Consider the following 57518-nt stretch of genomic DNA (forward strand, 5'->3'; position numbering starts at 1 on the left):
CGTGCATGATTTCGTAGTCAAGCCAATTGACGATATCGAGTTTTCCGCTATTTTGCAAACGTTAAACGGGAAGCTGAAGCATGAAAAAGAGGAGCTGCTCAAAAAGGAAAGGCTGCAGGGGAGCGAGCTCATAAAAGCACTCATTCTGGAGGAAGCGGATGCCGCGTCCACGGATGAGTGGGAGGCCCGCCTGAATCTCGGCAAGAAGGATCGCCTTACCTATATATTCGCAGAGCTTAATGACAACCATAGCTGGAATAAGGCGGGTTCCACGATTTCAACCGCCCGTTTCCATGAACTTCTGCGAGAAGAGCTGACCCGGTTAACTGGCGCAGTTCAACCTATCTGCATGCATGAGCACCGCAACCGGATAGGCTTCTTGCTGCCGAGTCAATTGCTGGATCCGTTTCAAGGAGAACTGGAGCGTTTCTTGACAAAGCTTAGAACCATGTTGGACGTTCAGTGCGGAAAGACGGTATTTCTGTACGCAGGTACGTTTGTTTCGCGGTTATCTGATATTCGGGAGTCGTATAAGTCAGCCAAAGAAGCGCTGCTATATAAATATATAAACGAGGATAAGCGCATCGTTGTTTACGATCACATCCGCTCGGAGCAGCTTCAATACATCGGATTCGAGCCATCGCTGTTCAATTTGTTCATGGAGCAGTTCGAGGAGCAGAAGCAGGTTTCCGTCCAAGCGACAGTGGAGCAGTGGTTTCGTGATTTTCGCGAGAAGCGTTATGCGCCCGAGGCTATCAAGATGAACCTGCAACAATGCGTATTGGGCATTCTGAAAACAATCCGCAGCATGGAGGGCGACGAGCTGACCTTGTCTACGCTGCAGCCGGTCCTTAATTGGCATGACCTCAATCTTTCGCTCGGCGAGCTCCGGCGCCTGTTTGCGGCGTTTATCCATGAGAGCCAGCACTATGTCGCGGAGCTTCGGGGAGAACAACAGAAGGGCGGCATTCAGAAAATCAAAAGTTATATCGAGCTTCATTATTCGGAAAATATAAGCTTAAAGAGCATTGCCGCGAAGTTTTATATCAATCCCGTATATTTGGGCCAGCTGTTCAAGAAGACGTACAGCGTTTATTTCAATGAATTCCTGCTTCAATTGCGCGTCAACGAAGCGAAGAAGCTGCTGCGTCAATCATGCTCGATGCGAATTTACGAAATTGCCGAAAAAGTGGGATTCAGCAATGCCGATTACTTTGTGACCCAATTCGAGAAAATTGAGCAGATGACGCCTACGGAGTACCGCAATCAGCTAAAATGAGCCTGTCTGCTATGCATAAGCTTGTCCACAAAAAGGGGAGTAACCATGTGAAGCTGTACTTCAATCTCAATCATGTCCGGTTGCGCAATAAGATGCTGATCGTTTATGTATTTTCCGTCTTTCTTCCGATCGTGCTGACGAACGTCATTTTCTACAATGTGACGACGAATAACGTGAAAAACCAGCGGATGAAGGATATCTCGCGGGCAGTTGACCAGATCAACAACGAGTTCCGCTCAGAGGTGGAGGATGCGGTAACGATCTCATCGGTGTTCTATACCGACTACAATTTAAACGAGATTTTGGAAACGGATTATAAGGAGCCGGCGGCTTACGTGGAGGCCTACGATACATATTTCCGCAGAATCCTGAACAGCTATACCCCCGTCTACACCTCCATTCAGAATATTAAAATATTCGTGGAAAACCCGACTATGCTGCACTCCGGCGGCATTGGGTTTCTTTCCGATGAAATGAAGCAAACGGATTGGTACAAGCTGCTGCAGAAAAAAAACAGCGCATACCCGATCTTTATACGCACGCAGCAGGAGGATTTTTTGAAAAGCGACGGCAATGCCGTGCGCAATACGTTCAGCATCATTCGTGAAATGAATTATTTCGAATCCAAAAACAACTGGAAAAAGTATTTGAAAATCGATTTGAAAACGAGCACGATCGAACAGATTTTTCAAAACCAGAACCTGCAGGGCAATATTTATCTCGTGAATGACAAAGGACAAGTTGAATTTACGACAGATCCAGCAGTGGACTGGCGCGTGGAATCGATTAATTTTGACGCCATGGAATTCCCGACAGATGCGATCGCCTTCCAGGCGAACTATTCCTATGTAAGCTATTTAGAAAACTGGCGAATTATCGGTACTATTTCCGAGGAGGAGGTACTGAAGAGCGTCCGGCAATCCAGAGAGTTTGTCATTGTGCTGGCATTTTTGAACATTTTCATCCCAACAGCCATCATTTTATGGATTACGCGTTCCTTGAATATGCGGCTGGTTCAAATATTGCGCCATATGAAAAAAGTGAAGAACCAGCATTTCGATACGATTAAAGAAGGCGAATACCGGGATGAAATTGGCCAATTAACGAGCGAATTCAACCGAATGACGATACAAGTGAAAAGCTTGATTGATGACGTATACATTGCGGATATCCAGACCAAGACGCTGGAGCTCGAGCGAAGGAAGGCACAGCTGAATGCGCTGCAAAGCCAAATTAATCCGCATTTCTTATTCAACGCGCTGGAGACGATTCGTATGCGGAGCCTGATTAAGGACGAAGCGGAAACCGCCAAGATCATCCATAACATGGCCAAAATATTCCGAACCTCGCTTACCTGGGGGAAAGACCGCGTTATGGTAAGCGAGGAAGTCGAATTCATTATCTGCTTCCTCGAAATTCAGAAATACCGGTTCGAGGATAGGATGGTGTACGAAATCGATATCGACCCTTCCGCGAAAGGCTGCATGGTGCCCAAAATGATGTTTTTACCGTTTGTAGAAAATGCGAGCATCCACGGCATCGAGCCTCTGAAGCATGGCGGACTTATCCAAGTGAAGGTAGAACGGGCAGAAGAGGAGCTGATCTTCTCGATCATGGATAACGGTATCGGCATGGATGAAGAGAAAGTGCAAAAGCTGTATAGGTACTTGGACAGCGAGGAGGAGCTTGGGGAGCGAATAGGCGTTCAGAACGTCATTTACCGCTTAAAGCTTATTTATGGCGACCGGTTTCAGATTGTCATTCAAAGTAGCCCAGGACAGGGTACGTTCATTCAGGTTAAAGTTCCGGTTGAATAAGCATGCTGCACCTGAAGGCCCAGAAGGATATATGTTTTTTTAAGTATGAACTATAGTTTGGCGGGTGAACAAAGGTTTTTAATTTTTTTATAATGAAAGTGCTTACAAAAACAAAAGATTGGAAAGGGGCTAGAAAAAAGTGACAAAGAAATTATTATTTGTTTGTTTGGCTGCTTTCATGATTTTCACTGTAGCATGCTCGAATAACGGGAATGGCGGGGAAGCAAAGCCATCAAACAGCACGAATGACACAAATACGGCCGTGAACAGCGAAACAGAGAAACCCGTTGAGAAAGTGACCTTTACTTATTTCAACGGAGTAGCGGCGGCAAAGGATACGAACACGAACGAGACAAAGATCGGAAAGCTGCTGGAGGATCAAACAGGCGTTAACTTCAAAATTGAGCATTTGGTCGGAGATTTGAATACGAAGATCGGTACGATGATCGCATCGAATGCTTATCCCGATGTAATGATCCCTGATGCGGCGATTGATAAGATTCTCGATGCTGGAGCATTCATTGCACTCGATGAGCTTATCGAGAAATATGGACCGAATATCAAACGCGTATACGGCCCTTACTTCAACCAAATGAAAGCAGCAGACGGTAAAATCTACTTCCTGCCTTTCTCCAATACGGTCGGGGAATATATTCCTGATCCGAATATCAACCAAGGCGCGTTCTGGGTACAGCGCCGCGTGCTGAAGGAAGCGGGTTATCCGAAAATCACGACGCTGGATGCTTATGTGGATTTGATTAAAAACTTCGTGGAGAAGCACAAAGACGAGGAACTGACAGGTATGGTTTCCTTAACGCATGACTGGCGCTTTTTCGCTACCTCCAATCCTCCGAACCATCTAGCTGGTTATCCGAATGATGGGAATGTCATCGTAGACATGACGACATTCGATGCCAAAACCTACGCGGCGGATGACAATACGAAGCGTTGGCTGTCCAAGCTGAACGAGCTTAACGCGCAAGGGCTGTTCGATAAAGCTTCCTTCGTAGACAACTTTGATCAATATTTGGCCAAATTGACTTCGCATAAGGTTGTGGGCTTCTTCGATTACGGCTGGCAATTCGCCAATGCTCAAAATGCGCTTAAGGATGCAGCGAAAGCCGATCCGACGCAGGACGATTTCGTTTACTTCCCATTGCCGGTAACGTTCGACGGACAGAAAGACCAATATTTGGACCCTCCAGGCTTCGTGAAAAACCGCGGCATGGGCATTACCGTTAGTGCGAAGGATCCGGTTCGCATCATTCAATATCTCGATAATTTGTTAACGGACGAGAACCAAATATTGCAAAAATGGGGCATCAAAGGCGAAACCTACGAGGTTGACGACAAAGGCCGCATGTTCCGTACCGCTGAGCAAATCGCTAAAATCGACGAGCCGTTCAATGAGTCCTTCGGCTTCAAATACTATTCGTGGAACTGGCCGCTGTATGGAGGCGGTTCATCGCTGCCTGACGGCAACTCCGCTGCGCCTGGCTTGCAGCCGGAAGTATTCCAAATGAGCCTAACGGAAGCAGACAAATTGATTCTTGACAAATACGGCGTGAAAACCTATTCCGAAATGTTTGCAGCGCCGGATAACCGTCCTTGGTATCCTTCATGGGGCATTCCGAAGGAGCAGGGCTCCGCGCAGCAAATATGGGAAACGAAAAAAGACGAAATCACGAAAAAATATTTCCCTAAACTTGTGCTTGCGAAAACAGCCGACTTCGAAAAAGTATGGGCGGAATATTTGGAGGCATTCGGCAAGCTTGATACCGCAGCCTACGAGAAATGGACGACAGACGAAGTGAAGAAGCTTATCGAGGCTTCCAAACAATAACAAACTAGAAGAGAGCGAAAGGCCGGTTATCAGCTGAAGTGGCTGGCCTTTCTGCTGCTCTAGCCTCATTCAGTCCGGAAGGAGAGAAATAAGATGGAACATAAAAATGCGGTGCCAGCGTCACCTCTGATGCTGCCTAAGAAGCCGTCAGGACTGAAGCGTTTTGCGATAAAGCTTGTCGAGCAGCGCGTGCTCGTGCTTATGTCTGTACCGTTTTTGGTTTGGCTGTTCATTTTTAAATACATGCCTCTATGGGGGTGGACCATCGCCTTCCAGGATTATAAGCCAGCGAGAAGCTTTGGCGAACAGACATGGGCGGGATTCGAGCATTTTCGGTTTCTATTCCAGGATGAGCGCTTCATACGCGTTCTGCGCAATACGCTTGCAATGAGCGGAATCAATCTAGTTCTTGGCTTCGTGACAGCGATAACGCTTGCGCTGCTGCTTAACGAGGTACGTAAGGTAGCTTTCAAGCGAATCGTACAAACGGTCAGCTATTTGCCGCATTTTATTTCATGGGTCGTTGCGGCCAGCATTATTCAGACGACGTTATCGCCAGACGGCATTATCAATCAATTACTGCTGTGGACGGGTTTCGTAGAGAAAGGTGAGGAAATTTTGTTCCTCGGCATTCCGGAGCAGTTCTGGAATATATTCGGCGCAAGCTCCGTGTGGAAAGACGTAGGCTGGAATACGATTGTCTATTTGGCAGCCATGACGATGATCGACCCTGCGCAATACGAAGCAGCGGAGATGGACGGGGCTGGCCGAATCAAACGGATGTGGTATGTGACGCTGCCAGGTATTAAACCGGTTATTATCGTATTGCTAATTATGAATATCGGGTATTTGCTGGAGTCGGGCTTCGAGCCGCAGTATTTGCTGGGGAATGGCATGAATGTCGACTTTTCAGAAAACCTTGACATATTTGTACTGAAATACGGAATTGCACAAGGTAATTACTCGTTATCCATTGCGGCAGGCATGTTCAAAACAATCATCAGCTTCATTCTCTTATTCGCGGCCAACAATCTTGCGAAGCGAATGGGCGAGTCCAGACTATTCTAGAGGAAGGGGTGCGTCATGAATCATTCTGAAGCGGTGCCCGCAAAGCCAAGCCAGATTCGTTCGTCGCGCGGCGATCGTATCTTCGATATTTGCAATTATGTTTTTCTCTCCTTGCTAATGGTTGTAACCCTGTACCCATTCTTGAATACGGCAGCCGTATCGCTGAATAACGCGACCGATTCGATCAAGGGGGGCATCTACTTGCTGCCACGGATGTGGACGCTTGACAACTATGCCTACGTCATGAAGGAATCGACGATTTTCCATGCGACGCTTATTTCCATTCTGCGCACAGTGATCGGGACGATTGCCACCGTATTTTGCTCCGCAATGGTCGCGTATACGATTACCAGGCAAGAATTCGTGCTCCGTAAATTCGTGACGATTGCCTTTATATTGACCATGTATTTCAATGGGGGTCTTATTCCGAACTTCCTATTGATCCGTGATTTGGGCTTGCTCGACAATTTCTGGGTCTACATCTTTCCGGGTTTGATCGGCGTGTTTAATCTGATTATTATCCGCTCCTTTATCGAAGGGCTGCCAGAGAGCATATTGGAGTCGGCAAGAATTGACGGGGCAGGCGATTTCAAAATGTTCTACAGCATCGTGCTGCCGCTTTGCGTCCCAGTGCTTGCCACCGTGGCTTTGTTCTCGGCGGTGTATCAATGGAATCAATGGTTTGACGTATTCCTCTACAACTCGTCGAACATTGATTTGAGCACGTTGCAGTATGAGCTTCAGAAAATCCTTCAGAACTCCAATGCGTCCTTAACGACCAAATCAGCTGGCGATGCATTCGCCAATGCGGGCAATTCGGGGGCCAATACGGTAACGCCGTTCGCCATCCGGGCAACGATGACCATCGTAGCGTCGCTGCCGATCATTATGGTGTATCCGTTCCTGCAGAAATATTTCGTAAAAGGGATGACGGTTGGCGGCGTGAAAGGATAACGCGCGAGGAGGCATAAACAAACGTGAGTCGTTCCATGTATAAAGCATGGCTGAATTTACAGCTAATTGAAGATAAAGAAAGGAGAGAAGCATATGCATCTCTCCTCGGGCAGGTATCGGTTGAATGCAAGCCGACCTTGGTATTGCAAACCGCATTAAAGGAGCTGCAGCAGGGTGTTCAGGCATTGCTCGGCATCTCAGCGAGCATGGAGGAAAGCTCTGCGAGCCGGTCCGAAGAGGAAAACGCAGGCGGTCTCCATATCCGCCTACGCTCCGAAGCTAACTCTCAGGGAGAGCGGAGGCGGCGTGAGGACGGATTCGAGCTTCAGTATCTGCATGCTGCGAATGGACAAGCGGCTATACATCTAACCGGAGGCTCCGACAAAGGCATCTTGTATGGGGTATTCCATCTGCTGCGTATGGTCGCATCCGGCAAGCAGTTAGCTGAGCTGAATGCGAATGAGTCACCTACCAATGAGCTGCGCATGATGAATCAATGGGATAATGCTGACGGCACCATTGAGAGAGGGTATGCGGGCAAGTCTATTTTTTATGAAAATGGGCGGATTGCAAGCGACTTGGGGCGAATTCGGGATTACGCGAGGCTGCTCGCTTCTATCGGGCTGAATGCCATTTCCATCAATAATGTGAACGTACACGAGCTGGAAACCCGGTTTATTACGGAGGAGCAGCTCCCGGAGGTAGCGCGCCTTGCCGATCTTTTCCGGGCGTACGGGATTGCGTTGTTCCTAAGCGTTAACTTTGCCGCTCCTCTGCAATTAGGCGAACGGAATACGGCAGACCCGCTTGATGCAGGCGTGCAAAGCTGGTGGAAGGATACGGCTGCCCGCATTTATTCCCATATTCCCGATTTTGGCGGATTCGTCGTGAAGGCGGACTCTGAGCACCGTCCCGGTCCCTTCACATATGGGCGGGATCATGCGGACGGAGCGAACATGCTTGCCGAAGCGCTTGCCGAACATGGCGGTCTCGTCATATGGAGATGCTTCGTCTATGACTGCATGCAGGATTGGCGGGATAGGAGGACGGATCGCGCACGCGCGGCGTTTGATCACTTCAAACCGCTGGACGGCAGGTTCAGAAGCAATGTGCTGCTGCAGATCAAAAACGGCCCCATGGATTTCCAAGTACGGGAGGCCGTCTCTCCATTAATTGGCGCGCTCAAGGAAACCAACCAGATGGTCGAGTTTCAAATTACGCAGGAATATACCGGCCAGCAGCGCCATCTTTGCTACCTCGTGCCGCAGTGGAAGCAAGTACTGGATTTCGATTCGTATGCGCAAGGGGAAGGGTCGCAGGTCAAACGGATAGCGGACGGTTCATTATACAGCACGGCACATAGCGGAATTGCTGCCGTATCGAATATAGGGGATGAGGAGAGCTGGACTGGCCATATTCTCGCGCAGGCGAATGTTTACGGGTATGGCAGGCTTGTCTGGAATCCGGAGCTGACCGCCGAGCAGATTGCATTGGAGTGGGCAGCGGCCACGTTCGGTAACGATCCCGAGGTGACAGCCGCGGTCATCAGCATGCTGATGAAGTCGTGGCCTATATATGAAGCCTATACGGCGCCGCTTGGCGTCGGCTGGATGGTTGCGCCTAATCATCATTACGGGCCAGACGTGGACGGTTATGAGTATTCGAGATGGGGAACCTATCATTTCGCGGATCGGGACGGCATCGGCGTGGATCGAACGGAAGCAAGCGGAACCGGGTATGCTTCGCAGTATAGCGAGCCGAATGCGTCACTCTATGAGAATGCTGCGACTTGTCCGGACGAGCTTCTGCTTTTTTTCCATCATGTGCCGTATACGCATGTTCTGCAATCCGGAAAAACGGTCATTCAGCATATTTATGATACGCATTTCAGCGGCGCGGACGAAGCGGAATGCTTGCGTCAGCAGTGGGCTGCACTCGAAGGCAAAATCGATGAAGCAAGCTTTGGCCACATTGCGGAGCGACTGGCCGAGCAAGCAGACCATGCCAAGCATTGGCGCGATGTGATCAATACGTATTTCTACCGCAAGTCGGGTATTTCGGATGCGGACGGGCGAGCTATCTATTAGCTGTTAGGTTCGTTGAACACAACATGGTGAACAATCTCTATAATAAAACCGCTATGCTGTGAACTGCACCTCCAAAAGTTAGATGGTGTCTAACATAAGGGGTCACTTCACAGATAGCGGTTTTTTTGCATATCTTTATTTGCACTAATTTCGTTTGCGTAGATTGGGGAATTTCATAAGGTCCGATTAAGCTTAATCTCAAAATCAGGCTTGGTGAGATAGTCCATATAGCAGATTATTCCATCAAAATCCAGATAGGCCTGGTAACGGGTACGGATCGCCGGAGAAGTTATGAATGCCAGCACATCTGCTTTGTCGAACCACCCGCTTTCTGACGTTTCCTCCGAAACAGCTAGCTGTCCGCCTTCTGCCTTGCATGAAAAGTCCATCATGACCTTTGTTGGAATGTCAGTTACCCCGTCATGCCACTTATAGGTTCCTGTATTCGAATAAATGCCAATTAAACATGAAATAGCAGCGTCGATTCCGCTTTCCTCTTTTATTTCCCGGATTAATGCGTCGATTACATTCTCGCCTGCTTCTACCTGTCCGCCTGGGAACACCCATCCGTCATGCTCTGTTTTCACCAGAAGAATCTGTCCGTGTTCGTTTTCTACGAAACCGCCTGCTGCTACAATATGCGTTGGCATGGGCATGCAAATAACCTCCAATAACGATTAAGGGGATATATAGAAAATCATACCTATCATATCATTTTGAATGGCATGAATGAAGCGGCAAAGTGCTTCACTCTCAAATGCAACCTTTACAAATTTGTAAACGTTTGTAATTGTGAGGTGAAGATATGAAAAGGGATAAGGCAGCCATCGCTGTCGCAGTAGTTGTATTTGCATTTGTTATGGCAGGCTGTACGTTTTCTTTGAAGCAGCCCGCCTCTAATAACGTCGTTCCTCACGAGCTAAAGCAGCAACATCAACCGGGAGATACACTTGCTGAACAGGTGACGGTTAGTAGATCGTTGCAATTTGGCACAGTGAATTCTGATGTTTATGGTATTCTCAAGCAATCGGACGAAATAATGTTGGTAATAGAAGCCCTTCAAGGCGCGAACAAAATAGAAGGAGTGCTCGATGTTAGAACACCGGATTATGACATCATCATTGAGCATGAAGGTTCGCAGCGCGCGGTTCATCTGTGGCTGGACCCGGTGATGAAAACAAGCATGTACACGGAGGTAAGTGATACCGGGACCGGCTACACGATATCTTCTGCCGATACGGAAAAGCTGAAAGAGATCATTTTCGGTGTTACTTATGGAGTAGAGCTTGCGGTGAAAAACGGGGATGTCGTGAATGCGTTGGCCCAATGGCATAACATAGACGTTTGGGAGAAATTCCTGGGAAATGTGAAAAGCAATACAGCGGATGAAATTCATGTCACTTCCTATACGATAGAAGGTGGAGCGATCTTTCAAGATCTTATTTTTGATGGTCAAAATATAGCCTATACCTTTGATAGCACGCATGATGCGTACGGAAACCCAATTAAGCAGCTTTCTTTCTGCAGCGGAATCGCGACAAATAAAACAGATGAAGGAAAGAAATATACATTATCCGGATGCAGCGGGAAGGAAGCGGAGCAACCGACTTTCAGCATGCGCATACCGTGATTGTGTGAAAGTAACTCAAATGAGAGGAGTGGTCGTTTGATCAGTAATAGGAAAACAATCAATTATTCAATTTTCATAAAATGGATTCTTCTATGCATGATTGTCGTTGTGTTAAATGGCTGCGGTAAATCGGAGAAAATCGAGCATATTGAGGCTTTTGCCACAGAAATGAGCGAGCAGAATGCTGAGGGCTTTTTCGAGAGAACGGGCTATAAAAAGGTAAATGCCATTACTATTGTTGTCGAAGGAGAGAAATACGTGAAGTCCGAAATCAAAATGATTGAGGATCATTACGACATAGATGGAAACTTTATTAAATCTGAAATCACGCTAGCTGACGGGAGCAGGTCGGATATCTTCATGTCTACTGATGGCGACGAGCGCGTAACGAAGCTCGATAACCCTTCAACCATACTCGTTCCGGAGCTTGTTTCCGACGAACATCATTCCATAAAGCTAACAGAAGAACAGAAGATTGAAGTAAAGGAGCATGTGTTATCGTTCATAAAGTAACCATTCGAGCCGCTCGCGCAAAAAAAGGAGGAATACGATGAAACGTCTTTTATTAATCGCTATCATGATCATTTTAACTTCCTGCGGAGCACATAATGGAGAAGGCGAGAATGTGAATGAGATTGACGCTGATCTAGCCCACAAGCTGGCTGAACCGAAGCTCCAGCAAAAAGACGAGCTATTCGAAATGACTTTGAACATCGAGAAGACTGCCTTCGCAAAGGGCGAGCCTATCGAGTGCTCGGTTAGCATGACATATATCGGGGCTCAAGATTCGATTACGATTTGGGGACCAAGCAGCTACATCGTATTTTATTTAACGGATGGCCAAAGGATTGAGATGGAAGGCGCTAATACGACTGAGCTTAGTCCAACTGTACTGAAAAAGGGCGAAAAGCATTTTTTTCCTTTCCAAAAAAGCGGCGCTTATTCGAATGATGATCCCAACGCGAGCTTTTGGAGATCCTTTTACGAGGAGAAGGACCTGCTGCTGCCAAGCGGATCCTATCTCATTGCTGCGAATACCGATTTCTCCTTAGACGAAAAGGTTGTAGACAGCTATTATCACGGTTCTGTACATGCAACGATTACGGTGAAGTAACATGAGGAGGAGCCTGCGAAACCTATGACGAATCTTTATTTTGTAAGGCATGCGCATTCGCTCTATACGCCGGATGAATTAAATAGGCCTTTGTCCAATAAAGGTTTGAATGATGCAAAAAAGGTAACGGAGCTTCTTATGGATCTCTCTATCGAATATGTCATATCCAGTCCGTATAAACGGGCAGTTCAGACCGTTGAAGGGATTGCTGCATATACAGGGGGACGGATATTAACTGTAGAGGGCTTTAGGGAAAGGTTGTTATCGGGCATGCCGGTAGACCATTTTCAAGCAGCAATCGAGAGGGTATGGGAGGATTCGAGCTTTGCATGGGATGGCGGGGAATCGAATGCGGTAGCACAAAAACGCGGTGTGGAAGCGACGCTTCGGGTGCTGAGCAGCTATCCCGGAAAAAATGTCGTCATTGGAACGCACGGAAATTTGCTTGTTTTAATTATGAATGCTTTTGATGTAAGCTATGGCTTTGAATTTTGGAAACAGCTTGCAATGCCGGATATTTACAAGCTTTCCTTCGAGGGCACCGAGCTCTTGGAGGTAAATAGGATATGGAGTGAGCCGGTGGAATAAATAAAGCAGAGAGGTGAGTGACATGCATGTTCAATCCAAAGGTCTTCTTCTATTAGTTGTATCGGTATAATGGCTGGTTGCCATAATCTAACCCGGTACGGCGGGGATGAAGATGTTCGCAAGAGAAGACATATTGGTATGGGCAGCTAAGCAAAGCGCGCAGCAGGTACGTGAGAAGAAGCACAAGAATCCAAGAGCCAACAAAACTAAGGAATATCGGAAGGGCATTAAAATGGTTGATTACGGCAAAGAATATACCGAGGTAAGGAGAGACTATTCTCGTTTATACAGAACACAAATGAAGCATCTCATGCGCATTGAAAAGTATGAACGACTGCATGGATATAAGCATACGGGCGGAAGACTTACCTGGTGATTCGTATTTCTCGCTTAAAATGATAGGGGGAATCAAATCTCCTCTCGATGTAACTTAGCAAACATACAAAATGGGACAAAAGGCGGCCTGCAGTATGGGCCGCTTTTTCATATGCGAATATCCAATCGATTCCGTTTGAAATAATGCAAATTTCATTTAAGTACTGTTTATGTTCGTAAATGTGTGATATTATAAAAACGAACATTAACAAACGTTGGTGCGGCTGGCTGCAAGCGGCTGCACAATAAAACTATAGGAGGCTTTTATCCAATGGAAGTACGCCACACAACAAACCCTACCGATGTGAAGCAATACGATACGGAACGTCTACGCAGCGAGTTTTTGATCGAGAGCCTGTTCGTACAGGATCAAATCAAGATGACATATACGCATTATGACCGCATGATCGTTGGCGGGGCAACGCCCGTGAATGAGACGCTGGAGCTTGAGGATGCAGCGACGCTGAAGACGGAATATTTCTTGGAGCGCCGTGAGATTGGGTTTCTGAACATTGGCGGCCCGGCTTCGATTTCCGTGGACGGCGAGGTATACGAGCTGAGCAAGCTGGAAGTGCTTTACGTCGGGAAAGGCAAGCGCCAAGTCCTGCTCTCGAGCATAGACAAAGCGAACCCGGCCAAGCTGTACTTCTGTTCGGCGCTCGCCCACGCGGAGATCGCAACGCGCAAAATGACGATGGAGGAAGCGAATCCTACTCATCTTGGCTCACAAGAAACGTCGAATGAGCGCGTATTGTACAAGTACATCCACGCAGATGGCATTCAGAGCTGTCAGCTGATGCTGGGCGTAACAAGCCTCAAAACGGGAAGCGTATGGAATACGATGCCTTCTCATGTGCATGATCGCCGCATGGAAGCTTACCTATACTTCGACATGAACGACGACGCGCGCGTATTCCATATGATGGGCGAGCCTTCGCAGACGAGACATCTGGTCGTAGCGAACGAGCAAGCGATCATTTCTCCTCCATGGTCCATCCACTCAGGCGTAGGAACGAGCAATTACACGTTCTGCTGGTCGATGGCCGGCGAGAATTATACATTTACAGACATGGACGCAGTGCCTGCAAGCGAGCTAAAATAGAAGCATTCGCTACAGGAGGTGCACCATGCTTGCTGCTGAACGGCATCGGAAAATTATAGAGAAACTAGAGCAGCTTGGCGCAGTGAAAGTATCTGAGCTGAGCGAGCAATTTGGCGTAACGGAAAAAACGGTACGGGAAGATCTGGAGAAGCTGGAGGAGAAGGGGCTGCTCAAACGTACCCACGGCGGGGCTGTGGTAGAGCAAGAGGGCGAGGATAGCCTCTATCCGCTCCAATTTCCTAACAGCAAGCACCAGCAGGAGAAGTCGGCCATTGCGGCGCTTGCGCTCACTTGCATCGAGGAGAATGATATCATCGCGCTTGATGCGGGAAGCACGACGCTTGAGATGGCCAAGAGGCTCCCGAATATGCCCGTAACCGTGCTGACGAACGACCTGCTTATTATCCGCGAGCTGACCTTGAAGGATCAGGTGCGATTGGTCATTCCCGGCGGCTACCGCCATAACAATCTGCTGATTGGGGCAGAGTCCCAGGAATGGATTAAAAGGCTGAATGTCCATAAGCTGTTTCTTTCGACGACAGGCATTCATATGGAATATGGCTTGACGATATTCACAGAGGAATTGTCTAAGCTGAAGAAGCTGTACATGGACAATGCGAAGACTGTTTATTGCCTGGCTGACCATAGCAAATTCGATAAAGGCGCCTTGATTACATTTGCTGGCCTGGACGAGATTGATTGCATCATCACAGATGAGGGGATCTCGCCCGAGGTGGCAGCCAAATATGAGGCTCTTCAGATCCAAATGATGAAGGCACAGCTTCCAGAGAGCGTAAAGCGTGCAAAAGGGAGGACATGAACCGATGGGTTTGTTTGATTTGAGCGGAAAAACGGCAGTCGTGACGGGAGCGGGACGCGGCCTCGGAGCAGCTATCGCACTTGGATTAGCGGAGGCAGGCGCTGACGTAGCGCTTGTTACGAACAGCACCCCTGCCGACAAAGCGGCGGAAGCGATTAGAGCTTTGGGACGGAGAGCGATTACGATTCAGGCGGATATTTCTGACCGTTCCAAGCTTGCCGGCATTATTGAGCGGACAGTGGACGAGCTGGGCAGAATCGATATCCTAGTAAATAATGCAGGCATTATTCGCCGGACGCCTGCTGCGGATCACAGCTACGAGGATTGGCAGGCAGTACTCGACGTCAATTTAAATTCGGTATTTGTTTTATCGCAGCTGGCAGGGGAAAAAATGATCGAGCAGGGCTCCGGCAAAATCATTAATATCGCTTCGATGCTGTCCTATCAAGGCGGCATTAACGTGCCTGGCTATACGTCAAGCAAGCATGCGGTAGCAGGGCTAACGAAGGCGCTGGCGAGCGAATGGGCAAGCAAGGGCTTGCAGGTTAACGCCATCGCCCCAGGCTACATGAGCACGGATAATACCGAAGCGTTACGCGAAGACCCGGTTCGCAGCGCTCAAATCCTGCAGCGTATCCCGGCAGGACGCTGGGGCACCTCCGAGGATTTAATCGGACCTGCTGTGTTTCTGGCATCGGCGGCATCCGATTATATGAACGGCCATATTCTCGCCGTGGATGGCGGATGGCTGGTAAGATAAGCTAGGCGCGTTTAAACAAAAGGCTCTCCCTGTGCGGCTATGGCCGTGTGGGTGAGAGCCTTTTATTATGCGGACAAGCGACTTTCGAGACCTGGGGCAGTTTCATGCGCTGCAACGGCTTACGCTGCGTTGCCTGCCGCACCTGCTACGACGTATGCAGGCAAAGCTGCTGTCTTTGCTGCAGCACCTGACGATTCAGCAGCCCGAATAGAAAACGAACGGAAGAGGCAATTCGAAGGGTTCCGTCATGCAGCAGCATCAACCAATCAAAGCTAACTCATACGTGCTAGAGAGGAAGGGATATAACTCTTCTTTTTTATGCGTTTTAATATGTGCATACATATGTTTTTTTTGAAAATAAATAGACTGATCCGACTAATAATAAGCCAAAAAGCCGTATATTATCATATCAATTGTGACAAAAAGATAAATTCTTGGCGAATTGTCTATTACTTTAGACTTATATATATAAATACGTATTGATCTTAGAAATGCGAAATAGTAGAATGTTCCTAGTAGCTGTAAATGATTACTAATTAAAGTACAAATTTCTCCAAATCTCATACGGGCAAACCCATCGAAAGATGGTGGCGCAAAGCTATAGGGACTACTTCTTAAAAAGAAATGTCAGCCAGTTGCGAAGCATTAAGCAAAGGCATACCTATGAAAAATTATAGGTATGCCTTTTTTTATTCAGAGAGATAAATTCAAATAGTGGAGAGAGGTCATAACGTTATGCATAATCAATCAGATATTCGCCGTTTATTTCCAAGTGATGATGGAAACGCAGCTCAACGGAATCAAATGTTGGAATTAATGGGGCAGATCGTTAGCGGCGTCGATGAGCTAAAAGATCCCGATTCGGTTTTTTTGAAGGGGAATAAAGATAGAGGACCGTTATTTTATAAGGAGCTGGCGGATGTTAGCCGAATTCCGCATAGCGGAAGTCCTCTGGAAGAGGTTAACAAAGAGCTTCTTTCCTTGCTTCATGCTCATCCCTATCATACCAAATATTTTCTAACCAACATTTTGCCTATGGCGAGTACACCGGGCATACTTGGCATGCTTGCGGCATTTATGGTGAATGGCAATAATTTATGGGATGTGTATGGGCCGGCAGGCGCAGAAGCCGAAGTTAAGGTTGTTGCAATGATGTCGGATCTTGTCGGATATCGAACGGCAGAAAGCGGAGGATACACAACCTGGGGCGGCCAGGGCGCTATATTTACTGGCCTCAGGCTTGCAATCAATAAAGCAAGCTCATCCGCCGCCAAGTCCGGAGTGCCCCAGAATTTATACGCTTTCTGCTCGGAGGCAGCGCATTACAGCCTTTATAAGGCGATGGAAGCAACGGGGCTCGGAAGCGATCATTTAGTCAAAATCCGTACGCACGAAGACAGCTCGATGGACATTGACGATTTGAAAGCAAAAATGGAACAGGTCATTGCGAATGGCGGCATTCCGATATATGTCGTTGCCACGACGGGCACGACAGATGCAATGGGCATTGATAGCCTTGATGACGTGCATAGAATGACAGAACGCTTAGCACAGGAGCATCGGATAAATCGGCCTCACATTCATGCCGACTCGGCTCTGGGCGGATTTTTCGCATTCTTCAACAACTATGATTTCGCTAATAATCCGTTGAGCATTGAGGGAGATGCGCTTGCGGCACTCCAAACCATTCAAGCCAAAATGAAACATTTGAACAAAGCGGATTCGCTTTGCTTCGATTTTCAGAAGCTCGGGCAAACGCCTTATTCAACGAGCTTGTTTTTAGTGAAAAATGCTACTGATTTAAAGCTTCTGGATTTGGATCCAGACGAGACACCTTATGTTGGACACCGAGGATATGGGCAATATCACACGAGCTACACGCTAGAATGCTCAAGAATGGGAAGCTCCATCAGCATATACAGCGCTTTGTTGGCGTTTGGCATTGAAGGCTATCAAAAGCTGCTGGCTCAGTTCGTTGAAGTAAATGTCGCTTTCCGAAAAGCGCTGAAGCTGGAAATACCGGAAGCGATTATTGTAAATCCGCATAATCCGGGCATCATCACTTTGTTCCGGTTGTATTCGGATGGGCTGAACGGATATCCAAAGGAATATGCCGGTGCTTGCAGCTACGAGGAAGTAGACAGGGAAAACAAATTAAATGAAATATTATTTGAAATTCTGGGAAGAGACCGGAGCGAAATGTTCTTCGGCGATACGAAAAAGCATCTTTACGTACCAACGACAGATGCTAAACGGATCGCGCTGTATGCCAGCAAGCTGTTCGTTATTTCACCGTATACGCAGGTATCCGATGTTCATTCCATCGTCCAATATTTAAAAGGAAAAATCGAAGAAACCTATTCGGAATATAATCGAATGAATAAAAGGGAGTACACTCATGAAGAAATCTATACTTAGTTTCAATTGGTATAAGGAGCATCTAGCCGTAAAAATCGCATTAAGCATACTGCTTTTGCAAGTTATCACTTGTGCAGCCTTTGCTATATCGAGTTACATGTCCCAGCACAATCTTTCGGAGAAATTGCTGGAGCAGTTCGATAAGCGATTGATAACCGATATTCAAATTGCAAGCAATACGTTAGCTTCAATCCCCGGCTCAGGAAAGCAGCTGTCAGGCATAGAGGATCCGAATTATGCGCTGATCAAAACAGAGCTTGAGAAGCTGCAGGAGATCCATAGCCTTGAGAATATTTATATTCTATCGAATACGGGGGACAATGAACGGATTCTAATTCTATCAGGCGTGCCGGATGATTTTGGAACGCCGTATCCGTTCACCGATGAAATGAAAGCAGCGATTTCAGACAAGAAATCAATGATAAGCCCTATTTACGTGGACGAGTACGGTACTCATAAATCCATATTCGTTCCGGTATCGGATAATTCAGGCGTTACCTATGGCATACTCGGGATAGATCTGGATGCTTCGGTTGTGCCGAAAACAACAGCTAGCTCAAACCTGACTACGATTATTATTTCACTGATCGTGCTTGTAGTGGGGAGTATCATTGCGGCCGTGATCGGTAAAGTCATTACGAATCCGCTAAGAAAACTAATGCTTGCAGCCGATAAGATCGCGGCAGGCGATATGAAAACAGCGATTTCGATCCACAGCAAGGATGAAATCGGGAAATTGTCGGTATCGTTCGGATTAATGATCGCGAGCCTTAAAACGCTCATTCAGCAAGTCATTGCTTCTTCAAATTTGATTTCGGAAACGAGCCAGCACTTGAAGCAATCGGTCAATGAGTCCACAAACAGCGCACAGCAGGTTGCGGATTCAACAAACCGGATGTCTGAGGGCATTAATGAAATCGTTCAAAGCGTAACACATAGCCATACGAATATTAATCATATCGATAATGAGATTAAAGATGTATCGAACGGGATGAAGGATATTCAGAACATCGCAACAGAGGTACACGTACAATCCGAGCAAGGGCAGGATCTAGTCGAAAGAACGCTTCAGCAGATGATGGTCATCAAGCAAGCGATGCAGGAGTCCCAAGAAGCAGCCACGACATTAGGCAAACGCTCCAACGAGATAAGCGAGATCATCAATATCATTTCGGAAATATCCAATCAAACGAACCTGCTCGCTTTGAATGCTTCAATCGAAGCTGCGCGCGCAGGAGACGTTGGACGAGGCTTTGCGGTAGTTGCCGGCGAGGTTAAGAAGCTGGCGTCACAATCGGCGCAAGCCGCATTATCGGTTACCGATCTTGTTTCGAGTACCCAATCCAACAGCTTGCTCGTGATGAAAAGCATTGAGGAAGGAAGCAAGGCCGTTGAGCAGGGGCATTCATGGATACAAGGAACGTATGAAAACTTCAAAGGCATCTATGGAGGAGTATCCTCGTTTACGGAGCATACGAATCATATGTTCAGCGCATTAGGCAAGGTAGATGAGTCTTTTGTTAAAATAACCGACTCGATGCAGCAAATCTCCGGTATAACGCAGGAACAAGCTGCTGGGACGGAAGAGGTCGCTGCATCCGCGCAGCAGCAGAGCGCTTCCATGCAAGAGATTGCAGCTGTCATTATACAGCTATCTACGCTGTCCATTGATCTGAATGATTCAGTCAAACAATATAAGCTGGACAATTAAACGATTGGCGTAATTTGAAATATTTATTCTAAAAACACATAGAAACGGAAGAAAGTCCAGAACAGGGCTGAATGTTCTGGACTTTCTATTGCTAATTGAACCTTTCGTTAATCCAAAGAGACGTAGGAGACAGAACGTTGACGCAAAACAGATTCTTCATGGTTGCTGCCGTGCGAGGCCGATTCGGCGGACTGGGCAAGAGTGTGGTTGACTGCACTGAAGAACAACTCGAAAGCACGCCCGTCTTGGTCCGATTTGTCATAGTGGTACTGGTTAAGAGGTGGAAGTGGGATGCTGCCGATAAAGCTTTGTAGCAGGTCGCTCCATCGTTCCAAATCAATGTCGGCTTCTGTATCGCTGGCGAATAGCTCGCTCCAGCCGAAGCCTTGATTGCTCGTTAAACGAAGGCAGATACGATGGCCTGCAGAATCGACGGCAATGGCAGGAATGACAAATATTTCGATGCGGGAAATGGAAAGATGAGGAGTCTGTTTCGCAAAGTATTGCAGATGGCTTTCACAATTCGTCAACATAAATAAATCTCTCCTTTGTTCGCTTACGAGGTTAGCTGTCGGATTCGGGCTAGAGAGAATGCCCTACCAGGGTTACAAATCCCTGGATTCACCCCTTGCGAAACGATTGGTAATCGTTCGCGATGGTTCCCCCGCTTTTTCATTCGAAAAATTCAGCGTGAATAATGTACCCTTCATTATACCCCTTAATTGCAGCTCTGTAAATCTTATGCAATCAGAATAAAGAAATATAGGATATGGCTTGGTTGAAAAACACTGCCTCCTCAACGTGGTCATGATGTTCCATTTCCAGGCGTGAAGGGCATTTGCTATGATCGGCTGCGGATAATAACAATGTATAAATGCGTCCGTCTCTTACGTTTATATCCGGGAGAGATGAGCGCATATCTTCGACCTGAAAAGGACCGACGAACCTAAGCAGTACGCTGCCCCAACTAACCCAGTCCTTAGGCTTTTCACATTTTCTGATGAATAACTCGCCCCAATCATGTCCTAGCCCAGTTGTAAGGCGAAGGCATATACGAAAGCCGGGCTCGGGTGCGCTTGCGGGAAAGACAAAAAGCTCGATTCTTTTAATGGTTATTGGCTCTGTAGTTGATTGTACTGCTTTCCCTAAAGGGGTTGCGGTTTGCATGGTCACAATGGATCTCTCCTCAAATTCGCTTACGAGGTTAGCTGTCGGATTCGGGCTAGAGAGCTGCCCTACTGGAGCTTGTTTGCCACAGATTCACCCCGTTCGAACGGCTTATCTGGATGCCGTCCGCTAGTGGTTCCCCCGCTTTTCATTTGAAAAATTCAGCGATAGTCATAAGCCTTGTTCGGCTTGCCGTCTATACTAATCTCGATTCAAGCGATTGTAAAATGCAAGTTGCCAAGGATCGGGCGGCCTAAAGCCGATTTTTGAGAAAAGCCATCAAAAAAGCGAGGGAATCGATCTTTTTCTCGGAAATGCTCACTGATGCTTCATCGATCTCAAGGTTGGAATAGTCTGTTTATTTAGCCGGATTAGCGGTATCCGAGCATGAGAAATTATTTTCAAAAACGCGAGTAAAACGATGATTTAGTGAGGTATTCAGAGTTTGTGAAGAATGTAAGCGTTGCGAACGCTCGTAGAAGTCGGATATTGACTAAATTAGCCAGCAAGCATGCTTTACAGCAATTAGGGCGAGGAGTAAGATTCGATACAGGATTTACTAATTAGCTTTGATTGACTGATCGCTGAGTTTCCGTGAAGACGGAAAACGGGGGAACCAATGATAACGCCGTACGCGTGTCCGATGTGAGAGTCGGATGAGCGCACGGCCGGGGTGAATCTTTGACCGGTGCCATGGACACCGGTTAAGGTAGGGCGACTCTCACCGCCCGAATCCGGCAGCTAACCTCGTAAGCGTCGCTCGAGAGAGGAATGATTGAAGTCTGAAGCAATACCAGAATGAACAACGCTGAGTCCTGCGGAAGCAGGAACGGGGGAACCAACGAACGGCTTGCTTGCAAGCATTGCCGTTCATGGGGTGAATCGCTTGTCTATACAAGCGTAGGGCAACTCTCAAGGCCCGAATCCGACAGCTAACCTCGTAAGCGAACTCGAGAGAGGCAACAGAAAGCGCGCTGCCTGCAGCTTATTCAGCTGTGGGTGTCAAGAAGCCGCGGGATGTGTACCTCTTATCCCAAGGCTTCTTTTTTGTTGCCTTTTTTACCAAATGGAGGATAGAGCGTGTGGAGGAAGAGCAAATTATTGTGGCAGGCTTGAATGAAGCCAGCCAATCATTCATAAGAGCATTGCAGTTCCGCCGGCTGAAGTTCACCGTGCTGACGAATAGCAAGCAGGAGGCAAAACAGCTTCGCAAGCATGGCATTACGGATGTGATATTCATCAATACCAATGATCGCAATAGCTGGGTTCCGCCCGCATTTCGGGTCAGGGATGTATTCATCTTCGAGAGCAGTCTCGCCCTTAGCTGCCGCTTTGTGCAATGCTGCCGCAGCTGGACGTCGGAGCCTATCTATGTCATTACGCAGCAATGGAATCCTAGAGCCATATACAAGGGACTAGGCGCAAGCCATATCGTTTTCTCCCAAACGGGAGAAGTAAGCTTCTTATTAAACAACAAATAGCGCAGGAGGCGTTTCCATGCAGGATTTATTTATGGTTGTTACCTTGCTCGTTGCCTTTGGTTTATTTTACGGCTTTGCTGCTTGGTGCGATGGCGTTACCCGGCAATCAGGAGGCGAGCGCGAATGATAGTCGTGGCGATAATGGCATTGTTTGTTTTCGTGTACTTGATCTATGCCTTATTACATCCGGAGAAGTTTTAATAGAGGAGGATTTAAACCGATGGATATCGTACAAATGCTTGTCGTGCTTGCGGTGCTCGTGCTTCTGGTTAAGCCGCTCGGCACTTATGTCTATCATGTGTTCTCCAATGAGCAGAACCGGCTGGACCGCATATTTGGCGGCACCGAGCGGCTTATCTTTACCTTAATCGGCGTTCGTAAGCGAGAGGGCATGGGCTGGAAAAAATATGCGCTTAGCTTTATGGCCACTAATCTGATATTGGTCGCGTTCAGTTATGTGATATTGCGGCTGCAGCATGCGCTGCCCTTCAACCCGAACGGCATGGGAAGCTTGGAGCCGACGCTTACGTTCAATACGGTCATCAGCTTTATTACGAATACGAATCTGCAGCACTACAGCGGCGAGAGTGCCTTGTCCTACTTCTCTCAAATGGCGGTCATCATGATGATGATGTTCACGTCAGCTGCAACGGGTTTCTCGGTTGCGATTGCATTCGTCCGCGGGATAACGAGCAAAGGGAAAACGCTCGGAAACTTTTTCGAGGATTTCGTCAAAGCGCATACGAGAATTTTTCTTCCTCTTTCTTTTATCATTACGCTCGTTCTCGTTGCGCTTCAGGTGCCGCAGACGCTTGATCCGACGTTGACCGTCAAAACGCTTGAGGGAGCCATGCAGCAGATTGCGATTGGTCCCGTTGCATCGCTCGAATCAATCAAGCATCTTGGGACGAACGGCGGCGGATTTTTTGGCGTCAACTCCGCTCATCCGTTCGAGAATCCCAACCCGCTTACGAATGTGATTCAAATCTTGTCGATGTGGGCGCTGCCCGCAGCGCTGCCTTATACGTTCGGTCTTTTTGCGAAAAACAAAAAGCAGGGCTGGGTCGTTTTTTGCGCGATGATGTGTCTGTTCCTCGTCTTCCTAAGCGTAGCTTATACGTCCGAGAAAGCAGGGAATCCGGCGATGAGCGCGCTTGGCATCGATGCATCGCAAGGCAGCATGGAAGGCAAGGAGGTCAGATTCGGCATTGCCCAGTCGGCGCTCTTCACGGCCGTTACGACCGCAGCCACGACCGGTACGGTCAATAATATGCATGACACGCTGACGCCGCTAGGGGGCTTGGTGCCGCTTGGTGAAATGATGCTGAACGTCGTATTCGGCGGCAAAGGCGTCGGTTTAATCAACATGCTCATGTATGCCATTCTTGCCGTATTCATATGCGGCTTGATGGTAGGGCGAACGCCGGAGTTTTTGGGACGCAAAATAGAGCCGCGGGAAATGAAGCTCATCGCCGTAGCCATTCTCGCACATCCCTTTATTATATTAGTGCCAACCGCAATTGCGTTCTTGACGGAGCTCGGGCATGGCGCGATTACGAATCCAGGCTTCCATGGGATAAGCCAGGTGCTGTATGAATTCACTTCCTCCGCAGCTAACAACGGTTCCGGATTCGAGGGATTAGGCGACAATACGCCGTTCTGGAACATAAGCACCGGCCTCGTGATGCTGTTTGGCCGCTATATTTCGATGATTGCGATGCTCGCTGTCGCAGGCTCGCTCATGCGCAAGCAGACCGTCCCGGAGACGATCGGGACTTTCCGAACGGACAATAAGCTGTTCGCGGCCCTGTTAATCGGAACCGTGCTTTTAATTGGTGCCCTGACCTTCCTGCCGGTCATTGTGCTTGGTCCAATCGCAGAATTTCTAACACTCCGCTAACGGATGAGGTGAACGATAATGAATCGAAACAAGACGAATACCGCATTGTCTGCTGGTGCGCTAAAGCAGGCAGTCCGCGAGAGCTTTATTAAGCTGAATCCAGCTGTCATGATCAAAAACCCGGTTATGTTTGTCGTTGAAGCAGGCACGCTTATCGTACTGCTAATGATCGTATTCCCTCGGTTATTTCAATCGCAGGCTGCGATGGGTTTCAATATCGCCGTGTTTTTCATTCTGCTCTTTACGCTGCTGTTCGCTAACATTGCGGAGGCAATCGCGGAGGGCAGAGGCAAGGCGCAAGCGAGCTCGCTCAAAAAATCGAAGCAGGATATGAGCGCGAATAAGCTGGTTGGCGAAGCCGTAACCGTCGTATCGTCAACGGAGCTTCGCAAGGGAGATATCGTCATTGTGTCGCAAGGCGAAATGATACCTGGCGACGGAGAGGTCATTGCCGGGCTTGCTTCCGTAGACGAATCCGCGATCACTGGAGAATCTGCTCCTGTCATTAAAGAGGCAGGCGGGGATTTTAGTTCGGTAACTGGTGGGACACGGGTAGTCAGCGATCAAATTAAGGTGCGTATGACAAGCGAGCCGGGACAATCCTTCATTGACCGGATGATTGCGTTGGTTGAGGGTGCCAAACGCCAGAAAACGCCGAACGAAATCGCGCTGAGCACATTATTGATCAGCTTGACGATCATCTTCCTAATCGTTGTCGTCACGCTTGCGCCAATTGCGAGCTACCTCGGCATTGAGCTGGAGATCCCCATTCTGATTGCGCTGCTTGTTTGTTTGATTCCGACGACGATAGGCGGTTTATTGTCCGCGATTGGCATCGCCGGCATGGATAGGGTTACGCAGTTCAACGTACTGGCGATGTCAGGCAAGGCGGTTGAAGCGGCTGGCGACATCAATACGATGATTCTTGATAAAACAGGAACGATTACCTTCGGAAACCGGATGGCGAGCGATCTTGTGCCGGTAGCCGGAAGCAGCGTCGAGACCTTGTCGGAGTGGGCAGCCATCAGCTCTCTCATGGACGAAACGCCTGAAGGGCGCTCCGTGCTGGAATGGGCGAAGAAGCAGGGAATGAGCTATGATGCAGCGCTTGCGGCAGGCGGGGAATTCGTCGAGTTCAAAGCGGAGACGCGAATGAGCGGCATGGATCTCGCAGACGGCAGACGCGTCAGGAAAGGCGCCGTTGATGCGGTTAGGAAATGGGTTGCCGCGCAGGGCGGCGACATCCCCCCCGATTTGGAGCAAATCTCGAATACGATCGCGACATTAGGCGGTACGCCGCTTGCCGTAGCAGTCGATAACCGGATGTTCGGCGTTATCTATTTGAAGGATACGGTAAAGCCAGGCATGAAGGAGCGCTTCGACCAGCTTCGCGAGATGGGGATCAAAACGATTATGTGCACGGGGGATAATCCGTTAACGGCTGCAACAATCGCCCGTGAAGCAGGGGTAGACGATTTCATCGCGGAAGCGAAGCCCGAGGATAAGATCGCGGTCATCCGCCGCGAGCAGGCCGAAGGGAAAATGGTAGCGATGACAGGGGACGGGACGAACGACGCGCCCGCACTCGCCCAAGCCGATGTGGGCCTAGCCATGAATAGCGGAACGATCGCTGCGAAGGAAGCGGCTAATATGGTCGATCTCGATTCCGACCCTTCCAAAATAATCGAGGTGGTCGCGATTGGCAAGCAGCTGCTGATGACAAGGGGAGCGCTCACTACTTTCAGTATCGCGAATGACATCGCCAAATATTTTGCCATCATACCGGCCATGTTCATGCTCGCCATTCCCGAGATGGGCGTGCTTAATATAATGAATCTGGGCTCGCCGCTCTCCGCGATTTTGTCGGCGCTTATTTTCAACGCGATAATTATTCCGCTTCTCATACCGCTTGCCATTAAAGGCGTAGCGTACAAACCGATGAGCGGCTCGAAGCTGCTAAGCCGAAACGTTTTCATTTATGGCCTTGGCGGCGTGATTGTTCCGTTTGTCGGCATTAAGCTTATTGATTTTGCCGTCCATTTGTGGATTTAATCCTACATTAATTAGAGAGAAGGCATGACGATATGAATGATTATAAGAATGAAGATCCGCGTTCCTCTAGGCTATCGGCGATCACTGTTCCTTTACGCATCAGCTTGTTGTTCATGGTAATATGCGGGATCGTTTATCCGCTGGTAAGCACGGGAGCAGCGCAGCTGCTCTTTCCGGGCCAAGCAGCAGGAAGCTTAATAAAAGACCAAACGGGTCAGGTGGTTGGCTCAGAGCTGATCGGACAAAGCTTTAAAGATCCGAAATGGTTTCAAGGCCGCGTATCGAGCATCGAATACAACGCTGCCGGCTCAGGCTCGAACAACTTCGGGCCCTCGAATCCGGCTTTGATCGAGCGCACTGCCGCGTCTATCGAAGCATGGAGGCTGCAGAACCCGGATGTTCCGGTATCGGAGCTGCCGATTGCACTCATTACGAACTCGGGCTCAGGTCTCGATCCGCATATTACGCCGCAGTCAGCCATGGTGCAAATCGCCAGAATCAGCAAGCTGACAGGGGAGCCGGCCGACGTGCTGAAGCAGCTTGTTGAGAAGCATACGGAGGGCCGAGACCTAGGCGTATTCGGCGATGAGCGGGTCAATGTGCTGAAGCTGAATCTTGCCTTATCCGCTATATTGGGAGAATAAAAGGATGGCTTCCTTTAGGAAGAAAACACCGGAGGAGCTGTTGCTGTCCATTGCCAAGCTGCATCAGGGCCGACTCAAAATACTCGTCGGCTCCGTAAGCGGATCGGGGAAAACCTACCATATGCTTAGAGAAGGATTGCAGCTTATGCAGGAGGGAATTGACGTCGTGCTATGCGCGCTGCCGATGCCTCAGAGCGAAGAAACGATTGCGCTGGCAGCTCCCTTTGAGCAAGCGGCTCTGAATGTGGAGACGCTGGCTGCGCGCAATCCGGAAGCGGTGCTTATTGACGGATTGGCTCACCTGAACGAAAATGGGTCTGGATTCCGAACGAGGCTGGAGGAAGTGCAGTTTCTGATCGGACGCGGCATAAGCGTGGTAACGACGATTAATGTCTACGAGCTGGAAGGCATAGATGAGGAAGCGTTCAGATGGACTGGCGTACGTCCGCTGGCTACCGTTCCTGCGAACACCCTTGAGCTGGCTGATGAGGTTCGTTTAATCGATGTATCGCCTGAAACGATGCTGCAGCGGTTCGAGGAAGGCAGGCTGAAAGGCAGTCCGGAGCCTGCAATCGCGCAGCGCGGGAATTTGGCGGTGCTTCGAGAGCTGGCGCTTCGCCTCGTTGCGGAAGGCGTGAACGAATCGCTGGAGAAGCATCGCGAGGAGCTTGGGCTCTCCGGTCCTTCCGGAGCGTCGGAGCGAATATTGGTGACCGCGCAATACCATTGGAACGGTTCCTTATATGTAAGGAGAGGAGAGCAGATTGCCAGAAGGCTGGGCGGCGATGTCGTCGTTGTGTCATTCATGCCTCCGCACCGAAAGCTGACCAAGGACGAACAGGCATTTAAAGCTTCCATTAAAAAGCTGGCGATTAAAGTAGGAGGCTCATTCGAGGAGCTTCCCCTGCTTAATCGGCGCCGGTTGTCCGCTGAGCTTGCTTCCTATGCGGAGGAGCAGCATGTGACCCGCATCGTAATGGGCCATTCGAAGCAGAGCAGATGGCAGCAGTTCAAGCAAGGATCCATTGCACTCGGCTTGCTGCGGAGGCTTAGGCAGGTCGATCTGTTTCTTATGGCTGACCGTGCGGAGCATGAGGGGGAACGGATATTGCCGGTTAAGCACAGGCGAGATGGTGCCAAAGGGTTGTTTCGCAGAGTCAGTCCGGATCAAAGGGAACAGCAAGCAAAGTCTATTCGCAGGGGGCATTTCCATTTGTTCATCGGTGCTGCTCCCGGTGTCGGAAAAACGTACCGGATGCTGGCCGAAGCTAATCTGCTGCTGCAGAAAGGCGTAGACGTCGTGATCGGTTTAGTCGAAACGCACGGCCGCGAGGAGACGAGGAGACAAATTGGGGATCTTCCCGTTATCCCCCGCCAAGTGATTTCATATCTCGGAACGAAGCTGGAAGAGATGGATGTAGAAGCGATCATTCGCCGGAACCCTGATGTCGTGCTGGTGGATGAGCTGGCCCATACGAATATGCCTGGAAGCGTAAGGAAAAAAAGATACGAGGATGTCATACGCTTGATGGATAGCGGCATATCCGTTATCTCAACCATGAACGTTCAGCATATTGAAAGCCTTAATGACGCGATTGAACAAATTACGGGAATCCGCGTTAGAGAAACCGTGCCGGATGCGATCATTCGCTCCGCTAATCAGGTGGAGCTGATCGACGTGACACCGCAGATGCTGCAGCAGCGCATGAAGGAAGGGAAAATATATGACCGGAATAAAGTAGAGCAGGCGCTCTCCGCTTTTTTTACGACTGGAAATTTAATAGCCTTGCGGGAGCTCGCCCTGCGCGAGCTTGCTGATGACGTAGATGAACGGCTGGAATCATGGGATCGGAACCAGAGCCTAAGAGGGCCGCTGCGCAGGAAGGAAGTTATTTTCGTTGGCATTGCATTGCAAGAGGATGCGGAGCGTTTGATCAGGCGTGGATTCCGGATTGCGAATCGCCTTAAGGCGCAGTGGCATGTGCATCATGTACAGTGCGGCCAGTCTGCGGAATCCGATTCCATTAACAAGCTTATGCATTTGACGGAGCGGCTTGGCGGTTTATTCGAGCTTTCACATGCCGAGAGTCGCGGCGATATTGCAGGAACGCTGCTTACGGCAGCGAAGAGGGCAAAGGCTACGCAGCTTATTGTCGGCCAGCCAAGGCGCTCGGGCTGGCAGGCAAGACGCTCGGGCTTTATCGTTCCTAAGCTGCTGCAAGGCGGCCGTCACATGGATCTTCTCATAGTGGCTAGGCGAATGGCTGTCAGTCACCATTAAAAAAGGAATATCGCGAAACGGAGTAATCGGATCCGCTTTCGTGATATTCCTTTTGCATGCAGCACTCTTTTCAAGCTTCGGTTATTTCGATCCAATCCTGGGACCATATTTGAATTTCACGGATGATCGGCTCAAGGGCACGGCCCTTTTCCGTTAGTGAATATTCTATGCGAACGGGTATATCGGGATAAACATGCCTAGCGACGATACCTTCGTTTTCTAGATCCTTGAACCGCTCTGACAATAGCCTGCCGCTGATCGGAAGCGCAGATTGAACGGCGCAGAAGCGCTGAGGGCCGGACAGCAGCTGGAATATAATGAGGCCGGTCCAACGTTTGCTGACTATGTCCATTCCCCTCTGAAACCGGGGGCAAAGGGTAGATTGTTCCATGAGTATCACCTCTTTTATACCTCTTTTATCTTCTCTTTAGTATAACCTCGATATCTTATTTATACAAGCACACCTGAATAGTGTTAATTACTTGACTATCCTTAGTTATGAAATTATAATTAGTTACAAATAGTAAGTGAAATGCTAGGAGGACCTACCGTGAAACCGTTGTTTTTAGCCCATGGATCACCGATGCTCGCAGTGGAGCAGAATGCATATAGCCAATTTCTTCAGCAGATTGGAGCAAGCCTGAAACCGGACGCGATCGTTATCTTTACTGCCCACTGGGAAACCGAGGCTGTCACGATTTCTTCCAAGGATGACGAATACGAGACGATTTATGATTTCTATGGTTTTCCCGATGAGCTGTATCAGGTCAAATACCCGGCGAAGGGCTCTATGAAAGTGGCAGAGCTTGTTGGTCGTTTGCTGAGCGAACAACATATTCCAGTTGCATATGATACGTCAAGAGGACTTGACCACGGATCTTGGACGATGCTGAAGCATATGTTCCCAAAGGCGGATGTTCCGGTCGTGCAAGTATCGGTTAATCCTGACCGTACGGCGGCCGAACAGTACCGAATCGGAGAAGCGCTGCGGAGCCTTAGCTCTCATAATATTCTGCTGATTGGCAGCGGCGTAACCGTTCATAATTTGCGGGCAGTGAAATGGGGACAGCAGGAGCCGGAGAGCTGGGCTGTCGAATTCGACGATTGGTTAATAGAAAATATGAATAATCATGATACAAATTCTCTATTTCAGTATGAACAGCTGGCTCCGCATGCTAAAATGGCTGTACCTCGCGCTGAGCACTTCGTTCCCTTGTATATCGCGCTTGGAAGCGGAAGCCCCGGCGAAAGGCCGCAAGTTATATATAGAAGCTATGAATTCGGAACGCTCAGCTACTTATCCATGCAATTTTAATTCCATATCTATATCAGAAAAGGTGAACGAACATGATAAAACCCAATATTGCAGCAATCATTAAAGATAAACTAAAGCGCACGCAGTCCGGCAACGACGATATCTACGTCATCGGACCGGTCAAGCTTCCCGTCGAGCTCGACGGTGAAACCAAGATGTTCCATTGGTACAGCTGGCTTCGCAAGGAAGCAGGCGAGGAAATGTCTCCCGAGCAGCTTGTAGAGGATTTGAATCGCTTCTCTTACGCGGATCTACAGCAATCAAGCGTTCTCGTATACGGGGATTTTGAACATAGCGAGGATGCCTTGATTCGGATGCACAGCATTTGCCACACCGGTGATATATTCGGAAGCGCAAGATGCGACTGCGGCTTTCAATTGAAGCAATCCATGCGGATTATTACCGAGCATGGCACTGGAGCGCTGTTTTATCTGGCTAACCACGAGGGCCGCGGAATCGGCTTGTTCAGCAAAGCGATCGCGTACCTCCTGCAAGAGGACGGGCTCGATACGGTTGACGCGAATACGGAGCTGGGCTTCGCGGACGATGCCCGCGATTACAGCGACGCCATTGCCGTGTTGAAGCTGCTTCGCGCTTTGCCGGTATCGATCATTACGAACAACCCGCGAAAAGTGGAAGCATTGCGAAAAGCAGGCTTGAACATTGCGGGCAGGGTACCGTTATGGGGCAACTCTTCCGTCTATAACGAGAAATACCTTCATACCAAAATGAGCAGATCCGGACACTTCGGCCAAGAGCCCCAGACTTTGGTGAAATAATCATGCAGAAACCGTACCGTGGCAGCCTCTGGCTCCATTGTGCGGTTTTTTTTGCGAAAACATTTGGCGGCGCCGCCACGTCTATTACATATTGGTCGACAAATCGGATGCGAGGAGAGGATGGATGAATGTTGCGAAGGTATGGTCATAATAGATACAGGAAAAGCAAAACATGGTTTGCTGGATCGGTCGTTGTTGCTTTATTGTCGTTGGCAGGATGCAGCTTATCCCCTTCATCGAGTAACGTCAAGCCAGATATTCAGGTAACGGATGAAGCGCGCAATGAGCAACAGGAGCAGCAAGTGCAGCAGGAGCAGGCTGACCAGCAAGCGCTGCTGTCGGCGTTTAAGCTTCGGCTCAAGGTGGCTGCGGATGCCTCCGATCTAGTTGCCTTGATGGACGAGGATATGACGAAGGCGGATCAGACGACAGCGGATGCGATGCTTCGCGGCCTCTTCGATTATTATGATGCGCATCTACCCGAGGCGCAGGCTGCTTTTTTTGAGCCGGATGTGCAAGAGGCGCTGACAGCGGAGACATGGCCGATAACCAAAGCGAGTGCCGCGGCTATCCCGCAGGAAAGGGTAAAGGTGCTCGTCCAGAAGGCATATGAAGGCGGATATAAGCTGGAAACGGTAGAAGGTTCCATTTATCCAGTTGTTGATTATAGGTATTGGAGCGGAATGGGAGAGCTGCTGTCGGATCAGCTCCGTGACTACGTCGAGCTGATGGCTTTGGAATCGGATGAAGCGACAGCCAAGGATGGCGGTCTCCATATTACGTGGGATGAGCTTGCTTCGCGTGCTCTGCTTGCCGAAGCATTTATACGGGAGCATAAAGATGCTCCCGAACGCGAAGCGGTACAGGACAAATACGTGAACGGGTACATGACGATGTACGTGAACGGTTTGCCTAATTCAGCTGTTCATGACGCGCAGTCGTATCGGCTGCTGGAGGAAGTGAAGAGCAGCTACCAGGCGACAATAGCAAAAGCGCCCGAGTCGGTTACTGCCCGGATAACGAAGTCATTTGTTGAAATTGTTGCGAAGCATGGCGATCTAGTCATGGAAGGAAAAAACGGGGAAGCAGCAGAAATAGCGGATATAAAAAACTTCCGCAAAGACTTGCCGCAGCATGCGGAAATGCTTCTAAAATAGCCAGAAAACGACAAAATTATTTTGCGTTCCGGTTCCTTTTCAAGTATGATGAGAAAAAATGAACTCATGTTCAAATTAAAGGAGTAACAACGCATGCAATCAAAAACAAGCCATTGTAAAATTGTTGACTGCACGATCCGCGATGGCGGTCTCGTGAATAACTGGGATTTCAGTGTCGAGTTCGTTCAGCATTTGTACCAAAGCTTGAACGAAGCCGGCGTCGATTATATGGAAATCGGCTATAAAAATTCGCCAAAGCTGCTGAAAGGCGCTGAAAGTGCAGGCCCTTGGCGGTTCCTGAACGACGATTTTTTGAAAAAAGTGATCCCGAACAAAGGGAATACAAAGCTATCCGCGCTTGTTGATATCGGCCGTGTCGACGAGAACGACATTTTGCCGCGCAGCGAGAGCCTGCTTGACTTGATCCGCGTAGCTTGCTACATCCAAGACGTAGACAAGGCGCTTGAGCTTGTTAAAGTGTTCCATGACCGCGGTTATGAAACGACGATTAACATTATGGCGCTATCGAACGTTATGGAAAACCAGCTGATTGAAGCTTTCGAGCTTATTAACGATAGCGTGGTTGACGTCGTTTACGTCGTAGATTCTTACGGCAGCCTGAAGCCGAACGATATGAGCTACCTGGTTGAGAAATTCCGCCAGTACCTGCCTAACAAACGCTTGGGCGTTCATGCGCATAACAATCTTCAGCTTGCATTCGCTAATACGCTGCTTGCTGCGGAGAAGGGCGTCGAGCTTCTGGACGCTTCCGTCTACGGCATGGGCCGCGCTGCGGGCAACTGCAACACGGAGCTGCTGGTAGCCGAGCTTCAAAATACGAAATACAATATCCGTCCAGTTCTGGACATGATCGAGAAGTACATGGTGCCGCTTCGCGAGAAAGAAGAGTGGGGTTACATCATTCCTTACATGATCACGGGTATTCTGGATGAGCACCCTCGCTCCGCCATGGCGCTCCGTGATTCGGCTGACAAAGACAAGGGCGTTGAGTTCTACGACCGCCTTACAACGCCTGAGATCGCACACGGCAAATAAACGTTGAAAAGCTCCGGGAAATTCTCTTATGAGATTCCCGGAGCTTTTTTTTGTCGCGCGATTACTGCTCAAGCAGCTCCCCGTCTCCGCGAATGGCGGCCGCTTGATGCGGCTCATTGGGATGGAAATAGCCATGTCCGCGGAAGGTTTGGCCGGTGCTTGCGACAGCGGTAAGCGCGATGCCGATATCTTCGCTTCGCCCGAACAGGGCGAGCAGCTCGCGGTCTCCGACGCCGTTGATATCTACATACCACAAACGGTCTCCGTATTCCGTTACGCGAACGAGTTCGGCCGAGGTAAAAGAGAGCTGAATGGTTTGCTGCTGATAAGTCATTTCCAATGCCAGTAATTCAAAGGTTTCCAAAGTCCTATTCCTCCTGCTATGCAAGCTTGATGCTGCAGCCTCTCGGGCTTGCGCATGTCTGTTAACGATTGTAAGGTTATGGGCCCCATTATGCAACTTTCCTTATCCATTATTCGTCAGATTAGGAAATACAAAGATAAGGGGCTGAAAGAATGAAAGAGGGTCATTCGTTCAACAGGGCATCAATCCGCCATAAAAGAGGAAACCACTGGATCGCGGCACTTATGCTTGCGCTGCTTCTCGTACTTAGTGCATGCTCATCCGCGGGGAACAATGCTTCTGCTGGAAAAAGTGATTCCGCAGGAGAAGCGAGCAGCAGCGAAGAGGCGCCAACGAAGGGCTTAACTTCCGACAGCGAGGACCGTTCGTTAAGCGAGGAGCCTGCTAGAGAGAAAGAAGGCGGCAAGCGAAGCTACAACGATCCGGGTAAATCGGTGCAAGCAGGGCAATTAACGGCAGGAGAATGGGACGATCTGGCGGCATGGGAGCGCTTCGGCAACCTGCTTAACAGCCAAGAGGGCGACTCCAGCATGAGGCTGTGGCAATTTTGGAATTTCCACCGGCTTGAAGTCATCGTTACCGCAAGCGGAAAGGCTGTGGCAGATGCAAGCGTGGACCTTCTCGCCGGCGGGCAATCGGTCTGGAAGGCACGTACGAATACGGAAGGCAGAGCGTTCGTCTATGCCTCATTGTTCGAGAGGGATACGGCGAATAGCGGCTCGTATGCGGTGAAGGTACAGTCTGGCCAGGAATCGAAAACGACGCAGAAGCTGGATATCCCGCAGCAGGGCAGCATTAAAGTCGATATCGGAAAAGGGACTGTGTTATCCAAGCAGGTGGATGTCATGTTTGTCGTGGATACAACGGGCTCGATGGAGGATGAGCTGAATTATTTGGAAGCGGAGCTAAAGGATGTCGTGAACCGCGTATCGCGTGAGCATGCCAATCAGCTTGATATTCGAATCAGCGCTAACTTTTACCGGGATCGTTATGATGATTACGTCGTTAAGCCGTATCCGTTCACAACGGATGTCAACGAAGTGACGAGCCAGTTCGGCAAGCAGAAAGCAGAGGGAGGCGGCGATTTCCCTGAGGCGGTGGATCAGGCGCTGCGCGACGCGGTACATGAGCATAAGTGGAGCGAGGAAGCGAGGACGAGGCTGCTATTCTTGGTGCTTGATGCCCCGCCGCATGACGAAGAGCAGGTTATTGATGAAATAAAGAAGCTGACGAAGGATGCCGCTGCGCAGGGGATACGGTTTATACCCGTAGCATCAAGTGGCGTGAGCATCGATACGGAGTATTTGATGCGCTTTATGGCGGCGGCGACGGGCGGGACCTATTTATTCCTAACCGACGACAGCGGCATTGGGGGCGACCATCTTGAGCCTGCCGTAGGGGAATACGAGGTAAAGCTCCTGAACGATTTGCTCGTTGAGGTTATTAATCGGTACGTGCAGCAATAAAAAAAGGGCCATTCGCAAGCAGCTGCGGCTGCAAGCGGATGGCCCTCTTCTAACGGTTAGTATAGTTTGCCTTGGCGATAAAGCACGGTGGATAGCTTCATAACGGCGTGATTGTAGCAGTTTTGGCGAAGCGGGAACGGATCGCCGAAGAATGCCGGCAAAATGCCGTTCAACGTTTTTTTCATTTTCTCATAGAGCATCTGATAAACCTGCTCTTCGCTGAAAAACTGCGTTTCCCGTCCTTGCAGCCATTCGAAATAGGAGACGATGACACCGCCGGCATTTGCCAAAATATCAGGGATAATGATCGTGCCTCTCGCGGTCAAAGCCTCATCGGCTTCGCCCGTAACGGGAGCATTCGCTCCTTCGACGATGATGCGGGCTTTTACCTGGTCCACATTTCCTTTATGCACCTGTTCTTCAAGCGCAGCAAGAATGAGTACGTCCACATTCAAATAAAGAACATCCTCGCGGCCGAGGATTTGCGCTTTCAGATCAAGCTCGCTTAGGGCGGCTTCCGTTGCAGGAAGATCGCCTTGGTGCCGTACGGCGTAATCAAGCAAGGCCGGTACGGATAAGCCATCCGGATTGTATAGCGTTACGTTCCGGTCACTGACTGCGACAACCTTGTTCTGCAGGTTTGCGCATTTGTAGGCTTCCATCGCCGCAACCGAGCCTACGTTGCCAAAGCCTTGCACGGCAATGGACAGCGGTTTGTCGGCAAGGGCCAGCGCGGTCTGGACGAATGGATTCGTACTGCCTGCAAGCCAGCTGCTCTGGGCTTTCAGGAAGTCGTACAGCATATAGCGGAACGTGAAATAAACGCCTTTTCCCGTAGCTTCCCTGCGTCCGAGCGAGCCGCCGTTGATGACGCTTTTTCCCGTAAAGCTGCCGAGATAGGGCTGACCGGGATGGATGCTCTTGTATTCGGCCATCATCCAGTCCATCTCGCGCTCGCCCGTTCCCATATCGGGAGCGGGAATATCCTTGTCGGGTCCGAGGACATCGCTGAAATATTGGACATACTTTTTGCAGATGAGATAGAGCTCCTTGGCAGAGTAGGTACGCGGATTAATCACAACCCCGCCTTTACCGCCTCCGAAAGGAACCTCATGCAGCGCGTTTTTGAGCGTCATGAGCGCAGCAAGGTTGGTAACTTCGTCTTCGCTGACGGATTCATGGAACCGGATGCCGCCTTTGTAGGGACCTAGCGTATCATTGTGCTGGATGCGGTAAGCTGGGATGCGAACGACATTCCCGTTATCAACGGTAATGCGCAAAAAGGCTTTATGTACTTTATTGGGCGTCGACAAAATAGCTGCAAGCGATAAAAAAGCTTGTTCCCGGGCTTGCTCCTGCAAATTCGGTAAAAAAGCGGGATCTCCCATTAGTGCGTTTAAGGATTGCTGTACGATGGCTCCTGTTTGGCTTGCCATAACTAAACGACCTCCTCTATGTTCAGGAATGAGATGCTGTCCGCGCAAGCTTAGCCGCAACGGAACTCTAACTGTAACATAATGGAACGATTTAGCCAAAACAACCGCGGTTCCATGAATGAGATGCCTGTTTTCTTCGTATATATTCGCGTAAAATAATATTTAGAGAAAAGAATGGATTAAAACAACCTATGTGCAGAAAAGGAGCGGCAGAATGCGTTCATTTTATGTTTTTGTATATGGGTCGCTATTGCCGGGACAAAGCAACCATCATATCGTTTCTCCGCATTTGCTGGCGAGCCAAGAGGGATGGATAGCGGCAAGGCTCGTTGATTGCGGCGCATATCCGGCGGCCGTTCGCGACGAAATCGCGATCAGGCGCAAAAGCGTAATACGCGGACAATGGATTGCCGTAAGCAGAGCGGGCATTGCCGCAATGGACAGGCTGGAGGAGTTTTACGGAATCGAGGAGCAGAATGACTATGAGCGTATATGGCTGAGCGATGCCAAGGATGCCAACGTTGCCGGCTGGACTTACATATGGGAATCAACGAGAGGATATCCAGCCGTCGGGGTTGATTATTGGCCGGATTATCATGCTTCTAAACAGCGGCTCCACGAATGAAAAAGACATGTTCCAGGCGGCGCCGGGAACATGCCTTTTTGCTGTTATGCGGTGTTTATCTACTTCGTCTCTTCCTCATGCTCTGCGGCATAGGCAATTAAGGCTACATCTGTGCCGTATGCGTCCGTCAATTGCTGCTCAAGCCTGCGAATGGCATCTAACGCATCGCTGTGGCCGCCGAGCTCGGCTAGGCGGTAGTCTCTGTCCATCATTGCGTTCACTTCCTCGTAAAGATTTGTTTAATAGTAGAATGAGCCTAATTCCCATTCCTTATGCAAACGGGCTGTGAACGGAGGTATGCAGCGAGTGCTTTTCGGACTATAATTGTTCTGTTGACAGCGGTCTAGTACACTAAAGCAGAATGACTTAAAGGGAAGTGACATCAATTGGGTACTATTGAGGTTTGTATGCATCGGGCAGCGATCAAAAGCAGGACGAAATATAGGTCAATCAGCATGCTTTTATTGATGCTTTGCATAGTCGGTACGTTATGGCTGTTTCCTTCAACGGCGATGGCAGAAGCGATGCTGACGACAGAGGACACAACATTCGACCCGCATGAACAGGTTGGCCACAACCATTCAACCGAGGAGCATTCCGACAAAGGCGTTACGGTGCAGGAGGCTTTCTTTTATGCGGTAAGATCATTTTATTATTTTGCTTTCATGCTGGCAGCAGGCTTGATGCTGTGGTCCATCGCCATTCCTGCAGACCAGAATGACGCGCAGCGAAAGCTGCTGAGCAAATGGAGCATTCCTGCCATGAGAGCGCTGCTGGTTGCGGTCCTGTTATTCGTATTCGTTCATGTCAGCCAGCTTATGAGCGGATATGACGGATCTGATCCGAAAGAGTGGCTGCGGATTCTAACCGACACTTCCACGGGGCAATCCTGGTTAGCGTTAGTGGTGCTCTCCCTGCTCGGTTTTGTCATGCTGCGTCTTCCGGATTCGCTGCGTGCAATATGGGCGCTGCTGCTTGCTGCGGCAGAAAGCTTCAACGGGCATGTGCTGGCATTGCCTAGCAATTCGCTTGCGGTCGTACTGGATTTCATACACGTTGCTTGTTCTGCACTGTGGGCGGGGGGCTTGATCCTGCTTTTGCTGTTCTGGCGGGCAGACAGGAAGGAAGCCGGGAGATTCGCTGAGCGGTTCATGCGCGCGGCATGGTTGTCCATCCTGCTGCTAAGCGTTAGCGGAATCGGAATGACGATACAATTGCTGCCTTCGTGGCGTTATTTGATCTATACGAGCTGGGGGATCATGCTTCTTGCGAAAGCAGGCTTCGTGCTCGTTATCGCCTGCTGTGGATTCCTGCTGCGCAGGAGGATCAAGAGCCAAAGGCTGCCAAGCGGCAATCTGCTCAAGCTGGACGGGCTAATGATGGCTTTGGTGCTGGTCGTGGCGAGCATTTTCACCTACGTGAGCCCAATCCCGGAGACGGAGCCCTTCTCCCATCACGAAATGGGGGAAAACTTCCACTATACTTTAGCCATAACGCCGAATGGTCCAGGCCCTAACCGTATTTCGCTTAAGGTGTGGCTGCCGGAGCAGTTAGGGTCTCCCGTATCAGTCAGGCTGCTGCTCCGTTCGGTTGACCACCCCAAGGAGAAAGCGGTAGAGGCTATTCTCCAGAGCGACAGCGGCGAGGACTTTTTTGCTTTCCCGGGGTTTACCGAAACGGATTACGTCGCACGGAAAGTAGATCTTCCGTATCGCGGCGCTTGGGAAGCCGAGCTGCTCGTATTGGATCAATCGGATGCCGTGACGAAGAAGATCATTGCATGGCGGAATGACTAGCAGGAGGAGGAGCATAGGCATGTCGTATAAATGGCTGAAGTGGTTGATTCTGTGGATACCGACCGTAGCGATTGGTTTATGGGAGTATTTGCGGCATGCATTGCTCTTGCCGTTTATTTCGATGGATCTGGGGAACGTGCTTGCTCCCGTATTCGTATTCGTCATTACGCTGACCTTGCTGCGCGCTTTGTTTGCGAAGCTTGAGAGCATGCAAGAATCGCTGCAGCGGGAGAGGGTCGTCAAGGCTGCCTTTGAAGAACGCGAGCAACTGGCAAGAGAGCTGCATGACGGCATATCGCAATCGCTATTCATGCTTTCTGTTAAGCTGGACAAGCTGGAGCGTGCCAAATCGGTGGACGATATGCAGCAGACGACGGAACAAATGAGAAAAACGGTCAGACATGTTTACGACGACGTGCGGCAGTCGATTGCCAACCTGCAGGAAATGCCGATTCCCGCGGACTTGTCATGGATGCAGAGTATTCATCGCTTAACGGCGGAAATGGAGCAGTCCTGCGGCATTCGCACCAAAGTAGAGTGGCAGCTACAGGAAGGGGTGCTTTCGCATAAGCAGAAGGTCGAATTGCTTGCCATTATGCGTGAAGCGCTCATGAACGTACAGAAGCATGCAAAAGCGGAGCAAATCCTTATTCGCTGCGAGAGCGGCCATGAACGGGAGGCTCAGCCGGCTGTTTTTCGCTGCAGTATAGCCGATGATGGCGTCGGGGCGCCGGCAGAGAAGCTTTACGAGAAAGGGAAGTATGGCGTCAAAATGATGCAGGAGCGAGCGGATGCCATGGGCTGGAGCCTGTCCGTCCGGAAAACGGCCCCGCATGGAACGACAGTACTGATAAGCGGAGGGAGCAATAAAAAATGATCGGGACGTCACGCGTGCGTGTATTTCTAGTAGATGACCATCCCCATGGCAGGGAAGGGATGCGGGATATCGTTACGAGCGATGACTCCTTTTCGGTTATCGGAGAGGCGTCGAGCGGGGAGGAAGCCATAGCCGCGCTTGCCAAGCTGGAGCCGGATTTGGTCTTGATGGACATTAATATGCCGGGAATGGGCGGTTTGGAAGCTACGCTTAGGCTTAAGCAAGCAAAACCATCCTTAAAGATAGTAATGGTTACGGTATCCGATGATATTACGCATCTGTTCGAGGCGATCAAGCGCGGCGCGCAGGGCTATTTGCTTAAAAATTTGGCACCGTCCGCTTGGCTGGAGTATTTGCGGGCGATTTCGCTCGATGAGGCACCGATGTCGAAGGAGCTTGCATTCCGCTTGCTTCAGGAGTTTTCCGCAGGCAAGCCGAAAGAAGCTAGGAAGGCAGCGGGCAGGGCACATACGCTCGATAAGGATGCTGACGTGATCACAACGCCGCTGACGGACCGGGAAAAAGAAGTGCTTGAGCGTGTCGCAACGGGTGCCTCCAACCGTGAAATAGCCGGGGAGCTGGGCCTGTCGGAGCATACCGTCAAAAACCATCTCAAAAATATTTTGCAGAAGCTGCACTTGGACAACCGGGTACAACTGACCAGATACGCCTTCGAGCAGGGCATCGTCGAATGAAGCGAAGCGCAAACAATTCGACAGGGATTGCAGGATTCAGACAAGTTTCGTAGAACTACTAAAGTCGTATGCGAGTAGGCTAATGAGCGGATAGGTCAGATTCAATTGGGAGGTAGTGCATGTCGAACGATTGGCAATTTCCCATCGATCGCGAGATTAAGCTATATAATCGAATGGATGAGCTGCAACGCTTGAATGAAGGTTTGGAAGAGATCGGTGCCGAGGTTGGCTGGCCGGAACGCGCAGTTCTCGATCTGTCGCTGGCATGCGAGGAGCTAGTAGTCAATATCGTCAATTACGGCTTTCCGTCAGGGGGGGAGCATCATATCGCTGTTCTGATTCAAGCGTCCCCGAGCAGCGTTGAAGTTAAAATAGAAGACGGCGGAGTGCCCTTTAACCCTTTGCAGACGGCGGATGCTTCGACATTGCTGGAGCTGGAAGATAGGCCAATAGGCGGACTCGGCATTTTTTTCGTGAAACGGTTAATGGATGACATCCATTATGAGTATGCGGGAGGCTTAAACCGCTTCCGTATGCGCAAGCGATTTGGCTACACCCATCAAAACGACGATCAAGCGTAAGCGGGAGGATATAAAAACATGAATATAGAAGCAACTGAGCTGAACGGGGTCACGATTATTCCACTAGAGGGCAGGCTGGACGGCAACAATGCTACTGTTGCGGAGCAGGCGTTCCTTAAGCTGTTTGCCGACGGAAAGCAGCTGTTCATATTTGATTTCACCAATCTGCAGTACATAAGCAGCGCAGGGCTGCGCGTTATTCTCGTAGCGGCGAAGAAGCTCAGGGCGTCCAAGGGACGGATGGTATGCGCTTGTCTTGGCGAACAGGTATACGACGTTTTTGAAATGTCGGGCTTTACGACGATATTGGAAATGGCAGCAACGCGTGAAGAGGCGCTGGAGAAAATAGGAGCGGGCGTATAATGACTTCTGAGCTGTATGGGGAAAGGCGGTACTGATATTGTCTGTACTCTATTTAATTATCGGTGCAGCAGGCTTGGGCGCCGCGTCATATTTATTCATCCGCAACCGTCAGCTTGCCTCGAAGCTGCGCCGTGCGGAAATGCTGTTTGATTTGAGCACGAAGGTTCATTCTTCCTTGCACAAGCCAGAGCTGCTAGGGTCCGTCAACGAGGCAGCCAAGCAGCTCATTTTCGCTGGGGAGGCGGCTGTCGCTCTCGCCTTAGATCAGGATGCATTAGGTTCCGAGACATCGGGGACGGCTCTGATCGATAGCAGCGGGAGCTTCAGAGACGATAAGGTAATCGTGCCTATGATTGCGAGAGGGCGAAAGGTTGGCATGCTGGAAGCGACGGCGAAGAACGGCGGCTCGCCGTTTCGGGAGGCTGATTTGGAGACACTGACGAAATTCGCCGGCCCGCTGGCGCTGGCGCTCGATAACGCCAGGCTATACGAAGCGCTTGAGGTATCGGTCGGCGAGCTGCAGTATGCGACGGCGCTTAAGGATCGCTTGGAGAACGAGCTGCAGATTGCGGGAAGCATCCAGCTGAGCTTCCTGCCAACGACGATGCCATCCGCGAACGAGCCGTTTGATGTATGCGCGCTCTTGAAGTCGGCAAAGGAAGTTGGCGGCGATTTCTACAATTTTTTCAAAATCGACGAGAATCATCTGTTCTTCACGCTTGGCGACGTATCGGACAAAGGCATACCCGCGGCGCTCTTCATGGCTATGACATTGTCGCTTATCAAGGGGAAAATGAATTCCAATCTTACGCCGGGCGAGCTGCTCGAGAAGGTTAATGACGAGCTATGCACGGACAATGCCCAGCTGTTCGCGACAATCGTGTGCGGCGTGCTCAACATAACGACCGGCGAGGTCGTGCTTAGCGACGGGGGACATTGTACGCCGTATATCGTGAAAGAGGACGGAACGGTCATTCCGATCAAGCTGCCCAAAGGAATCCCGCTGGGCTCGTTCCCCGAATTCACTTATCGCGATCAGACGATAGCGCTGGACCGCGGAGATCGTTTCGTGCTTTATACAGATGGGATTACGGAAGCCGAGAATGCGCTTCAGGAGCAATATTCCACGAATCGGCTGCAGCAGTTTTTGTCACAAACATCCGGCTATTCCAGCGCAGAGATTATCGATGCGCTGCTGATGGACGTATTCATGTTCGCGGACGGCGCGCCTCAATCAGACGACATTGCGGTATTATGCCTCATGCGCCGATAAGCGAGGATGCCTTCCGATAAGGGAGTAGGATTATGCGATTATATGAGACAGGCTTAGAATACTTGCGCGATGAGCTTGCCGTGCTGGAGCGGGGGATGCGCATTCTACTTGCTGATTTCGAAAGCAAGGAAATCGATGGGCAAACACCGATGTCAATGCGCGGGCTTATGGTCAGCCCTGCGGATATTGAGCGATCGCTGCAAGAAAGCGAATGGCTTGACGAAGAGGACGCGCTTGCTTCATTCAGAAGCTACAGGATCGAAGAGGAGCAGGCGATGCTGCAGCATGTAAATGCCAGCATAGGCGAAGGGAAAATTCTCCCTCTCGCCTATTTGTCATGGAGGCTGCGCCTCGGCGGCTGGGAGAAGCGCTGCGTGCTGCTTTGCCTTGCGGCCGAGCTCGATACGCGCTACGAGAGCTGGTTCGGCTACCTGAATGATGACGTCACGCTGCGTGTTCCTACCGCAGAGCTGGCGCTCAGGCTGCTTGGGGACGAGGAGCAGGACAGCTATTTCCTGCGCTCGCTGCTTGCCGGATACTCGTCGCTCAGCAGATTTGTGCTGCGTACGGATAAAGCGGCTGCCGAGCGGAGCACGCTCAAGCAGCCGCTTCGCATGGATGCGCGCATCATCTCGTTTCTTCTGGAGACAGAGCGTCTCGATGCGCGCATCGCCGACGTCTGCACCAGATTTGACTCTAAGGAGCCGGCGTCTGAGCTTGCATTCGACGAAGAGGTGCAGGCAAGCCTCAGGCTAGCCGTGGAGTTGGAGCGCAAGCGCGATGATAAGGAAAATGCCCACGAGAGCGGCGGAATTAGGAGCTTGCCGTTCATTCAGCTCAGCGGCCCTTCGGGTGCCGGGAAAAAGCTTCATGCCAGGCATCTTGCCCATGCAATGGAGCAGGCTTTGCTGGTCGTACGGCTGGATAAGCTTTCACGAGACGGCGATGCCCTTGGCGAGCAGCTGCGAAACATCGTAAGGGAAGCGCTGCTGTCGGATGCGATGCTCTGCTTCGATGAAGGCGAGAGCGAGCTTTCGGCATCAGAGGGCTGGCCTCCCTTGCAGGAGCGGATCCGATCCGCGCTGTTCGCGTATGGGGAGACTTCGAGGCACCCGGTTATCTTATGGCTAACGCGCCATGAGCGGCGTCCATCGCAGCTTCCAATACCGAGCGGCGGCGCAGTAATCAATCAAGAGCTGGCTGTTCCTAGTGCTGAGGTGCGTCTTCGACTATGGCAGCGCTGCAGCAGGGAAGGCGTTGACCAGGAGCAGTTAAAGCGGATCGCGGATAAATATGCATTCACGGCGGGACAGATTACGGGCATGAGCATGCAAGCAGAGCGCCTAGCTGCGCGCAGCAAGCATGAATATCCGACGCTTGACGATTACGCTTCCGCGTCTAGAAGCCAAGTACAGCATAAGCTGTCTGAGCTTGCGGTAAAGCAGAAGGTCGTTCGTCTTTGGGAAAATCTTATTCTTCCCGATGAGCCGTTAGAATTGCTGCGGGATGCTTGCAGCAGGCATAAATATAACGAAACGGTTTTTAATCGGTGGGGCTTTGGACAGAAGCTTCCCTATGGTCGCGGTCTGAGCATGCTGTTTGCGGGCCCTCCCGGAACAGGCAAAACGATGGCGGCGGAAGTGGTTGCGGGCGAATTGGGGCTTGAACTCTACCGTATCGATCTCTCCCGTGTAGTGAGCAAATACATTGGGGAAACAGAGAAAAATTTAAGGGAGCTGTTCGCCGAAGCGGAGAACAGCGGTGCTATTTTATTTTTTGATGAAGGGGATTCGCTGTTTGGCAAGCGGACGGAAGTGAAGGATTCAAACGACCGTTTTGCGAATATGGAGGCTGCTTATTTGCTTCAGCGAATCGAAACCTTTGACGGCGTTTCTATTCTAGCGACAAATTTACTGCAGAATATGGATGAGGCCTTCCTGCGGCGAATGCAGGTTATCGTAAAGTTCCCATTTCCTGACGCTGCGCAGCGCGAGCAGATTTTCCGTTCCTTGCTGCCCCTAGACGCTCCGCTTGACTCGGATTTGGACTTGCCGTTCCTTGCAGCACGCGTAGACGCCTCTGGCGGGCATATTAAAAATATCGTTTTATCGGCCGCCTTTATGGCAGCGGCAGAGCAAGCCTCGATCGGCATGCGCCATATGGTTCGGGCCACCCGACAAGAGCTTCATAAGATGGGCAAAATTGTCGTGAAAGAGTCATTTGAGCCTTATATTTGACAGGGGGAATTTCCCAACTACCATTACGTGTGAGATTTTTTGATAGATTGTTGCGTATTCCGTGTAAAATTGACAAAAAATGAGTAATTTTGCGTAGTCAATTGGTAGTAGAGAAGCTATAATAGAATTCGTATACAAATAGATTTATCATAACGTATTCGTGGGAGTGATAGGCAAATGGGAGGATATACGGTCATTGCGGATTTGGGAGCCAGTCTGCTGCGCTTGCTACGCGATCATCTAACGCCTGACCCCGTGCCTCGCCCCGACCTGATCGGTATGGCTTCGCCCCGCGATGCAGGAGACCTAGCGCTGTCCCTTTTCCTTTACAACGTTAAGGAGAACGGAGAATCGCGCCGTACCGGCATGATAGACCGCGGAGGGGTGCTGCAATACCCGCCTCAGGCGCTGGATTTTTATTTCATCATGACAGCGCATTCCAATGCAGACCGGTTGACAAGGTCTTTGGACGAGCATCGGATATTGGGACGAGCGATGCAGGTGCTGTACGATAATGGCATGCTGAGCGGACCCTACCTAGAGGGGACGCTTGCCGAAAGCGGAAGCCCAATAAGGCTTGCTCTGATGAGCTTAGAGGGTGACGAATTGATGAAATTGTGGCAGTTCGGCGATTTGCCGTACAAGCTTTCTGTCGTCTACCGCGTAGGACCAGTCATGCTCGACTCGAACCGGGTCAAGTCTGTTTCCCGTGTCGTCGAGCGCCATATTGTGCTTGAAGAAAAGGGCGGTGGCTAAGTTGTCGCAGCTGCGTTCCATCAGCATTACGCATTGTTCGCTCGTTGTGGCGCCTATCGACATCTGGACAAGACGCCAGCCGGCGCCTTCGGCGCTGAGCGTGTCCCTTGAAGGCGCCCACAAGAAGCCGGTCCGAAAGCCTGACGGGACCTACTTGTTTCTTGATCTTCCGCCGGGCAGCTACTTGCTTACGGTTACCTCACCTAGCTTTATACCCTACAAACGATTAATTGAAACAGCAGATTTGAATAAATTAAATCCGGTCGTTACCGTACCTTTGCTCCCAAGCCCAGGCTATGCATATCCGTCGGCCTCGACCGCGCTCGCTTTTCCCCTATGCGATGATTCTGGTGCTCCTTGCGCCGGTGCAGACGTATGGGCATACGCGAGCGAAGACCAAGCTGCCAGAGGCAGAGTGGCCCAAGATACGCTGGCTGCAGGAGCAAATGCCGCAATCATCGGGTTGCTGCAGGGACAAACGGTCGCAGGTGAATGCTTGCTGCTGAGAGGGCAGGGCAATGAGGAACTTGTACAAGTAGCCGAGGTGTTGCCGGGCGGCGGGCTTCGCTTCGAAAAGCCGCTTCAGCAAAGCTATCGCAGAGGAGCGTCTCTGCTGCCGGCCGTGCAGACGCAAAGCTCTCATAACGGAATTGTCATACTTCCGTTTCGGGGTACGCTTCCGCGTTCTTTCGTCGTCAAAGCGGTTGCTTCGTACGGGAATAGCAGCATTACGGCCGAGCTGACAGCACGAGCCGGGGAAGTAACAACTGCGCAGACCTTGATTCTTAAACAGAATAAAAAGTAATCTGCCGCATTCCAATTGGTCTTGGGGTTGACGCAGGAGAAAATGGCCTGCCGTTACCTAATACATAAATAGATTCAGAGAGGAGATCACACATGGCTGAGTATTTATCGCCAGGCGTCTATGTGGAGGAATTCGAAAGCGGCGCCAAACCGCTGGAGGGTGTCAGCACAAGCACAGCGGGCTTTATCGGTCTTGCTGCTCGCGGACCAGTCGAAGGATTGCCGCAGCTTATTACAAGTCCAGCTGATTTCGGGCGCGTATACGGTTCTTATTTATCTGAGAATGCGTTCGGCTCGTATCGTTTCCTTGCTTACGCCGTTAACCAGTTTTTCACAAACGGAGGTTCCCGCTGCTTCATAACACGGGTAGCGCCTTCGGATGCCAAAACGGCTTCGAATGAAACGCAAAAGGATTCCGTTCTCTCTATCGCCGCAAAAAATCCGGGCGCATGGGGAAATCAGATCCGCGTTGTTATCGTACCTGCAAGCAAAGCAAAAACACCGATCTTCGAAGCAGGCGAAGGCAATCGCTACCGCGTGAAAAACGCAGCTGGCTTCTATGCAGGCGATGTTGTCGTATTTGCAAACGGTACGGAAAAGCAATACAACCGCATCGTATCCGTGCATGATCAAGTGATTGAGCTTGCGGAAGAGCTGAAAGGCGACGTAGTGGATACGGCACTCGTACCGACAAAGGTATTGAGTACTTCTGAATTTACGGTGAACGTGCTCTACGGCACGGAATCGGAAACTTACGAGAAAGCTTCTCTTAATCCAGAAGCGCCGAACTACGTGGAGAAATTGATCTCGCGTTCGAATATCGCTACGGTTCAAGTGCTTAAGGCTTCGGATGCGAATGTAGCTCCGCTCGAGCAAATAGCGGGCACGGACGCTGCCGTATTCGAAATTCTATTGTCAGGCGGTAGCGACGGTACTGCGGCAAGCCTATCGGCTGCTGACTTTATCGGCGAGGATTTCGGTCCTGGCAAAAGAACGGGCATTCAATCGTTTATAGATAATGATGTAGTAAGCATTATGGCTATTCCGGGCGTAACGGATCCGAACGTACAGCTGTCCCTTGTTGCGCATTGCGAAATTTTGGGAAGCCGCTTTGCGATTCTCGATCTTCCGCGCGAAGCAACGAAAGTACAGGACGTACTCGCTCACCGCGATTTGTTCGATTCCAGCTATTGCGCGCTGTACAACCCATGGCTGCAAGTGTTTGATCCGCTCGACAAACGCAACATTTTTGTTCCGCCGTCCGGTACGATCGCAGGGGTTTACTCCCGCTCGGACACAACGCGCGGCGTACAGAAGGCTCCGGCTAACGAAACGCTTCGCGGCGTAGTCGGCCTAGACGTGCAATACAACAATGGCGAGCAGGACATTCTTAACCCTGCAGGCGTTAACTTAATTCGCGCGTTCACGGGTCAAGGCATTCGCGTATGGGGAGCACGCACTTGCTCATCCAACACGCTTTGGAAATATATCAACGTACGTCGTTTGTTCATTTTCATTGAAGGCTCTATCAAAAATGGTTCAAGCTGGGTCGTATTCGAGCCGAATACCGAGCAGCTATGGGCACGCGTTCAGCGTACAATCGAAGCCTTCTTGACTAGAGTATGGCGTGACGGCGCTTTGTCGGGTACGAACCCATCAGAAGCGTTTTACGTTGAAATCGGCCGTTCCACGATGACACAGGATGACATTGATAACGGTCGCCTCATATGCGTTATCGGCGTAGCGCCGGTGAAACCAGCTGAATTTGTCGTGTTCCGCATCACCCAGAAGACAGGTTCTGAATAGTCATTTGCTTCCATATCGAATAACGGAAGGGGATCCACATGCCAGGAGATCGTATTGATCCATATCGGAATTTTAGGTTCCGCGTCGAAGTAGAAGGTTTAGAGCAAGCAGGTTTTAGCGAGGTTTCTGGATTCGAGGCAACCTTTGATGTTGTCGAATACCGCGAGGGTAATGAAGTGATTACGCCCCGCAAGCTTCCAGGCTTGATTAAATACGGCAATATTACATTGAAATGGGGCACGACGGAATCCATGGAGCTGTACGAATGGATTCAGGAGTGCGCGCAAGGCACGATCGAGCGCAAGACGATTACGATCATCGCGCTTGACGAAGAAGGCGAAGACGTAGCAACATGGCAGGTTATTGAAGCTTGGCCGGTTAAATACACCGCGCCTACCTTCAACGGTACCGGTAATGAAGTTGCGCTGGAGCTTATTGAATTCGCGCATGAGGGCTTGGAGCGCTCAGCGTAAGTACAACGTAATTAGAGCTTGCTTTATGGCGAACAAGGGATGGCAGCTGGTGAGTAATCGCTTGCTCCTCTCTTGTTTTCCGCTTTTTTGAAAGCAGCAGCCATAGGAAATGATTGGAGTGAGACAGCAATGGCATTTCAAACGGAATACGAATTTGAATTACCTCGCGGCTATGTCGATGATCAAGGAAATTTGCATCGCAGAGGCATCATAAGGCTTGCTACCGCCGCCGATGAGATTTTGCCGATGAAGGACCCGCGTGTCCAGTCCAACCCCAGCTATTTGACAGTCATTCTGATGGCAAGGGTAGTAACGAAGCTCGGCGATGTCAGACATATCGATACGAAGCTGATTGAGAAGCTGTTCACAGCGGACCTAGCCTATTTGCAAAACTTATATCGCCAAATTAACGACCTGGAAGCACCAAAAGTGCTTACCGCTTGTCCGAAATGCGACCATGAGTTCGAGGTGGCTGTCGATTTTTTGTCCTTAACGGAAGCTCTCTCCTAGGGTACCCGGTTGACCGGCTGTACGAGGAGGTCGGCTTCGTCGCTTATTATTTTCATTGGTCGCATGATGACATTATGAACATGGAGCATGCGGAGCGCCGTCGCTGGTGCGACGAAATTTCTAGAATCAACCGCAAGATGAATGATGACACAGACAGCAGCAAGAAAAACATTTTCGACGTATTCGGAAAGAGGTGACGCTGCGCTATGGCAGTCATGAAGGGGCAAGAGAAGGGTCGCTTTCACGATGTAGCGACAACGTTTATGTTTTGGATAGAGCTTGACGATATTTTTGTGGCGGGCTTCTCTCAAGTATCGGGTCTGGAAGCAGAAACGGAAATTGAAGAGTACCGCGAAGGCGGAGTTAACGGTTATGTCCATAAGCTGCCAAAGGGCGTTCGGTTTCCTAATCTTGTATTGAGCAAGGGCATGACCAAGTCCCCGGCGCTTTGGAGCTGGTACGAAAGTACGATCGAGGGAACGATTGAGCGCAAGACCGGAGCTATCGTACTCCAGTCTGCCGATGGTACGGAATTTGGGCGCTGGAGCTTTTTTGACGCGTATCCGGTTAAGTGGACGGGACCGCAGCTCAATGCGAGCACGAGCGACGTAGCCGTTGAAACGATTGAAATCATTCATAGCGGCTTGTACGGAGATTTCCAGGCGTGAAGCCCTGAAAGAGTTGAAAGAGTTAAAAGAGTTAAAAGAGTTAAAAGAGTTAACATAACTGCGGGTAAATAGAGATCATTTGAATGCAAATAGGAGGATGCTGCGGATGAAACATATAGCGGACCGAACGAACAAAGCTGCGACAACGCAATCAACGTCGGTTCAGCCATTTGCCGGGGGCATCTTGAATAAATATAAAACAACAGCTGGTCGCAATCGTTTTGAGCGTGCAGCCATGTCGCATGTACTCAAAAGCCAGCCGAGCATTACTCAGCAAACCTTGCATATCCAAGTCGTTGCTCCTAAGCCGGAAGCACCAAAGCAACAGAGCAAGAAACCATTGCTGCCAGGTGCAAAGCCCAGGGTCGAACGAATCATCGAGCGTGAACGCGTGACGGTCGAACGCGAGAAAATTGTTTTTCGCGACGTAACGCATGTCATAAGAGAGCAAAGAACGGTAAGGGAAATGGCAATGACGCAGCCTGCTGAAGCAGATACCGCAATTGAGGTGAAGCGAAGCAAGCAGATCGCCAAGCAATTGGAAACAAAAGCTCAAAGCAGCACGAAGGAGCTTGAAAAAACAGTGCGCAGCATGCAGCGGCAAGCCGACTTGGCACTGGAGCAGAATCGAAATCAAGCCGAAAAGCGTATTAGCAGCTTAAAGCAGCAAGTAGAAAGGTCTGAATCAGACAAGAGCAAAAATATTGGGCATGCAGCGCAAAATACTAGAAAACAGCCGGAAAAGCGGCTGGAACATAGTGAAACTCATCAAAAAGAGAATGCTCGCTCCGATAGGGGGCATTCGGTAGAGCATAAGCAAAATGCAACTCATACCATAAAGCTTAACCCTGAATTGTCAAATGGACCAGAACCGCAAATGCACGGCAGGCCTGTTAAGGCACTAAAAGCTGCGCAGCTAGCGGATTATTATAAATGGCTGGAAGCAAGGCTTCAGCCGGGTATTCGAATTCAATCGATTCGCGGGCTAAGGGAGCTTCGAAAGCCCTTGGCCAAAGAAAATATACAGCTTTTACCATCAGCGCCTCGTTCTGGCGCAGCATCAGGTTTCAAGCCGATGCAGCTAACGAATGCAAGACGGGCAGTTTCTCGGCAGGAGCAATCAGCCGAGAGCCTGAGGCAGGAGGCGGAGCGTGGCGCGGCGACTGCGGGTTTGGAGCGGCGCGAGGCAGCGAAGCGGGCCGAGGGTCTGAGACAGGAGGCGGAGCGCGGCACGGCGACTGCGGGATTGGAGCGGCGCGAGGCAGCGAAGCGGGCCGAGGGTCTGAGGCAGGAGGCGGAGCGCGGCGCGGCGACTGCGGGTTTGGAGTGGCGCGAGGCAGCGAAGCGGGCCGAGGGGCTGAGGCAGGAGGCGGAGCGTGGCGCGGCGACTGCGGGTTTGGAGCGGCGCGAGGCAGCGAAGCGGGCCGAGGGTCTGAGGCAGGAGGAGGAGCGCGGCGCGGCGACTGCGGGCTTGGAGCGGCGCGAGGCAGCGAAGCGGGCCGAGGGGCTGAAGCTGGAGGATGGCAGCAAGAACAAGCTTGCAAGCGGGAATAGGCGGCAAGCGCTGGAGCATCGTACCTATCCCAAGCAAACGAAAGAGCAGCAGTCAGATGCAGCCGACAACAAGTACGATGAGCATATGCCTTCTGACGGGGGTAAAGCTTCCAGAACGAATGCAACTCTTGGACGCGCAGCTAGTAAGCCATTTGAAACACGGCTAACGGGTCATTCCAACAAATGGGTGATATTAGGCTCGATAGCCGATTATGACCGCGTAAGACTTCAATTGTTAACGATGCAGCGCAAGCCGCAGTCATTGAATTTACAATCCAAGCAGCAAAATGACACAAGCAGCTTTGCGATAGCTGCAAAGCGCTTCATCCATCGAACACAGCGCATGCAATCGGAGTATTCCGATGCAGGCGATCATTCACATATAGCTAGGCCTAATGATCAGATTAAGGCAAGCATGGACCCACCGGCCCAACCACAAGCAAATAGAGAAAAGGCTGCTGAGAAAAGCAGCGTTTCAGACAGGACCGCAAAAGCCTTAGTACGGAATAATGCATCAACGGCATCATCTTCAACTAAGTCCGTCATATTGGATAAACGGAGCCGGAATTTCATTCATGGGTTGCCGCAAACAGCTGTAACCGCTCTGTATAAAACAGCGGGACGCGGTGAAAAAAATATATCGACGAAACCGATGTCATTGATTTTGCGGCGATTTGAAGAGAGGCAATCCAAGCGAACGGTTGAACGGTCTTTATTACAGGCACAACGACAGGCTGTAACGAATGATGCGAGTCGAATCAGGGAGAGAGACGTTCAGCAGACCGCGTTGGATACATGGAAGCAGCAAAATGAGCCAGTCGCGTCACGAAGCCGCAAAGCAATGATTCATAGAAAACCAATAATTGCTGAAGCTCCAATGAATCCGGATGGACAGAGCAGCGATCGTACATATGCCGCGGGAGCTACACAGAAGGATATACAAGCACAACAAGTTCAGCAAGCGTCAAATGCGCAACAAGCACAGCAATCGTCACAGGCATCAAAAGCGCAACGATTATCACAAGCGTCTCAAGCGCAACAAGGTTCACAACTAACACATGCAGCTGCGCAATTGAAAAGCGAATCCGAGAAGCCAGCTGGCATGAACATGCCGAATACAGCACGCGGCCAATTGCTTGCCCGGTCAACGAACGGGAAAGCGAAGCTTTTACGGAGCCCGCAAAGACTATTGCATAAGCAGCAAAAGAAGACTCGGAATCCGATGCCTAGTGATAGCGGAGTGACAACGAAGGGCATTAGACCCATTCGCCAGGCAGTTGAACCTTCCGAAATGACAAACGATTCCGCTTCGAGAAATGAGTATGCGGCAACAGGTTTAAAAGCAACGAGAAAGCGGCAGCGACAGGAAACCGAGCTTATACAAGCCGAAAGCAAGGTGGTTGCGCGAAGCCTGAAAGCGAATCCCATCCAGGCGAAGCCAAGCGATCAGACATTAGCGTCACAAAGCGATGTTTCTGCTCAGACGCTGCAGCGTTCACAAGCTGCGTACCTTCAGCAGGAGGTAAGGCATAAAGAACAGCTCATTGTTAAGAACGCTCGAGGAATAGATCATTCCTTGCAATCCGATCATTCAGAAGCTAATCATCCTAATACATCGTTAAGAACATTGACAAGAGCGGCCGTTGTGCCGCGCACGACTACAGCTGATTTAAGCAGACTGTCATCGAGTAGTCTGGTACAGCGGTTCGATCGCGGACAAGCCGGCTTGAAGAGCCAATCGCAGCAGCATCGTCACCATGCAGGCTCTACTAAGCTTGCTGCGGCTGCTGCGACTAGACCAGCACAGGCTACCATTCAGCAAAAAGCGGCAAAAGCTTCCGCAGTGGCTGCATTGAAGGCATCCGATCTCATGCGCGTTTATCCGGCGCTGAGCGTACAGAGAAAGCTGTCTATCGAAGCTGACGGTGCGGAACGCAAGGGTGAAGAAACGCGGCCAGTCAGCACACAGCTATCCAGTGCAATGAAACCGGCAGCGAACCGCGCGCATCGGCAAGCACAGCCTGCTGTTTTTGCAAGCAAAGGCATGAGAACGGGAAGCCAGCTGCTGCACACTTTGCAAAAGCGTTCCCAAAGCGCAGCCGCTGCGCAAGCAAGCAGCCAATCGGCGCTGCGTGGATTGACGACGCTCGTACAGGCGGGCGACGACACGTTAAAGAACGGGGTGCAGTCAAGTGCCGCAGCTAGCGAGCAATCACCGCTTAGCTATGCAGCGAAGGGGAGCAACCGCAACGGCTCCGGGATGCTTGAAGCAAGCGCGGCATTGCCGGCATCCAGGGATAGGGGGGCCATGCCAACGCTTGCCCACCATAAGCCCATGCAGGCTGTTCCGCAGGAGCCGCCGCGCCAGGTTAAGGTAGAGGCACCACGCGAGATGGATCCCGATAAGCTGCAAAAAATGATTATGAAAATACCGCATCTTCGCCCGGAAGCGATAGCGGATCAAGTCTATCAAGCATTAGAGCGCAAAATGAAGCTGGAGCAGCGAAGACGAGGCTACTAGAGGAGCCGGACAAGGAGGGAATGGCCAATGACTTTAAGCAAAGCGCAGTTTTGGATTTTTCGTTCAAAAGAAACCGAGAAGGTAGACGTTCTATTTAACCCGACCGAGTATGAAATGGAGTCGGGCAATCAATATTCGGAGCAGGAAATAGCCGGCCTGCAAACCCCGCTCTCCCAATTCACGAGCGGCGAGCGGACGACGCTAACGCTGAATTTGTTTTTCGATACCTATGAAGCTGGTATTGACGTGCGTACCCATACCTCCAAAATCGTAGGCATTCTCGATGTTGATTCGGATCTGCATACACCCCCGACCTGCAAGTTCATCTGGGGTTCGCTGGATTTCAAAGGGGTAATTACGAGCATTACGCAAAAGTATACCATGTTTCTGGAAACGGGCGTACCCGTCCGCGCATCATTGACGGTTTCCATGCTCAGCTCTCAGACGATGAAGGAGCAATATCAAGAAATCCCCCGTCAGTCCGCCGATCGAACGAAACAAAAAACGGTCAAGCAGGGTGATCAGCTGTGGTCGATTGCTGCAGAGGAATATGAAGATCCAGGGGCATGGCGGCATATCGCCGAAGCGAACGGCATTGACAATCCACGCATGCTGCTATCCGGAAGAAGCTTGACGATTCCGAGATTGGAGTGATGGAGAGTGGCCGTTACTTTTGAAAGCCTGGAATCCAAATACGGTGATTTCAATGCGCCGGAAGTAGATATTTTAATAGAAGGACAATTAACGAAGCTCTCCAATATGGCCGTTGAATGGGTCGATGTTGAGCAGACGACGGACGCGCAAGCGGATATTGCACGATTTGCGATATCTAACGGCTATATCTGGAGCGAGTCCCGCATGCAGTGGGTCGGATCGACGATTACGGTAGGCAAGAAGCTGCAGATCAAGCTGGGCTATGCGGATAAGAAATCACTTGTTTTTGATGGGATTATTACGGGTTATTCGGTCGATTTCCCGTCCAACGGAAGTCCAACGGTAACCGTAACGGCAATGGACAGATCCTTCCTCATGATGAAATCTGCGCATTCCAAGGTGTGGAACCAAATGAAGGATACCGATGTCGTCAGACAAATTGCCGGCAATTACGGCCTTTCCGTCGACTTGGACGATACGACGGTTACCAAAAAGACGATCGAGCAGATTGGGGTTAGCGATTATCATTTCATTCGTTCCCTAGCGATGGATAATGACCGGCATTTTTACGTCGTGGCATCCAAGCTTTATTTCAAAAAACCTAAAACGTCCGGTTCGCCGCTCATAACGCTTAAATATGGGAAGAATCTCGTTCAGTTCACGCTTACCGTCGATGCTTCCAGCCAAACCTCGCAGGTCAAAGTGCGCGGCTATGACGTTGACAAGATGCAGGCCATCGAGTCCGTTGCGAGCTCGGTAACGGTTATCGGCTCGAACGCAAAGAGCGGGCCAAGCGTTGCGAGCATGCTGTCTTCTCAAAAAATGGAAGTTGTATATACGCAAGCTGCATCAATGGAAGAAGCGCAATCGCTTGCGAAGGCGATGCTGGATCGAATATCGAGAGAGCTTGTCATCGGGCACGGCACCTCAATCGGGTTTCCTGAGATGAAGCCTGGCGAGCTGATCAAGATCGAAGGGCTTGGCAGCGAGAAGCTGGATCAGCAGCTGCGATTAACGAAGGTAACGCATCGGCTTGACGCGACGAGCGGCTACATGATTTATTTTGAGACGGAGGGGAATGCGATATGAGCACCATGTATCCTGGTTTTTTTGACCAGCATCAGCGTTCCATGCAATCCGAGCAGCTGTCCGGCGTCTGGAATGCGATCGTTACCGATAACAAGGACCCGGACAAGCTTGGCCGCGTAAAAGTGAAATTTCCGCTGCGAGAGGGTGAGCTGCAGACGGAATGGATCCGCGTCGCAACCTTAATGGGCGGCAACGATATGGGATCGCTCTTTTTGCCGGAAGTGAACGACGAGGTGCTGGTAGCATTCTTAATGGGACGCCTCGATCAGCCTGTTGTCATTGGTTCATTGTGGAGCAAGAAGCAGAAGCCGCCAGAGCCGAACGAAAAAAACGATGTCCGCAAAATCAAGACAAAGACCGGCCATGAAATTACGTTCGACGATACGAGCAGTGCCGGCACGGTAACGATAAAGACTTCAAAGGGGCATAACATTACCTTCGCCGATAAAGAGAAGACGGTAACGGTGGAAACGCAGGATAAACAGCAGTCGATAAAGCTGGATGAAACCGGCAAGAAGATTACGATCAAGTGCGGGACCACATCGACGATCGAGATGAATGCTCAGGGCGATATTAAGGTTACGGGGACGAAATCGGTCACCGTGAAGGGCACGCAGGTAAAGGTGGAGGCCGATGCGTCGCTGACGCTTCAATCGAATGGCATGCTCGAGGTTAAGGCCACGGGTATGCTAACCCTTAAGGGCGCTATGGTCAAAATCAATTAACAGCGAAGGGGGCTGCAGCTTGTGTCGGCATCATTTTTGGGAAAAGGATGGAAATTCCCGGTTCAGGTTGACGCAACGACCGGCCGCATTCGGATGGCGGAAGGCGAAGAGGACATTGATGAGTCGATTCGCATCATTATACGAACGTCTAAGGGCGAGCGTTTGATGCGGCCAGACTTTGGCTGCGGGCTGAGGGATTTCGTTTTTGGTACGACGGACGAAACCTCCTTGCGCTTAATCGCGAGCGATGTGCAGGAAGCGATCCGAATCTGGGAGCCGCGTGTTAAGGACGTCGAGGTGGAAGTAAAGCCGGACCGCGAAAACAACGGACGCGTGCTAATGAATGTTTCCTATGCCGTACGTTCAACAAACAATTTATTTAATCAGGTCTTTCCTTTCTATTTGGAGGAAGGAACGAAATAACGGGAGCGAACAACGTGATGAAGCACGGGGGAAGTAAGGGCGGTGACAACCGTCCGCCAAAAATAAACCATAATACGCTCTCCTCCTTTATGTCTCAGCTGAAGGAGATGGCACCGCATTACACGCCGGAATGGCGCTTCTCACAAGAAGAGCCGGATGCGGGGACGGGACTCGCCTATTTGACCGCCGAGATGCTGGAGGGAACGGTCAAGCGGCTCAACCAAGCGCCGCTTAATCATTTTCTTGCTTTTCTTGATCTTATTGAGGTCAAGCTGCAGCCGCCTAGACCAGCCCGCGCTTCGGTTGTTTTTCAGCTTAGCGAGGGTGCGGTAGATCCGGTATATTTGCCTGCTGGAATTGCTTTGACTGCTCCTCATCCAGAAGGCGGTGAGCCGCTTGTCTTTGAAACGGAGAAGGTGCTGCT

Annotated in this window: 54 protein-coding genes and 5 riboswitches (2 of these 59 cut by a window edge); of the genes, 48 read left to right on the forward strand and 6 right to left on the reverse strand. The window is 50.3% G+C overall.

The features are described 5' to 3' along the window. From AC0YN3_RS11550 to AC0YN3_RS11575, 6 genes are all read left to right on the forward strand, one after another. Positions 1-1279 carry the 3' portion of a response regulator gene (locus AC0YN3_RS11550; protein WP_475775216.1) on the forward strand. The gene continues 302 nt to the left of window position 1, outside the view, so only the last 1279 of its 1581 coding nucleotides appear in the window; the start codon falls outside the window, past its left edge; the stop codon is at positions 1277-1279. Positions 1280-1326: 47 nt separating this feature from the next. After that, positions 1327-3096 carry a sensor histidine kinase gene (locus AC0YN3_RS11555; RefSeq protein ID WP_475775217.1) on the forward strand — a complete coding sequence of 590 codons (1770 nt, stop codon included), beginning with the start codon at positions 1327-1329 and terminating at the stop codon, positions 3094-3096. Between the two features lie 178 nt (positions 3097-3274). After that, complete coding sequence (locus tag AC0YN3_RS11560; protein ID WP_475775621.1) at positions 3275-4939, forward strand: type 2 periplasmic-binding domain-containing protein; 1665 nt, start codon at positions 3275-3277, stop codon at positions 4937-4939. A 129-nt stretch (positions 4940-5068) separates the two neighbouring features. Beyond that, a complete protein-coding gene (locus AC0YN3_RS11565) occupies positions 5069-6007 on the forward strand; it encodes an ABC transporter permease (RefSeq protein ID WP_475775622.1) in 939 nt (312 codons plus the stop codon). Positions 6008-6022: 15 nt separating this feature from the next. After that, positions 6023-6961 carry a carbohydrate ABC transporter permease gene (locus AC0YN3_RS11570; RefSeq protein ID WP_475775218.1) on the forward strand — a complete coding sequence of 313 codons (939 nt, stop codon included), beginning with the start codon at positions 6023-6025 and terminating at the stop codon, positions 6959-6961. Positions 6962-6996: 35 nt separating this feature from the next. Further along, positions 6997-9048 (forward strand): alpha-glucuronidase family glycosyl hydrolase, encoded by a 2052-nt coding sequence (locus AC0YN3_RS11575; protein ID WP_475775623.1) that lies wholly within the window; start codon positions 6997-6999, stop codon positions 9046-9048. A 173-nt stretch (positions 9049-9221) separates the two neighbouring features. Here the strand turns inward: AC0YN3_RS11575 and AC0YN3_RS11580 are convergent, their stop codons facing one another. Beyond that, positions 9222-9704, reverse strand: a complete 483-nt coding sequence (locus AC0YN3_RS11580; protein ID WP_475775219.1) for an NUDIX hydrolase — start codon at positions 9702-9704, stop codon at positions 9222-9224. A 149-nt stretch (positions 9705-9853) separates the two neighbouring features. On the opposite strand from AC0YN3_RS11580, the gene AC0YN3_RS11585 reads away from it, so the two are divergent. The 10 genes from AC0YN3_RS11585 (at position 9854) to AC0YN3_RS11630 (ending at position 19566) form a co-directional block, all read left to right on the forward strand. Then, a complete protein-coding gene (locus AC0YN3_RS11585) occupies positions 9854-10678 on the forward strand; it encodes a DUF4362 domain-containing protein (protein WP_475775220.1) in 825 nt (274 codons plus the stop codon). A 96-nt stretch (positions 10679-10774) separates the two neighbouring features. Further along, complete coding sequence (locus AC0YN3_RS11590; RefSeq protein WP_475775221.1) at positions 10775-11191, forward strand: hypothetical protein; 417 nt, start codon at positions 10775-10777, stop codon at positions 11189-11191. A 37-nt stretch (positions 11192-11228) separates the two neighbouring features. Further along, on the forward strand, positions 11229-11792 hold the full coding sequence (locus tag AC0YN3_RS11595) for a hypothetical protein (RefSeq protein WP_475775222.1): 564 nt from the start codon (positions 11229-11231) through the stop codon (positions 11790-11792). 24 nt (positions 11793-11816) lie between these two features. After that, positions 11817-12380 carry a histidine phosphatase family protein gene (locus AC0YN3_RS11600; RefSeq protein ID WP_475775223.1) on the forward strand — a complete coding sequence of 188 codons (564 nt, stop codon included), beginning with the start codon at positions 11817-11819 and terminating at the stop codon, positions 12378-12380. A gap of 112 nt (positions 12381-12492) precedes the next feature. Beyond that, the gene (locus tag AC0YN3_RS11605) at positions 12493-12756 is read left to right on the forward strand and encodes a hypothetical protein (protein ID WP_475775224.1); all 264 of its coding nucleotides are present in this window, start codon (positions 12493-12495) and stop codon (positions 12754-12756) included. A 270-nt stretch (positions 12757-13026) separates the two neighbouring features. Further along, positions 13027-13857: a 5-dehydro-4-deoxy-D-glucuronate isomerase gene (gene kduI, locus AC0YN3_RS11610; protein ID WP_475775225.1), complete on the forward strand. Its 831-nt coding sequence runs from the start codon at positions 13027-13029 to the stop codon at positions 13855-13857. A gap of 25 nt (positions 13858-13882) precedes the next feature. Then, positions 13883-14677, forward strand: a complete 795-nt coding sequence (locus tag AC0YN3_RS11615; protein WP_475775226.1) for a DeoR/GlpR family DNA-binding transcription regulator — start codon at positions 13883-13885, stop codon at positions 14675-14677. A 4-nt stretch (positions 14678-14681) separates the two neighbouring features. Continuing rightward, positions 14682-15437, forward strand: a complete 756-nt coding sequence (kduD, locus tag AC0YN3_RS11620) for a 2-dehydro-3-deoxy-D-gluconate 5-dehydrogenase KduD (RefSeq protein WP_475775227.1) — start codon at positions 14682-14684, stop codon at positions 15435-15437. A 557-nt stretch (positions 15438-15994) separates the two neighbouring features. Then, a riboswitch (cyclic di-GMP riboswitch) is annotated at positions 15995-16080 on the forward strand. A 92-nt stretch (positions 16081-16172) separates the two neighbouring features. After that, the gene (locus tag AC0YN3_RS11625; protein WP_475775228.1) at positions 16173-17855 is read left to right on the forward strand and encodes a pyridoxal phosphate-dependent decarboxylase family protein; all 1683 of its coding nucleotides are present in this window, start codon (positions 16173-16175) and stop codon (positions 17853-17855) included. Further along, positions 17836-19566, forward strand: a complete 1731-nt coding sequence (locus tag AC0YN3_RS11630; RefSeq protein ID WP_475775229.1) for a methyl-accepting chemotaxis protein — start codon at positions 17836-17838, stop codon at positions 19564-19566. The genes AC0YN3_RS11625 and AC0YN3_RS11630 overlap by 20 nt, the downstream gene beginning before the upstream one ends. A 107-nt stretch (positions 19567-19673) precedes the next feature. Here the strand turns inward: AC0YN3_RS11630 and AC0YN3_RS11635 are convergent, their stop codons facing one another. Next, on the reverse strand, positions 19674-20099 hold the full coding sequence (locus tag AC0YN3_RS11635) for a hypothetical protein (protein ID WP_475775230.1): 426 nt from the start codon (positions 20097-20099) through the stop codon (positions 19674-19676). Positions 20100-20104: 5 nt separating this feature from the next. After that, a riboswitch (cyclic di-AMP (ydaO/yuaA leader) is annotated at positions 20105-20267 on the reverse strand. Positions 20268-20744: 477 nt separating this feature from the next. After that, a riboswitch (cyclic di-AMP (ydaO/yuaA leader) is annotated at positions 20745-20910 on the reverse strand. A 395-nt stretch (positions 20911-21305) separates the two neighbouring features. Continuing rightward, positions 21306-21505: riboswitch (cyclic di-AMP (ydaO/yuaA leader) on the forward strand. A gap of 24 nt (positions 21506-21529) precedes the next feature. Next, a riboswitch (cyclic di-AMP (ydaO/yuaA leader) is annotated at positions 21530-21695 on the forward strand. Between the two features lie 120 nt (positions 21696-21815). Between AC0YN3_RS11635 and AC0YN3_RS11640 the strand changes: the two genes are divergently transcribed. The 6 genes from AC0YN3_RS11640 (at position 21816) to AC0YN3_RS11665 (ending at position 29091) form a co-directional block, all read left to right on the forward strand. Then, on the forward strand, positions 21816-22214 hold the full coding sequence (locus tag AC0YN3_RS11640) for a hypothetical protein (protein WP_475775231.1): 399 nt from the start codon (positions 21816-21818) through the stop codon (positions 22212-22214). A 123-nt stretch (positions 22215-22337) separates the two neighbouring features. Continuing rightward, the gene (kdpF, locus tag AC0YN3_RS11645) at positions 22338-22415 is read left to right on the forward strand and encodes a K(+)-transporting ATPase subunit F (RefSeq protein WP_475775624.1); all 78 of its coding nucleotides are present in this window, start codon (positions 22338-22340) and stop codon (positions 22413-22415) included. A 19-nt stretch (positions 22416-22434) separates the two neighbouring features. Further along, positions 22435-24114, forward strand: coding sequence for a potassium-transporting ATPase subunit KdpA (gene kdpA / locus AC0YN3_RS11650; RefSeq protein ID WP_475775232.1), 1680 nt, complete (start codon positions 22435-22437; stop codon positions 24112-24114). An 18-nt stretch (positions 24115-24132) separates the two neighbouring features. Next, positions 24133-26166 carry a potassium-transporting ATPase subunit KdpB gene (gene kdpB, locus AC0YN3_RS11655; protein ID WP_475775233.1) on the forward strand — a complete coding sequence of 678 codons (2034 nt, stop codon included), beginning with the start codon at positions 24133-24135 and terminating at the stop codon, positions 26164-26166. A 32-nt stretch (positions 26167-26198) separates the two neighbouring features. Continuing rightward, positions 26199-26810 (forward strand): potassium-transporting ATPase subunit KdpC, encoded by a 612-nt coding sequence (gene kdpC, locus AC0YN3_RS11660; protein ID WP_475775234.1) that lies wholly within the window; start codon positions 26199-26201, stop codon positions 26808-26810. Between the two features lie 4 nt (positions 26811-26814). Then, positions 26815-29091, forward strand: a complete 2277-nt coding sequence (locus AC0YN3_RS11665) for a histidine kinase (RefSeq protein WP_475775235.1) — start codon at positions 26815-26817, stop codon at positions 29089-29091. A 70-nt stretch (positions 29092-29161) separates the two neighbouring features. Here the strand turns inward: AC0YN3_RS11665 and AC0YN3_RS11670 are convergent, their stop codons facing one another. Beyond that, positions 29162-29482 carry a winged helix-turn-helix transcriptional regulator gene (locus tag AC0YN3_RS11670; RefSeq protein ID WP_475775236.1) on the reverse strand — a complete coding sequence of 107 codons (321 nt, stop codon included), beginning with the start codon at positions 29480-29482 and terminating at the stop codon, positions 29162-29164. 141 nt (positions 29483-29623) lie between these two features. Here AC0YN3_RS11670 and AC0YN3_RS11675 point away from each other — a divergent pair, with 141 nt between their 5' ends. The 4 genes from AC0YN3_RS11675 to AC0YN3_RS11690 all read left to right on the forward strand — a co-directional run bounded on the left by AC0YN3_RS11675 (position 29624) and on the right by AC0YN3_RS11690 (position 33398). Continuing rightward, positions 29624-30406, forward strand: a complete 783-nt coding sequence (locus AC0YN3_RS11675; protein WP_475775237.1) for a DODA-type extradiol aromatic ring-opening family dioxygenase — start codon at positions 29624-29626, stop codon at positions 30404-30406. A gap of 32 nt (positions 30407-30438) precedes the next feature. After that, entirely contained in the window at positions 30439-31185 is a 747-nt protein-coding gene (locus AC0YN3_RS11680; RefSeq protein WP_475775238.1) for a GTP cyclohydrolase II, read from the forward strand. Between the two features lie 128 nt (positions 31186-31313). Further along, positions 31314-32342 carry a hypothetical protein gene (locus tag AC0YN3_RS11685; RefSeq protein ID WP_475775239.1) on the forward strand — a complete coding sequence of 343 codons (1029 nt, stop codon included), beginning with the start codon at positions 31314-31316 and terminating at the stop codon, positions 32340-32342. A gap of 93 nt (positions 32343-32435) precedes the next feature. After that, positions 32436-33398 (forward strand): aldolase catalytic domain-containing protein, encoded by a 963-nt coding sequence (locus AC0YN3_RS11690; protein WP_475775240.1) that lies wholly within the window; start codon positions 32436-32438, stop codon positions 33396-33398. Positions 33399-33459: 61 nt separating this feature from the next. Here AC0YN3_RS11690 and AC0YN3_RS11695 read toward each other — a convergent pair whose 3' ends face one another. Next, a complete protein-coding gene (locus tag AC0YN3_RS11695; RefSeq protein WP_183567345.1) occupies positions 33460-33762 on the reverse strand; it encodes a hypothetical protein in 303 nt (100 codons plus the stop codon). Positions 33763-33914: 152 nt separating this feature from the next. Here AC0YN3_RS11695 and AC0YN3_RS11700 point away from each other — a divergent pair, with 152 nt between their 5' ends. Beyond that, a complete protein-coding gene (locus AC0YN3_RS11700) occupies positions 33915-35228 on the forward strand; it encodes a VWA domain-containing protein (RefSeq protein ID WP_475775241.1) in 1314 nt (437 codons plus the stop codon). 56 nt (positions 35229-35284) lie between these two features. On the opposite strand, the gene AC0YN3_RS11705 is transcribed toward AC0YN3_RS11700, so the two are convergent. After that, a complete protein-coding gene (locus AC0YN3_RS11705) occupies positions 35285-36664 on the reverse strand; it encodes a Glu/Leu/Phe/Val family dehydrogenase (protein ID WP_475775242.1) in 1380 nt (459 codons plus the stop codon). Positions 36665-36878: 214 nt separating this feature from the next. Between AC0YN3_RS11705 and AC0YN3_RS11710 the strand changes: the two genes are divergently transcribed. Next, positions 36879-37289 (forward strand): gamma-glutamylcyclotransferase family protein, encoded by a 411-nt coding sequence (locus AC0YN3_RS11710; RefSeq protein WP_475775243.1) that lies wholly within the window; start codon positions 36879-36881, stop codon positions 37287-37289. A gap of 59 nt (positions 37290-37348) precedes the next feature. On the opposite strand, the gene AC0YN3_RS11715 is transcribed toward AC0YN3_RS11710, so the two are convergent. Continuing rightward, positions 37349-37501: a hypothetical protein gene (locus AC0YN3_RS11715; RefSeq protein ID WP_475775244.1), complete on the reverse strand. Its 153-nt coding sequence runs from the start codon at positions 37499-37501 to the stop codon at positions 37349-37351. Positions 37502-37675: 174 nt separating this feature from the next. Here AC0YN3_RS11715 and AC0YN3_RS11720 point away from each other — a divergent pair, with 174 nt between their 5' ends. From AC0YN3_RS11720 to AC0YN3_RS11815, 20 genes are all read left to right on the forward strand, one after another. Next, on the forward strand, positions 37676-39085 hold the full coding sequence (locus AC0YN3_RS11720) for a copper resistance D family protein (RefSeq protein WP_475775245.1): 1410 nt from the start codon (positions 37676-37678) through the stop codon (positions 39083-39085). 19 nt (positions 39086-39104) lie between these two features. Next, complete coding sequence (locus AC0YN3_RS11725) at positions 39105-39962, forward strand: sensor histidine kinase (RefSeq protein ID WP_475775246.1); 858 nt, start codon at positions 39105-39107, stop codon at positions 39960-39962. Next, positions 39959-40657: a response regulator gene (locus AC0YN3_RS11730; RefSeq protein WP_475775247.1), complete on the forward strand. Its 699-nt coding sequence runs from the start codon at positions 39959-39961 to the stop codon at positions 40655-40657. Before AC0YN3_RS11725 ends, AC0YN3_RS11730 begins: the two co-directional genes overlap by 4 nt. 119 nt (positions 40658-40776) lie before the next feature. Then, positions 40777-41238, forward strand: coding sequence for an ATP-binding protein (locus tag AC0YN3_RS11735; protein WP_475775248.1), 462 nt, complete (start codon positions 40777-40779; stop codon positions 41236-41238). An 18-nt stretch (positions 41239-41256) separates the two neighbouring features. Beyond that, on the forward strand, positions 41257-41601 hold the full coding sequence (locus AC0YN3_RS11740) for an STAS domain-containing protein (protein WP_183567311.1): 345 nt from the start codon (positions 41257-41259) through the stop codon (positions 41599-41601). 37 nt (positions 41602-41638) lie between these two features. Beyond that, positions 41639-42874 (forward strand): PP2C family protein-serine/threonine phosphatase, encoded by a 1236-nt coding sequence (locus AC0YN3_RS11745; RefSeq protein ID WP_475775249.1) that lies wholly within the window; start codon positions 41639-41641, stop codon positions 42872-42874. Positions 42875-42906: 32 nt separating this feature from the next. Then, a complete protein-coding gene (locus AC0YN3_RS11750) occupies positions 42907-45111 on the forward strand; it encodes an AAA family ATPase (RefSeq protein ID WP_475775250.1) in 2205 nt (734 codons plus the stop codon). A 177-nt stretch (positions 45112-45288) separates the two neighbouring features. Next, a complete protein-coding gene (locus AC0YN3_RS11755) occupies positions 45289-45867 on the forward strand; it encodes a Pvc16 family protein (RefSeq protein WP_475775251.1) in 579 nt (192 codons plus the stop codon). Further along, positions 45860-46672 (forward strand): peptidase associated/transthyretin-like domain-containing protein, encoded by an 813-nt coding sequence (locus tag AC0YN3_RS11760; protein WP_475775252.1) that lies wholly within the window; start codon positions 45860-45862, stop codon positions 46670-46672. The genes AC0YN3_RS11755 and AC0YN3_RS11760 overlap by 8 nt, the downstream gene beginning before the upstream one ends. A gap of 92 nt (positions 46673-46764) precedes the next feature. Continuing rightward, the gene (locus tag AC0YN3_RS11765; protein WP_475775253.1) at positions 46765-48477 is read left to right on the forward strand and encodes a phage tail sheath family protein; all 1713 of its coding nucleotides are present in this window, start codon (positions 46765-46767) and stop codon (positions 48475-48477) included. A gap of 38 nt (positions 48478-48515) precedes the next feature. Beyond that, on the forward strand, positions 48516-48950 hold the full coding sequence (locus AC0YN3_RS11770) for a phage tail protein (RefSeq protein ID WP_138752594.1): 435 nt from the start codon (positions 48516-48518) through the stop codon (positions 48948-48950). A 129-nt stretch (positions 48951-49079) separates the two neighbouring features. Beyond that, positions 49080-49460, forward strand: a complete 381-nt coding sequence (locus AC0YN3_RS11775; protein ID WP_475775254.1) for a phage tail assembly protein — start codon at positions 49080-49082, stop codon at positions 49458-49460. Positions 49461-49477: 17 nt separating this feature from the next. Then, positions 49478-49657 (forward strand): DUF6760 family protein, encoded by a 180-nt coding sequence (locus tag AC0YN3_RS11780; RefSeq protein ID WP_312891019.1) that lies wholly within the window; start codon positions 49478-49480, stop codon positions 49655-49657. 9 nt (positions 49658-49666) lie between these two features. Then, a complete protein-coding gene (locus AC0YN3_RS11785) occupies positions 49667-50128 on the forward strand; it encodes a phage tail protein (protein ID WP_246431886.1) in 462 nt (153 codons plus the stop codon). A 106-nt stretch (positions 50129-50234) separates the two neighbouring features. Beyond that, the gene (locus tag AC0YN3_RS11790; protein ID WP_475775255.1) at positions 50235-54203 is read left to right on the forward strand and encodes a hypothetical protein; all 3969 of its coding nucleotides are present in this window, start codon (positions 50235-50237) and stop codon (positions 54201-54203) included. A gap of 27 nt (positions 54204-54230) precedes the next feature. Further along, on the forward strand, positions 54231-54857 hold the full coding sequence (locus AC0YN3_RS11795) for a CIS tube protein (protein ID WP_475775256.1): 627 nt from the start codon (positions 54231-54233) through the stop codon (positions 54855-54857). 6 nt (positions 54858-54863) lie between these two features. After that, positions 54864-55946, forward strand: a complete 1083-nt coding sequence (locus tag AC0YN3_RS11800; protein ID WP_475775257.1) for a phage late control D family protein — start codon at positions 54864-54866, stop codon at positions 55944-55946. Next, entirely contained in the window at positions 55943-56671 is a 729-nt protein-coding gene (locus AC0YN3_RS11805; RefSeq protein ID WP_441941335.1) for a phage baseplate assembly protein V, read from the forward strand. The genes AC0YN3_RS11800 and AC0YN3_RS11805 overlap by 4 nt, the downstream gene beginning before the upstream one ends. 21 nt (positions 56672-56692) lie before the next feature. Next, positions 56693-57094, forward strand: coding sequence for a GPW/gp25 family protein (locus AC0YN3_RS11810; RefSeq protein WP_475775258.1), 402 nt, complete (start codon positions 56693-56695; stop codon positions 57092-57094). Between the two features lie 14 nt (positions 57095-57108). Further along, positions 57109-57518, forward strand: the 5' portion of a protein-coding gene (locus tag AC0YN3_RS11815; RefSeq protein ID WP_475775259.1) for a baseplate J/gp47 family protein. It continues 2689 nt past the right edge of the window; the window shows 410 of its 3099 coding nt (coding positions 1-410); its start codon is at positions 57109-57111; its stop codon lies beyond the right edge, outside the window.

It is taken from the genome of Paenibacillus sp. J22R232 (genome assembly GCF_056269165.1).

What these genes read in the sequence shown, in the direction of transcription:
- AC0YN3_RS11635 (WP_475775230.1), bottom strand. Translation starts at nt 20,099, where the DNA reads ATGTTGACGAATTGTGAAAGCCATCTGCAATACTTTGCGAAACAGACT.
- AC0YN3_RS11805 (WP_441941335.1), top strand. Translation starts at nt 55,943, where the DNA reads ATGAGCACCATGTATCCTGGTTTTTTTGACCAGCATCAGCGTTCCATG.
- AC0YN3_RS11590 (WP_475775221.1), top strand. Translation starts at nt 10,775, where the DNA reads ATGATTGTCGTTGTGTTAAATGGCTGCGGTAAATCGGAGAAAATCGAG.
- AC0YN3_RS11790 (WP_475775255.1), top strand. Translation starts at nt 50,235, where the DNA reads ATGAAACATATAGCGGACCGAACGAACAAAGCTGCGACAACGCAATCA.
- AC0YN3_RS11715 (WP_475775244.1), bottom strand. Translation starts at nt 37,501, where the DNA reads ATGATGGACAGAGACTACCGCCTAGCCGAGCTCGGCGGCCACAGCGAT.
- kdpB (WP_475775233.1), top strand. Translation starts at nt 24,133, where the DNA reads ATGAATCGAAACAAGACGAATACCGCATTGTCTGCTGGTGCGCTAAAG.
- AC0YN3_RS11625 (WP_475775228.1), top strand. Translation starts at nt 16,173, where the DNA reads ATGCATAATCAATCAGATATTCGCCGTTTATTTCCAAGTGATGATGGA.
- AC0YN3_RS11730 (WP_475775247.1), top strand. Translation starts at nt 39,959, where the DNA reads ATGATCGGGACGTCACGCGTGCGTGTATTTCTAGTAGATGACCATCCC.
- AC0YN3_RS11575 (WP_475775623.1), top strand. Translation starts at nt 6,997, where the DNA reads ATGTATAAAGCATGGCTGAATTTACAGCTAATTGAAGATAAAGAAAGG.
- AC0YN3_RS11770 (WP_138752594.1), top strand. Translation starts at nt 48,516, where the DNA reads ATGCCAGGAGATCGTATTGATCCATATCGGAATTTTAGGTTCCGCGTC.
- AC0YN3_RS11710 (WP_475775243.1), top strand. Translation starts at nt 36,879, where the DNA reads ATGCGTTCATTTTATGTTTTTGTATATGGGTCGCTATTGCCGGGACAA.
- AC0YN3_RS11755 (WP_475775251.1), top strand. Translation starts at nt 45,289, where the DNA reads ATGGGAGGATATACGGTCATTGCGGATTTGGGAGCCAGTCTGCTGCGC.
- AC0YN3_RS11785 (WP_246431886.1), top strand. Translation starts at nt 49,667, where the DNA reads ATGGCAGTCATGAAGGGGCAAGAGAAGGGTCGCTTTCACGATGTAGCG.
- AC0YN3_RS11570 (WP_475775218.1), top strand. Translation starts at nt 6,023, where the DNA reads ATGAATCATTCTGAAGCGGTGCCCGCAAAGCCAAGCCAGATTCGTTCG.
- AC0YN3_RS11665 (WP_475775235.1), top strand. Translation starts at nt 26,815, where the DNA reads ATGGCTTCCTTTAGGAAGAAAACACCGGAGGAGCTGTTGCTGTCCATT.
- AC0YN3_RS11595 (WP_475775222.1), top strand. Translation starts at nt 11,229, where the DNA reads ATGAAACGTCTTTTATTAATCGCTATCATGATCATTTTAACTTCCTGC.
- AC0YN3_RS11560 (WP_475775621.1), top strand. Translation starts at nt 3,275, where the DNA reads ATGATTTTCACTGTAGCATGCTCGAATAACGGGAATGGCGGGGAAGCA.
- AC0YN3_RS11775 (WP_475775254.1), top strand. Translation starts at nt 49,080, where the DNA reads ATGGCATTTCAAACGGAATACGAATTTGAATTACCTCGCGGCTATGTC.
- AC0YN3_RS11740 (WP_183567311.1), top strand. Translation starts at nt 41,257, where the DNA reads ATGAATATAGAAGCAACTGAGCTGAACGGGGTCACGATTATTCCACTA.
- AC0YN3_RS11585 (WP_475775220.1), top strand. Translation starts at nt 9,854, where the DNA reads ATGAAAAGGGATAAGGCAGCCATCGCTGTCGCAGTAGTTGTATTTGCA.
- AC0YN3_RS11680 (WP_475775238.1), top strand. Translation starts at nt 30,439, where the DNA reads ATGATAAAACCCAATATTGCAGCAATCATTAAAGATAAACTAAAGCGC.
- kdpC (WP_475775234.1), top strand. Translation starts at nt 26,199, where the DNA reads ATGAATGATTATAAGAATGAAGATCCGCGTTCCTCTAGGCTATCGGCG.
- AC0YN3_RS11605 (WP_475775224.1), top strand. Translation starts at nt 12,493, where the DNA reads ATGTTCGCAAGAGAAGACATATTGGTATGGGCAGCTAAGCAAAGCGCG.
- AC0YN3_RS11675 (WP_475775237.1), top strand. Translation starts at nt 29,624, where the DNA reads ATGCTAGGAGGACCTACCGTGAAACCGTTGTTTTTAGCCCATGGATCA.
- AC0YN3_RS11700 (WP_475775241.1), top strand. Translation starts at nt 33,915, where the DNA reads ATGAAAGAGGGTCATTCGTTCAACAGGGCATCAATCCGCCATAAAAGA.
- AC0YN3_RS11795 (WP_475775256.1), top strand. Translation starts at nt 54,231, where the DNA reads ATGACTTTAAGCAAAGCGCAGTTTTGGATTTTTCGTTCAAAAGAAACC.
- AC0YN3_RS11765 (WP_475775253.1), top strand. Translation starts at nt 46,765, where the DNA reads ATGGCTGAGTATTTATCGCCAGGCGTCTATGTGGAGGAATTCGAAAGC.
- AC0YN3_RS11600 (WP_475775223.1), top strand. Translation starts at nt 11,817, where the DNA reads ATGACGAATCTTTATTTTGTAAGGCATGCGCATTCGCTCTATACGCCG.
- AC0YN3_RS11735 (WP_475775248.1), top strand. Translation starts at nt 40,777, where the DNA reads ATGTCGAACGATTGGCAATTTCCCATCGATCGCGAGATTAAGCTATAT.
- AC0YN3_RS11565 (WP_475775622.1), top strand. Translation starts at nt 5,069, where the DNA reads ATGCTGCCTAAGAAGCCGTCAGGACTGAAGCGTTTTGCGATAAAGCTT.
- AC0YN3_RS11670 (WP_475775236.1), bottom strand. Translation starts at nt 29,482, where the DNA reads ATGGAACAATCTACCCTTTGCCCCCGGTTTCAGAGGGGAATGGACATA.
- kduI (WP_475775225.1), top strand. Translation starts at nt 13,027, where the DNA reads ATGGAAGTACGCCACACAACAAACCCTACCGATGTGAAGCAATACGAT.
- kduD (WP_475775227.1), top strand. Translation starts at nt 14,682, where the DNA reads ATGGGTTTGTTTGATTTGAGCGGAAAAACGGCAGTCGTGACGGGAGCG.
- AC0YN3_RS11580 (WP_475775219.1), bottom strand. Translation starts at nt 9,704, where the DNA reads ATGCCCATGCCAACGCATATTGTAGCAGCAGGCGGTTTCGTAGAAAAC.
- kdpF (WP_475775624.1), top strand. Translation starts at nt 22,338, where the DNA reads ATGATAGTCGTGGCGATAATGGCATTGTTTGTTTTCGTGTACTTGATC.
- AC0YN3_RS11690 (WP_475775240.1), top strand. Translation starts at nt 32,436, where the DNA reads ATGCAATCAAAAACAAGCCATTGTAAAATTGTTGACTGCACGATCCGC.
- AC0YN3_RS11725 (WP_475775246.1), top strand. Translation starts at nt 39,105, where the DNA reads ATGTCGTATAAATGGCTGAAGTGGTTGATTCTGTGGATACCGACCGTA.
- AC0YN3_RS11685 (WP_475775239.1), top strand. Translation starts at nt 31,314, where the DNA reads ATGTTGCGAAGGTATGGTCATAATAGATACAGGAAAAGCAAAACATGG.
- AC0YN3_RS11615 (WP_475775226.1), top strand. Translation starts at nt 13,883, where the DNA reads ATGCTTGCTGCTGAACGGCATCGGAAAATTATAGAGAAACTAGAGCAG.
- kdpA (WP_475775232.1), top strand. Translation starts at nt 22,435, where the DNA reads ATGGATATCGTACAAATGCTTGTCGTGCTTGCGGTGCTCGTGCTTCTG.
- AC0YN3_RS11750 (WP_475775250.1), top strand. Translation starts at nt 42,907, where the DNA reads ATGCGATTATATGAGACAGGCTTAGAATACTTGCGCGATGAGCTTGCC.
- AC0YN3_RS11705 (WP_475775242.1), bottom strand. Translation starts at nt 36,664, where the DNA reads ATGGCAAGCCAAACAGGAGCCATCGTACAGCAATCCTTAAACGCACTA.
- AC0YN3_RS11630 (WP_475775229.1), top strand. Translation starts at nt 17,836, where the DNA reads ATGAAGAAATCTATACTTAGTTTCAATTGGTATAAGGAGCATCTAGCC.